The following is a 57,671-nucleotide window of genomic DNA, read 5'->3' as shown; positions in this document are numbered from 1 at the left end:
CTCTTTTGCCTGGTGTACTACAACGAGGATTAAAGCAAGGATGGAACGTAACATGGACACTTGGTAAAGTGATTTTTCCAATTACGCTACTTGTGACGATTTTACGAGCAACCCCAGTCCTCCAATGGTTGAGTGACTGGGTTGCTCCTCTTATGAAATGGATTGGCTTATCAGGAGAGGCAGCCATTCCGTTAGTATTAGGAAATTTTTTAAACTTATATGCGGGCATCGCAGCGATTGTATCGTTTGATTTCTCGGTAAAAGAAGTATTTATTTTAGCTGTGATGATGTCGTTTTCTCATAACCTTCTCATCGAGTCGACTGTTGCCTCTAAAGTGGGGGTGAAATGGTGGTTTGTCGCTGGGGTACGCCTTTCGCTTGCGTTCGTTTCAGCGATTCTCATCAATGTGTTTTGGCAAGGTGGATCAGAGATGGCTCAGTATGGGATGATTTCACAAAATGAAGTCCCAGATGGGTGGCTCATGGTCGGATTGACAGGTCTGCAAACTGCCATGGTTGCGGTACTGCAGCTCGCCGCGATTGTCATCCCTCTCATGGTTGCCATGCAGTGGTTAAAAGAAAAAAATTGGATTGATACATTCTCGCGTTGGTTTGCACCCTTTACTCGATTTCTTGGAGTGGAGCGGAACGCATCGACAACATTGGTTGCAGGACTTTTAATTGGCTTAGCCTATGGAGCAGGATTAATGATTCAGGCTGTAAAAGAGGATGGCGTTTCGAAAAAGGATATGTACCTATCGCTCATATTCCTCGTGTCCTGTCACGCAGTTGTGGAGGATACGTTAATTTTCATCCCACTCGGCATTCCAGTTTGGCCACTGTTATTAATCCGTCTTATAACAGCCATACTACTAACAGCAGTCATCGGTTTTATATGGAATCGAATGAACACTACAAAAGGAAAGGAAGCAGCTTATGACCATTCGTACCCTTCTCTTTGATTTAGATGGAACATTGATTAATACAAACGAGCTGATTATCGCCTCGTTTTTGCATACGACAGAAACCTATGCTCCTGGGAAATATACACGGGAGGATGTCATCAATTTCATAGGCCCTCCTTTAGAAGAAAGCTTGAAGACGATCAATCCAAATGAAGACGTTGAAACGATGATGAACACATACCGCAAGCACAATCACGAGCATCATGATGAATTGGTTCATGCTTATGATGGTGTGCGGGAGTCTTTATCAAAGCTCAAGGAAGCAGGCTTTAAGCTTGGTATCGTAACGACCAAAATGCGTCAGACGGTAGACATGGGTCTGAAGCTTACCGAAATCGAGGATTATTTTGAAACCGTCGTAACCCTGGATGATGTGGACCACGCCAAGCCACACCCAGAACCAGTTGTTCGCGCCATGAAAGCATTAGATGCCAATCCTGAAGAGACGATTATGGTCGGCGATAACACCCATGATATTGATGCAGGTAAAAACGCAGGCACGAAAACAGCAGGTGTTGCTTGGACCATCAAAGGAAAAAAAGTACTGGAAGACCTACATCCAGACTTCATGCTAGAGCATATGAGTGACATTCTTAAAATCGTGATGGAGTGATTCGATGCGAAAGACCGAGCGCTACAAAGTGAAGGAAGCCAATTCTCTCTGGCATATTTATAAAACAGTGCCCTTTTGGAAAGTGGTGCGCAATTTCATCGTCATCCAACTGGCACGCTATACGCCATTCCTTCCGATGAAAAACTGGCTGTATCGTACGTTTCTCCGCATGAAGGTAGGCGAACATACAGCCTTCGCGCTCATGGTTATGCTCGACATCATGTTTCCAGAAAAAATCTCCGTCGGCCGCAACACAGTCATCGGGTACAACACCACCATCCTTGCCCATGAATACTTGATAAAAGAGTATCGATTAGGTGAGGTGAATATTGGCAGCGAAGTCATGATTGGAGCCAACACCACCATCCTACCTGGCATTACGATAGGAGACGGAGCGATAGTCTCAGCTGGAACGCTTGTGCATAAAGACGTCCCACCAGGCAGTTTTGTCGGTGGAAATCCAATGCAGGTTATTTATGATAAGGAAGAAATGGATCGTCGTACGAAAGAGGATGTATTTTTTATGGAGAACAGCTGAGGAGAGGCTGTTCTTTTTTTGTGCGTAATTTTTTTGGGGAAAAGGTAGATGAGAGGGATACCTAGCGAATGAGGCATTACTTTGATAAGGATTAGGTATGGGAAGTCACGCATAACCGGAGGAAAGTCACGCATATCGGGAGGAAAGCCACGCATATCAAGGAAAGTCACGCATATCGAGAGGAAAGCCACGCATATCGAGAGGAAAGCCACGCATATCGAGAGGGAAGCCACGCATATCGAGAGGGAAGTCACGCATATCGAGAGGGAAGTCACGCATATCGAGAGGGAAGTCACGCATATCGGGAGGAAAGTCACGCATATCAAGAGGAAAGTCGCGCATATCCGGAGGAAAGTCACGCATATCAGGAGAAAAGCCACGCATATCGAGAGGAAAGCCACGCATATCGAGAGGAAAGCCACGCATATCGAGAGGAAAGCCACGCATATCACAGAGAAAAGCCACGCATATCAGGAGGAAAGTCACGCATATCAATAGAAAACACCCCCACCTCCCACTTCGCACCTATTCAGAGGTATGAATAAACTAAAAAAAGGGAAGGGTACTTGCAGCAACTTTGCAAGGTACGGAAAGGGAGTGTCGATGATGTTTTCAACAGATCAGCGTAAGGATATTTATCATAAATTAACGGAAGAAAAACTCGATGTACTTGTGATAGGTGGTGGCATCACCGGTGCTGGAGTAGCGCTGGATGCTACGACGAGAGGGCTGTCGACAGGTGTGGTAGAAATGCAGGATTTCGCAGCTGGGACGTCTAGTCGGTCTACTAAACTTGTGCATGGTGGCTTACGATACTTAAAGCAGTTTGAAGTGAAGATGGTATCTGAGGTAGGGCGTGAACGGGCGATTGTTTATGAAAATGGTCCCCATGTGACGACTCCAGAATGGATGCTCCTTCCATTTTATAGAGGCGGAACATTTGGTCCGTTTTCCACCAGTCTCGGGTTACGAGTGTATGATTATCTAGCAGGTGTGAAAAAGAGTGAGCGACGCACGATGCTATCTCCAAGAGAGACTCTTGAAAAAGAACCTCTACTAAATAAAGAAAAATTACGGGGTGGCGGCTATTATGTAGAGTATCGAACCGATGATGCTCGATTAACACTAGATGTTATGAAAAAAGCAGTTCAAAAGGGAGCCTATGCCCTGAACTATTCCAAAGTAATTGAGTTTCTCTATGAGGAAGGGAAGGTCATCGGGGCAGTCGTAGAAGATCAGCTTACGAAACAGCGTTATAAGATTTTGGCGAACAAGATTGTGAATGCAGGTGGACCATGGGTCGATGAAGTTCGAGAAAAAGATGGGTCCAAACAAGGGAAAACCCTACATCTGACCAAAGGAATTCATCTTGTTTTTGACCATCAAACCTTCCCGTTGCAACAGGCCATTTATTTTGACGCTCAAGATGGTCGAATGATTTTCGCCATCCCCCGTGATGGAAAAACATATGTAGGAACGACGGATACCGTTTATGAAGGGGACATTGCCCATCCAACGATGACGGTTGATGATCGGGATTACATTCTTCAAGCGATAGATTACATGTTTCCAACGTTATCGATTACAGCTCATGATGTCGAATCTAGTTGGGCTGGTTTAAGGCCGCTTATTCATGAGGAAGGAAAGGATCCATCTGAGATTTCCCGTAAAGACGAGATTTTCGTTTCAGATTCTGGCTTAATCTCAATCGCAGGTGGTAAGTTAACCGGTTATCGAAAAATGGCAGAGAATGTCATCGACTTAGTCACACAGCAATTGACTGAAGAGCAGGGTACAACCTATCCGAGTGCTCAAACAGAAGACTTGCCAATATCAGGCGGTGAAGTTGGTGGATCCAAAGGGTTCGAAACTTTTCTCAATCGAAAAAAAGAAGCCGGAATTGCCTTTGGACTTTCCGAAGAGCAGTCTCGCGGGCTCGTGCAATTATACGGATCCAATGTAGATGACGTATTTGATCATTATGTCTATTTTAAGCATACCAAATCGGAACATGGATTAGATCCTCTCGTTCAATCGATGCTTGTATATGGCATTGAAAAGGAACTAGTTGCCAAGCCAGTCGATTTTTTCGTGAGGAGAACAGGTGCGTTATTCTTCGATATTCACTGGGTTCATCTTCACCAAAATAGTGTGATAGCTTATATGGCGGATCGTTTCCAATGGAGTCAGGAACAACTTGTAGCTTATACGAACGAACTGAATGTATTATTAGAAGAAGCTGTTTCTCCAGATGTTACCTAAAAGAGTGAAACGCACTTGCTTTTGAATCGTATAGGTAGGAAATGAGGGGGAGACTGTGGTATGACTCAGATGGAGGAAGTTCTTAGAGAAGATGGCAAGCGGCAGATAAAATCTGCAGGCGTTGCACTAGTGGTTGTATTGGTGATTATTGTTCTTCAAATGCTCTTAGATACGAGCTTTTTGTATGGAATTCTTTTTGCAATTCCCTTTGGATTGTTTGGCATAACCCTGTTGTCACGTGGTATGCGGGACATTCGTTTCGCAGGCTTAGCTGCTACAACAGAGAATCAAGTCGGTTATCAAGTTGTATCCAAACGGATGTACTTAGGGATAGCGATGGGCTGGGACGACCCCGCTAGATTATATGATATGGACGGAGCTATTCATTCAGAAATGAAAGAGAAGAAATCATTGGTCTGGAAGTTCGTGCTTGTACTAGCCGCCATATTTTCTTCCTTACCAATCGCTCCGAGAAATTATATATTTTATAACCAATCAAAGGAACCTACCTATCTGCTTGAGAAAAAGGGAGGCTTGAGATCCCGCTATTTTATCCGGGACCTCCAAGGGAATTATTTGTATTATGCAGAACAACAGAAACAGACAGGTCATGATATGATTATCCACTTTTATGAAAAAGCTAACGTGCTATGGACGGCTGAAAGTGACCGTTATTTAGATGTTATTACCGTTAAAAATCCAGAGGGCATGGAAGTGATGAATCTGAAAAAGGACGCAATCCCTGTTGAAGCAGCAGACCGATTTGGTTCTATGTCCGGCCTGCTTATAGAAAAGAGGGATCATGAGCCACTCCCGGATGATTTGCACCTATTCTTATATATCCTGAATAAAAAAGTAGCAGCTTGGTAAAGTCTGTCCATCGTGGGCAGGCTTTTTTTTGTGGGATGAGGGACCACCTAATGGGACGAGGGACCTGTCCCTTCGTCCCACTATTGAACTTTACGTTAACGTTAATGGTAAGATTAAGATGCAGAAAGTTTTGACAAAAAAGAGGGATAGTTGATGGAGGAGACGTATACAATCACACAGTTGGCTCAAGAGTTTAACATTACTTCACGAACGATTCGGTACTATGAGGAGCTAGGGCTGATTTCTCCTGCTCGTTCAGAAAGTGGGCGAAGGGTGTTTACGAAGAAGGAAAGAACGTTGTTATTCCTCATTTTTAGAGGGAAAAAATATGGCTTTCAGTTAGAGGAAATCAAAGATATGTTGCATTTGTTTGACCAAGATCCTTCAGGTAAGAAGCAGCTCGAGAGGACGATTGATTATGGGGAGAAAAAAATTAGGGAGGTGACCGATAGGATTGTTGAGTTAACGGAGATGAGAGATGAAATGGTTCGTGTGATTGGTGATTTTCGGATGAAATTATCAGAATTAGAGGGGGAAACGGAATGAATATTTCGGAAGTGTTAGCAATGCAAGCTAGAAGGCATCCCATGCATGAGGCGATTGTGTCCAATGGGGAGAGAATTACGTATCAGGAATGGGATGAGACAGTGAATCGTTTCGCATCGGGGCTGGCGACAGAAGGGATCGAAAGAGGAGATAAAGTAGTTTTGCATATGCCGAATGTCAAAGAATTTTTGTTCACCTATTTTGCTGTGCAGCGGTTGGGGGCTGTTATTGTACCGATTAACGCAAAGCTTGCCCAGGACGAAATCGAATACATCATTGAACATAGTGATGCGAAAGCCTTTATAACACATGAACTATTATTTAATCAGGTGTCTGGTATAGCAAGAACAAACATCCTATGTATCAAAACTGGGGCTGCGCTTCATGGCTGGTATGCGTTTCAAGATATATTGAACCAAGGCAGAGAGCAAGCAATCGTCTCACCACTACAAGAAGATGATGAAGCGGCTATCTTGTACACTTCAGGTACGACAGGCCGCCCAAAAGGAGTCGTATTCACCAATCGAAATATTTTAACAGTGGCTACCATGATCTGCATTGAAATGACGATGAGTAAGAATAGTCGTGTATTGCATATGATGCCACTTAGTCATTCAGCACCTCTCCATCTATTCCTGGTATCTGCAACGTATGTAGGAGCAACTCATGTATTAGCTCCAACATTCACACCTGATTTATTACTAGATCTCGTTTCTACTGAAAAGACGACTCATTTCTTCGGAGCACCTGTCGCGTATTTAATGACCGCGAAGCACCCTTCGATCCAGGAGTATGATCTCAGTTCAATGGAGTATTGGGTCTATGGAGGAGCTCCGTTAGGAACAAACGAGGTCGAATTTGTTAAACAACAGTTTAAAACCGATCGGCTCACATGTGTGTATGGTTTGACGGAAGCTGGTCCAAATGGGACACTGCTCCTTCCTGAAGAGCATGATGCAAAAGCAGGCAGCATAGGCCAGCGCCCAGCATTAAACTGTGAAGTCGCGATTGTTGATGAAAATGGAGACTATGTTCCGTACGGTCAAGTAGGGGAAATTGTTTTACGTGGCGAAGGGAATATGAAAGGATATTATAAGGACGAAGAAAAAACGTTAGCAACCTTCAAAGACGGTTGGCTATATACAGGGGATATGGGTAAACGCGATGAAGATGGTTTTATATGGGTCATTGATCGCAAAAAAGACGTCATTATCTCAGGTGGAGTGAATATCTTTCCAAAAGAAATTGAAGAAGTGTTAAGTACACATCCTGCTATTGCAGAAGTTGCAGTGATTGGTGTGCCTCATCCGGATTGGGGTGAAACGGTAAAAGCATTTGTTGTGGTAGAGAATGACCATGAGTTTGATTCCTTAGAACAAGATTGTAAACGTTTCCTTGAAGGGAAAGTAGCTAATTTTAAAATACCTAGAATTTACCACCAATTGGATGCTTTACCACGTAATGCAACGGGAAAATTGTTGAAACAGCAACTGAGACAAACTCAACAGAGTCCAGAAGGAGAGATACGATGAATTTTTTTAGAGAAGACCCCAATTTAAGTTTTATCCTTGAACAATATTTAGATGAAGAGTTTCTAGAGTGGGCTAAGAAAGAATTGGATGATTACGGTGAGCTCTGTGCTAATGAGATTGACGAGCGCGCTGTTCATACCGATCGCGAAGGACAGCCCCAACTGGTAAAGTACGATAAGATGGGCAATGATATTTCAGAAGTTTGGGTGAATGAGGGCTACAAACAGACAGTATCTGAAACGTACAATCGCGGAATAGTTGGGTACGTTCACAAAGACATTCCGGAATTAAATCGAAAAGGAAACTATATTTATTCCTACGCTCAAGGGTATCTTCTATCTCAGGCGGAACCTGGGTTCTATTGTCCTGTAACGCTAACAATGGCGACAGCATACTTACTCGATCACTATGGAAGCGAAGAATTAAAAGAGAAGTACTTGCCTCATGTGCTATCTACTGGGGACGTAGAGTTATACGAAGGTGCTACGTTTCTTACAGAGCGCCAAGGCGGGTCTGATGTAGGGGCGAATGAAACGACCGCTGTTCAAGAAGATGATCATTACAAGCTTTACGGTGAAAAATATTTTGCCAGTAATGCAGGCATGTGCGGTGTTGCCATGGTACTGGCTCGTACAGAAGATGCGCCAGAAGGCACGAAAGGACTTAGTCTGTTTCTAGTTCCGTGGCGGAATGAAGATGATAGCTTGAATGGCATTCAAATTCGTAGGTTAAAAGATAAACTTGGCGTTCGTGCTGTCCCTTCTGCTGAAGTAGTTTTTGACGGGGCAGAAGCGTATATGGTTGGGGAACCGCAAAAAGGCATTCATTATATGATGGAAGCGCTGAACTTATCGAGAGTATGTAATGCAGTTGCTTCTATTGGAATCATGCAACGTGCTTATCTGGAAGCTCGGGCTTATGCTTATGAGCGTTCTGCATTCCGCAATCAGCTCAAGGACTTCCCGATGATTCAAGATACGTTAGCCACGCTTAAAGCGAAGCAGGAAGTAGACACCAGCAGTGTATTCCAAATGATTTCTCTATTTGATCGTGTCATGAATGAACCAGAGAATACATCTGAAAAACATCAGGCTCTTAATAGGCTGTTAATTGCGTTATTGAAAAAAGAAACAGCAGAACAGGCCATCCACTTTTCTCACGAGTCCATCGAGATGCATGGTGGCAATGGTTATATCGAAGACTTTGTAACGCCTCGCTTGCTTCGCGATGCACAGGTATTAACCGTGTGGGAAGGCACTGCGAATATACTAGGACTTGAAGTCTTACGATTAATGAAAAAGTATCACATCGATAAAATGTTTATTGATGAAATAAAAGGTAGAATTGATCAACTACCTGTTTCCCTATCAGAGGAATATGGCCTTATCTACGGTGAGCTTGATGCATTGAAAAAACAAGCCGCCCGCATCGCTGTGATGGAGCATGAAGAACAAACCTACTATGCGAAATTCATAGCAGATAAAATGACCAAGATATTTGAAAGTGTCGTAGCATTAGAAGATGCTGTAGTCGGTGGCGAACGAAAACTAGCCATTGCGAAGGTCTTCATGCAACACACATGGAAAAAAGACCAACCAGACTGGGATCAACAATCCCTAGCTTATTACGATTTGATCGTAGAAGAAAAGACTACGAGTAATGTGTAATATGGTAAAACCTAAAGAAAAGGTACGGTTCCTACGCGAGGAATCGTACCTTTTTGCTATGGAGAATGATGTTACTTAAAGAGCACAGGGAGGGTTTGCGAGCGAGTTTTCGAGATTAGGAGCGACATTCAGAAAATAGGAGCGACTTTTTCAAAAAATAGTGATGTTTTAGTATGTGAAAATGGAATAGCAAAGGTTTTATCGACTATTGGTGTAGTAGAGATGTTCAACAACAGGGGCGTGAGCATGATATCGAGCGCTAGAAAAGGCATTTGGATCAATAATTGGTTAGATTTAGCGAAATACTGATTAGGAACGTGTGTGTTCGTTGTTACAATGTGAGTGGGTATACTCTTTATGGAAAAACGTTAGATGATATATATTAAAATCCAATTCTACTTTATATTTATGTTTTATAAAAGGAGGACATACAATTGGTTATGAATATTATTATTAAATTGATATCTTTAATGTTGTTTTTAGTACTGTTAGTTAGTTTATTTACTGAAGATATCATTCCTAGTTGGGCCATATTTTTCGCTTCTACTGGAGCCTTTTTAATATATTTTCTAAGAAGAAGATATGACAAAAATTGAAGTGAAACCTAGTAAAATTAAAGAATTAAATTCTATCCAAAACGCGGTTTGGCGCCGTGCAGCGCAACGTCTAGGGTCGGACGAGTGCTCAGCTTCACAGGGAGGGTTTGCGAGCGAGTTTTCGAGATTAGGAGCGACATTCAGAAAATAGGAGCGACTATCTGGATATAGGAGCGACATTTGAAAATCAGGAGCGACTTTCACCGAATTCAGAGCAACTTTTCCAAAATAGGAGCGACCGCAGTTTTGGCGACGTGCGGTGCCTCTAGATTATCTCGAACCCAAGTCTCCAAAAAAAGAGACAGCTTACCCAAACGAAAGCTGTCCCTCTTTTCCATTCTTATGTTCATACATCCATTTATCAGCTTCCATATACATGTTTTCCATCTCACCTCGTGAATTCGAACGAAAGGCATATCCCATGGAGATGTAGATTGGGAATTTTGCTGTTTCGTTGAATTGCTCAAGCTGATCTGTGAGATCGTTGACTAATTTCGTAACCTCAGAGTCTGATGTGTTTGTAAGAAGCAAGGCAAATTCATCTCCGCCTACTCTACAGACAGTGGTATCTGTAGCGGAGAAGGAAGAGAGCACGGTAGCTGTATTTTGGATTAATTCATCGCCTTGTTTGTGTCCAAATGTATCATTGATCGATTTAAGATTATCCAAATCACATAAAACCATTGCTACAGATTCATCCGTTTGGTTGTATTTTCTCATATGGTTCTCAAAAAAATCACGATTGTGGATGCCTGTGAGGCGATCGTGTGATACTTGGTATTCCAGTCGTTCCATTAGCTCTACTTTATCACTAATATTACGAATAATGCCTTGCAGTGCAACGATTTTTCCATGCGCATAAATAGGTGTAGCGTATTCCTCAAACCAAATATAATTGCCATTATTGTGCTTCCAGCGTTGAATAATAGGCTGATTGAAATCAATTTGGCCGTTGATTTTTTGTTCTAGGGTGTTATAGTCTTCTGGGTGAATTCGATCAAATATGGCGAAAGGATTCTCGAACGTCTCTTCAAGTACGTTATCTCCAAGCGCAGTATCAATGGAAGGACTAAGGTATCGATACCTCGGGATTGGTTCGATCTCCACATAATAAATAATATCCTTCGCATGTTCTAATAGATGATAAATACGACAATCCTCTTGCGTGTTGCTTTCATCTTTTCTCTTTTTCATAAGCTGGATGCTTTTTAGCGCTAAAACGCCTAACACAACTCCAATGCTTATCCAAACTATCTTCACCCATCTCACCTTCTATAAAAAAGTTATTCTATGTGTCTGTTGTCTTGATTCCATAAGAAAAAGGCAACCCGAAAAAGGTATGCCTTAGCTTCCTTTTTATTCGGCAGCCCAACCACCTTTGGTAAACACCTTTAGGCTCGTGACTTTGCGTCCTTACTTTTCAGTAAGTTTGCCTTTTCTAAATTTTGTCTATTTCTATTATATAAGTACTAGTTCAAAAATACCAAGTCATTCGACAAAAATAGTGAATAATTTTTCTCATCTTTATCCAAGTCAGATCCCCTCCTTTACAAAGGGGATGCGTTTTTCTAAATCGATATAGGGAAACATATGAAGAGGAAAAACAGTAGATACATGTTAGAGTTTACCTAAGAGAGTCATGCGTTGACGGATTATCTTTACTTTGGTAGCATATTAGCAAGTTAAAGGATTGAGAATTGTTTATACTATTTATCCTAATCAAGAGAGGTGCAAATGACTGTGGCAAATCGTCTTATGTTTGAGAAACCATTAGGAATGAGGGACACATTACCTTTTTTCTATAATCAAAAACGAAAAGCAAGACAAGCATTATCGCAAACAATAGAGTCATGGGGATATCAGTTTCTTGATACACCGATGCTTGAATATCTAGATACAGTGGGAGAGGCAAGTGCGATTGATGAAACGCAACTCTTTAAGCTATTGGATCAGCAAGGACATACGCTGGTTCTGCGTCCAGATTTGACTGCACCAATTGCGCGCGTGGCTGCTTCTCAGCTTAAGGAACAAGGTTATCCTGTACGGTTGAGCTATGATGGACCTGTGTTTCGTGCCCAGCAAATTGAAGGTGGCAAGCCAGCACAGTTTGAACAAGTAGGTGTGGAATACATAGGGGAAAACTCCATATATGCAGACGCTGAGGTTATTGCGCTTCAAGTTGAATCGCTTAAGGCATCTGGTTTAGAGCAGTTTCAACTTACAATAGGCCATATTGGATATGTGAGAGGATTGCTGACAGAAATTTTTGGCGATGACGAAGAAACTTCGGAAATGTTCTTACGCTACCTTTTCCGCAAGAACTATGTAGGTTTCCGTAAAGCCCTTCAAGAAGTTGACCTTTCAGAGACGGATAAAAAGCGTCTTACGCAGCTTTTATCTCTGCGTGGGGAGGAGAATGTCCTTTCCAAAGCGGAAGACATTACGACAAACGGTGCGTGTCATCAGGCAATTGGGGAATTAAAGCAATTACGCGATCTATTAGAAGTGTATGGCGTTAGTCAGTATGTATCCTTTGATTTGAACCTTATTAGCCATATGCACTACTATACAGGGATTTTATTCGAAGGCTATGCCCCTCATTTAGGGTCGCTGTTATGTAATGGTGGTCGTTATGATCAATTACTGCCTTCCTTCCAATCAAATGCTTCTGCCACAGGGTTTGCGATAAGACTGGATCGCTTAGTCGAAGCACTTTCTCAGGAGGAAGACGGTGAGGAGCACGTATTGGTGCTGTATAATGATGATTCGTTTCAAAAAGGATTACAAAAAGCGCAATCCGCAAGAGCAAACGGGCAACAGGTGGCTCTTCAGCATAAAGGTCATCTGGAAGAAAACTCGCAAATGGAAGCACGTTATACATGGGTGTACGATGTAACCACAGGAGGTGGCGAATAATGAGTGATTGGCTAACGATTGCGATGCCAAAGGGTCGTATCTTTGAAGAGGCAGCTGAATTGTTAAAACAGATTGGCTATGACTTCACAGATGTGGAAGAGTCAAGAAAGCTTATTTTAGAATTTCCTGAATACAAAATTCGATTGATGCTGGCTAAGCCTATGGACGTCGTCACGTACGTGGAATATGGTGCAGCCGATTGCGGTATTGCTGGAAAAGATGTGTTATTAGAGCAAGATCGAGACGTGTATGAGGTGTTAGATTTACAAATTAGCCCGTGCTATTTAGCTGTAGCTGGTGTGCCAGATAAGCCACTAAGCAAGATTGCACCTAAGATTGGGACAAAATATCCTCGCGTGGCTTCTGAATATTTCCGCGAGCAAGGCGAGCAAATTGAAATCATTCCTTTAAATGGTTCGATTGAATTAGCACCGTTAATTGGGTTAACAGACAGAATTGTTGATATTGTATCTTCTGGACGTACGTTAAAAGAGAATGGGCTTGTAGAGTATGAGAAAATTGCCGATATTACCTCTCGATTTATCGTTAACCCAGTTAGTTATCGTATTAAGAGTTCGTCTCTTGACCCTATTATTGAAAAATTAAGCGAACAAATAGCTGGATAAGGAGGATATAAGCCATGGACATTGTTACACCGAACGATTTAGCTTCTATCAAACGAAGTGTAGATGGCGGGACCGAAAAACAACGAGAAACAGTCAAAGAAATCATTGCTGACGTTCAATCAAAACAGGATGAAGCACTGTTTCATTATACAAACAAGTTGGATGGTGCGTCGTTATCACAGCTTCGTGTGACAGAGGAAGAGTTTAATCAAGCACGTGAAGCGTTAGATACGAAAGATATTGATATCCTCAAAGAGGCAGCTGAGAATATTAAATCTTTTCATGAAAAACAGATTCGTCAGTCTTGGTTTGACACGAACGAAGATGGAACGGTCTTAGGTCAAAAAGTTACGCCATTAGATGCAGTAGGTGTGTATGTCCCTGGTGGAACAGCTGCATATCCTTCCTCTGTGTTTATGAACGTACTTCCGGCGGTAGTTGCTGGTGTAGATCGTATTGTAATGGTCTCCCCACCTTCAGAAGAGGGGACGTTACCTGCAGGTGTCTTAGTAGCGGCAGAAATTGCAGGAGTGAAAGAAGTATATAAAGTAGGTGGTGCCCAGGCTGTAGCGGCACTCGCCTATGGAACAGAATCCATCCAACCTGTCGATAAAATTGTTGGTCCGGGTAATATTTATGTAGCCTTGGCCAAACGTGAAGTGTTCGGCGATGTAGATATTGATATGATTGCAGGACCAAGTGAGATTGTTGTGCTTGCAGATGAAACCGCCAAGCCTGGTGAAGTTGCAGCCGATCTTTTATCTCAAGCAGAGCATGACGAACGCTCCTCAAGTGTCCTTGTGACAACCTCTGAATCGTTAGCAAAAGCGGTGGCGGAAGAAGTAGATCAGCAACTGGAACAACTCCCACGAAAAGACATTGCAGGAGCTAGTATCCGTGATTTCGGTGCGATTGTGTTATGTAATAGTCAAGAAGGGGCCATTGATGTCGTTAATTCAATTGCGCCAGAACACTTAGAAATCATGATGGAAGAACCATTTGGTGTGCTAGGAAGCATCAAGCATGCAGGTGCGATATTTCTTGGACGTTATAGCTCAGAGCCAGTTGGAGACTATTTCGCAGGACCGAACCACGTGCTACCTACGAGCGGCACGGCGCGCTTCTCCAGTCCATTAAATGTAGATGATTTTGTGAAAAAATCAAGTGTTATTTACTATAGTAAGCAGGCGTATGAGCAGAACGCAGATAAAATTGCACGATTTGCCCGATTAGAAGGATTAGAAGCCCATGCAAAAGCAATCGAAAAGCGAAAGGACGATGAGTCATGACGGATAAACGGATTAGCCACCTTGAACGAAAAACAGGCGAAACCCAGATTTCCCTTCAACTTGATTTAGATGGGAATGGAAGTGGAGAGGTAGACACTCAAGTTCCTTTTATGACACATATGCTGGAGCTTTTCAAAAAGCATGGCTTTTTTAACCTAACGATACAAGGTGAAGGGGATGTTCATGTGGATGACCATCACCTTACCGAAGATATCGGAATTGTGCTAGGTCAAGCACTCCGACAAGCAGTAGGCGATAAACAAGGGATCAGGCGCTATGGTTCGTTTACGATGCCGATGGACGAAACCCTTGTTACGGTTGCGGTTGACTTGAGTGATCGTCCTCATCTGGAGTGGAAAGCGGATCTACCAGCTGAAAAGGTAGGCACGTTCGATACGGAAAATGTGCATGAATTTTTCTGGAAGCTTGCCTTAGAAGGTCGCATGAATTTACATATTGTCGTTCATCATGGCTCGAATACGCATCACATCATTGAGGCGATGTTTAAAGCTACTGCCAGAGCACTAGATGAAGCGACGCAAATCGATCCGCGTATAGAAGGGATCATGTCCACGAAGGGGAGTCTATAAATGATTGGCATTATTGATTACGGGATGGGCAATTTGTTCAGTGTCTCGAAAGCGCTGGAACGATTAGATGTACCTTATACCCTTTCTGCATCACCAGATGAATTAGAACAATGTGAAGGCCTCATTCTACCAGGAGTAGGTGCTTTTCCAGATGCTATGAAAGCCCTGGAAGAAGCGGGGATGAAGGAATATGTGCTTCGTAAAGTCGACGAAGGTACACCGCTTTTAGGCATTTGTTTAGGCATGCAGTTGCTTTTTGAAGAAAGTGAGGAAAATATGCTAACGAAAGGCTTGAATTTACTTCCCGGGCGCATTGTTCGATTTACAGGAAAGAACGAAGCGGGCACTCGTTTTAAGATACCGCATATGGGTTGGAATCATTTAGACCAAAGGCATCCAGAGGCATCGTTGCTTAACGATATAGAAGATGGGTATGTGTATTTTGTTCACTCCTATTACGTGGATACACCAGATCCTTCCGTCATTTTAGCAAGTGCCTCCTATGAGACGGATGTACCTGCTGTGGTAGGGCGAGGAAATGTGTATGGAACTCAGTTCCACCCCGAAAAAAGTGGCTCGACAGGCATGACGATTTTGAAGAACTTTTGTGATCTACTAGCAGTGAGAGGCGGAAAGGAGTAAGCAATGAGTACATTTACAATCTATCCAGCAATTGATATGAAAGAAGGAAAATGTGTCCGCCTTCAGCAAGGCGATTTTAATAGAGAAACAGTTTATGGAGATTCCCCTTATGACGTAGCGCGCGATTTTGTAGAGCATGGTGCGGAATGGATTCATATGGTTGATTTAGATGGAGCGCGCGATGGTTCTCGCGCGAATGCAGCTCTTATTTTGAATGTGGCAAAGGATTTACCTGTTAAGGTGCAAATGGGCGGTGGCATTCGCTCGAAAGAAGATGTTGCCTATTATTTAGATAACGGAGTGGACCGTGTCATCATCGGAAGCCTTGCGATTTCTAATCCTGAGCTAACCAAAGAGCTTGTGGAGGAGTATGGTCATCGTATCGCCATTGGCCTCGATGCTCGTGACGGTTATGTCGCCACAGAAGGCTGGATGACGAATTCTGATCAAAAAGCAACCGAAGTAGGAAAATATTTTGCCGATGTTGGAGTAGAAACGTTTATCTTCACGGATATTTCCAAAGATGGCATGATGGGCGGACCAAACACAAAGGCGATTGTAGAATTAGCTGAGGTAACAGGCAAAGAAGTGATCGCATCTGGCGGCGTATCAAATCTAAACGATTTAAAAGAACTGAAGCAATATGCGAATCGTAATGTAGCTGGCGCGATAGTTGGTAAGGCGATTTATACGAAAGAAATCACCTTGAAAGATGCGATTGCTGAGGTGAAAGCGTAATGCTAACGAAACGTATTATCCCATGTTTGGACGTGAAAGATGGTCGCGTTGTGAAAGGCATTCAATTCGTCCAAATTCGAGACGCTGGTGATCCAGTTGAATTAGCGACCATTTATGATGAGCAAGGTGCAGACGAGCTTGTATTTCTAGATATTTCAGCTACCCATGAAGGACGTAAAACGATGATCGAAGTGGTCAGGGAAGTGGCTGCTACGCTAGCGATTCCGTTTACGGTTGGCGGTGGCATAGGCTCGCTTGAAGATATGCGTGCCATCCTTCGCGCCGGTGCAGATAAAGTATCCTTAAATTCAGCTGCCGTTCGTAACCCAGAGCTCGTAACAGAAGGAGCGAATTTCTTTGGGTCCCAGTGTATCGTCGTTGCCATTGATGCCCGGTACGATGAAGAGCTAGGTTCATGGCGTGTTTATACCCATGGTGGGCGAAAAGGTACAGAATGGGAAGTACTGGAATGGGCGAAAAAAGTGGAAGCGTCTGGTGCTGGGGAATTGCTATTAACGAGCATGGACCAAGACGGAGAAAAAACAGGATTCGACTTGGAACTCTTAAAAGCTGTGCAAGAGGTTGTCCAAATCCCTGTTATTGCCTCAGGTGGAGCTGGAAATGCACAACATTTTGTTGATGTGTTTCAGGATGCCAAAGCAGATGCAGCGTTAGCGGCGTCTATTTTTCACTATAAAGAAACATCCGTTGAAAATGTAAAAGATATACTGAAACAGAATGGGGTGCATGTACGATGAATATCGAGGAAATTCAATTTGATGAGCAAGGACTAGTGCCAGCTATTGTTCAAGATGCTCAGAGCAAGGAAGTATTAACACTTGCCTATATGAACCAGGAAGCAGTAGAAAAGTCGATGGAAACGGGAGAAACCGTTTTTTATAGTCGTTCTCGCCAAGAATTGTGGCACAAAGGAGCAACATCAGGAAATACACAGGCCATCCATTCGATGAAGTATGACTGTGATCAAGATGCAGTACTCGTTCAGGTCATTCCAAATGGTCCGGCCTGTCATAAAGGAGATTACAGCTGCTTCTCTACGACGTTTTATGGAAAGCAAACGGAGCCATCTGATCATCGCTATCAAATCCTTGATGAACTTCAGCGTGTGCTCTCCGAGCGTAAAGCAACCTTACCAGAAGGCTCGTACACATCAGAAATGTTCCAAAACGGCGTCGACCGTATTGCCAAAAAAGTAACCGAAGAAGCTGGTGAAGTGATCATTGCTGCTAAAAACGATGACCATGAGGAACTTACATGGGAAACAGCTGATTTGTTATTCCATACGCTCATGCTTTTAACAGAGCGCGGTTTGCCATTCGATGACGTACTGCGAGCTCTGGAGGAGCGCCATCAGAAAAAGTGACGTGCTATTGGATAAAAACGGTATATAGTGTATAATGCCCTGTGGATATGATATACTGCTTTGAGAATGGATTGGTTCAAAGAGGAGGACCTACATGCACAACTCCACGAACACCACAGGGGAAGCCATGCACCCAAACGTAATCCCTTTCAATCCTGAAGGGGACTTTTACTTTTCCAAGGGAGTGCAAGCTTTTCAACGGAGGGATTTTGACAAGGCGATTAAATGGATTAATCGCTCTATTGAACTGTCTCCAAAACAACCTTTATACCAATGTCAATTATCTGTTGTTCATACAGAAATAGGTAACTATCATTCAGCCAATCAAGTATTGATGGATGTATTAGCTGAATTCGGTCATGAATATGTGGATTGCTTTTATCTCATTGCGAATAATTACGCTCATCTTGGCTTGTTCCATGATGCGATGAAATATGCGAAAGAGTATATGCAGAAAGCTCCGAATGGGGATTTTAAAGAGGAAGCGGAACAACTTTTAACCCTTGTCGATATTGATGAGGAAGACGATGATGATGAAGATTGGGCCATGGAGGAAGAGGATGAACTGATGCGTTATCAGGAATCTGCGTTTTATCATCTAGAACGCCAGGAGTGGCAAGAAGCCCTTCCAATTCTGGATGACATGACTCGGTATTTCCCGTCTTACTTCCCTGCTAAGCATGATTATGCGATGGCGCTCTTTTTTAATGGAAATCAAATCGATGCAATTGAGTTAGAGGAACATTGGAAGCAAGAGAATCCTTCCTCTATCCACACATTGTGCAATTTATCTGTGTTCTATCATCTAGCTGGGAAACCAGAAGCTGCAAATGAACACATACAACAGCTTCGAAATGTGTATCCTATTCATGAACAACAGCAATTAAAAATAGCCGTAACATTAGCGCAAGTTGGCTTCTACCAGGAAGCATATGAACGCTTTGTTGTGTTGCCAAAGAGTAAGCTGAAAGGGCACTTATCTTATTATAAATGGTTTAGTATTTCAGCTTATCAACGTGGTGAACCTTCACGAGCGTTAACTCTCTGGGAAGAAGGATGCTTGCGACATCCAAGCCTTTCCCAACAAGGCGGCCCTTGGGATCAAGCATGATACCCTAGTGAGCATATTAATAGACTACATTACACTACATTTTATACGATGAGTGTAGCCAATCAGACAAAGAAATGAAAAAGGGGTTGAGGGTAGTGACAGAAGATCGTATTTATGACGTAATCGTAGCAGGCGCAGGTCCAGCTGGGATGACAGCAGCCGTTTACACTTCTCGTGCCAACCTGGATACACTTATGCTTGAGCGCGGTATCCCAGGCGGACAAATGGCTAATACAGAGGATGTGGAAAACTATCCAGGATATGAACACATCCTAGGACCGGATCTTTCTAATAAAATGTTTAGTCACTCTAAGAAATTTGGTGCGGAATACGCATATGGTGACATTAAAGAAATTATCGATGGAAAAGAATATAAAACCGTCCGTGCCGGAAATAAAGAATTTAAAACACGTTCCGTTATTATCGGTACAGGTGCTCAATATAAAGAACTTGGCGTACCTGGTGAAAAAGAACTAGGTGGCCGTGGCGTCTCTTATTGCGCCGTTTGTGATGGAGCTTTCTTTAAGAACAAAGAGATTGTAGTAATCGGCGGAGGTGACTCAGCTGTAGAAGAAGGGGTTTACCTTACTCGCTTCGCTGAGAAAGTAACAATCGTACACCGTCGTGACGAACTTCGTGCTCAACAAATTCTTCAGCAACGTGCTTTTGATAACGAAAAAATCGATTTCATCTGGAGCACAGAAGCAACGAAAATCAATGAAAAAGACGGCAAAGTAGGAAGTGTAACGCTTCGCGATAACAAAACAGGCGAAGAATACGACAAACCAACCGATGGCGTCTTCATCTATATCGGTTTGATTCCATTAAGCACACCATTTGTATCTTTAGGCGTCACAAACGAAAACGGCTATATTGAAACAAATGAAAAAATGGAAACAAAAGTACCTGGCGTCTTTGCAGCAGGTGACATCCGAGAAAAAGAACTACGACAAATCGTGACGGCAACAGGAGATGGAAGTATCGCTGCACAATCTGCTCAACATTATATTGAAAATTTATTAGAAGAGCTTGGCGAAGACTAAATCCTGTCATCATGCCTATTTTAGAATAATGTAAACGGTTTTTCATAAACTCGTAATTACATTTTAATTCTGCTGTAACACGCATGAAACAATTATGGGGTACAATATAATTAACTAATTGACCCCCTTTTAATATAGTTGGCACAGGCTACTTCGTTAGCCTGTGCATTTTTTTGTCGTCTAGGAAATTATAAAATTCAGTGCTTGTGTACAACTAAAAAAGTGAAGTGGCCACGTTCAGCTCCAGCGCCCAGCGACTAGCAAACTTCCGGCACCTCCTTACGATAAGTCAACATCGGATCGCTGTCGCTCTCCGTGTTTCCTTTATCTCATACGGAGCCGTCCAGTTTGTACGTCGCTAGCAGGGCGCTTGCGCTTTTGTTCTGCTCTTGGACGTGTTGGGAGCATTGGGGAATCCTTCCATCATACATCCAGTTCGGTGAGGATATGGCTGGCGCTGACATATATGGTTATTTGCTGATAAACCATCTAAAGCGTGGATAAATGAAAACAACCTGATATATGGAAGAAAAACGCAGATAAAAACCAATTCTCGTGGATATAAGCTATCTATACGAGGATAAATACATGAGCTCGAACCTTATCCAAACAGTTAGACTCCCCCTTCAACAATCAATTCGTGTCATGATTCATGGTCTTTTGATTATTGTGGGAAAAGGAGAGTGCATAGTATAATAGGGAGAGATACCTCTCACATGTAAATGAGGTGAGTTAATGCAACGAGTTACAAATTGTATCGTAAAAGATCCGACTACAAACCAAGTACTAATGTTAAAGAAACCACGGAGAGGGTGGTATGTTGCGCCGGGTGGGAAAATGGAGCCTGGTGAACACATTAGAGAGTCAGTTATGCGTGAATATAAAGAAGAAACAGGTCTCACCTTACAGCAGCCAACGTTGAATGGTGTATTTTCGTTTGTCATTAAAGATGGCAATCAAACCGTTCAGGAGTGGATGATGTTCACCTTTTATTGTGAGAACTATACAGGTAATTTATTGAGTACAAGTCCAGAAGGGGAGCTCGAATGGGTCGATCTTTCCGAAGTCATGCAAAAACCAATGGCTGAAGGAGATCGTCGTTATTTTAAGCATATCTTATCTTCTAATGAAGTCCTTTATGGCACTTTTACCTATACGACGGATTTTACATTATTGGATGTAACGCTTGATCCAGCTAGCCCATAATGAAGGAGCGATGGAATATGGTTGATCAATCACAGGAAACCCAGCTCGTGATTATTACAGGAATGTCTGGTGCAGGAAAAACAGTTGCAGTTCAAAGCTTTGAGGATTTAGGTTTCTTTTGTGTAGATAACCTGCCTCCAGCGTTGCTCCCTAAGTTCTTAGAATTAATGAAAGACACCAAGAATAATATAAACAAAGTTGCCCTCGTAATGGATTTACGTGGGAGAGAGTTTTTTGACACGCTATTTGAGTCCCTTGATCGACTAGGGAAGGAAGAGTGGCTGACAGAGCATATCTTATTTTTAGATGCTGAAAATCAATCCTTAGTATCGCGGTATAAAGAGACACGGCGTTATCATCCATTAGCTCCTGAGGGAACTCCGCTAGAGGGCATTGAGCAGGAACGGATGATGCTGGATGAACTACGAGGTCGTGCTCAGGAAATCATTGATACGACAGATTTGAAGCCACGTGATCTAAGGGAACGTATCTTGGCTTCTTACTCAGAAAAGAAACAGCAAGTCTTTTCTGTTCAAGTCGTCTCATTTGGATTTAAGTATGGCTTGCCAATTGATTCCGATTTAGTTTTTGATGTGCGGTTTTTACCGAATCCGCATTATGTAGAGCATATGCGTGCCTTAACTGGATTAACGACGGAAGTTTCTTCTTACGTCTTTAAATGGACTGAGACGCAAAAATTTATGGAAAAATTGCTTGATTTACTTGGATATATGCTGCCGCAATACAAGCGAGAAGGAAAAAGCCAAATCGTTATTGCAATTGGATGTACAGGTGGACAGCACCGTTCCGTAGCAATTGCCGAGCATATAGCGAAGTATTTTTCTACCGATTACGTAACACATGTTACACATCGTGACGTCGAGAAAAGAAAGGGTAAATAGATTATGACCAATCAATCGTTACCAAGTGTGGTTGTTCTCGGTGGCGGAACAGGCATGCCTGTTTTGTTGAGAGGCCTGAAGTCTTTTCCAATTGACCTGACAGCCATCGTAACGGTAGCAGACGATGGGGGAAGCTCTGGACGATTACGCGATGAGTTATCTATTCCTGCTCCTGGAGATATCCGTAATGTAATCGCAGCCCTTTCCGATGCGGAACCAATGTTGTTGGACTTGTTTCAGCATCGATTCGCAAATGGTAATGGGTTATCTGGACATTCCATGGGCAATTTATTATTAGCTGCTATGACATCCATTACGGATGATTTTTTTCATGGAATCAAAGAGATCTCTCGTGTTTTGAATGTGAAAGGTAATATTTTACCTATTGCCAATCAGAACATGTATCTTCATGCTGTGATGGAGGATGGTTCTATTGTGTCTGGAGAGTCAAAAATTCCAGCCGCTGAAAAACGAATTAAACGGGTGTTCCTAAGTCCAGAACCGGTTCAGCCATTACCTGAAGCTGTTCAAGCAGTGAAAGATGCAGATTTAGTTGTGATTGCACCTGGAAGCCTTTATACGAGTACATTGCCTAACATGATTGTATCCCAAATTGGAGATGCGTTACGTGAGACACAAGGAAAAGTTGTTTACGTATGTAATGTCATGACTCAATTTGGAGAAACGACGGGATATACAGCAGCTGATCACGTGCAAGCCATTCACGAACACATTGGGGAAGGTTGCTTAGATGCGATTCTCGTTCATAACAAGCCAATCGCAACAGACGTGCAGAAATTATATGCTGCAGAAAACTCCAAACCTGTTGTATATGATCATGAACGGATTAAAAAATTAGGTGTGGATATTATAGAAGGAGACATTATCGATCCTAACCAAATGGCATTGCGCCATGATACATCAAAGGTCGCAAAGCTACTTGTGTCATTGATACAAAACGAGAAGCTTTAACCTTTTGTTTAGACGAAGGGGGTGAAAGGATTGTCATTTGCATCTGAGACGAAAAAAGAACTAACATCGATTGAAATTGACCCTTGTTGTATAGAAGCAGAATTAGCTGCTCTTATAAGAATGAACGGATCTGTTTCGTTTTCTAACCGTAAATATGTGCTGGATGTTCAAACCGAAAACGCAGCTATTGCGAGAAGAATCTATACGCTAGTGAAGAAGTTATATGATTTTCCTGTAGAGTTACTGGTCCGAAAAAAGATGCGACTGAAAAAGAACAACGTGTACATTGTTCGAATGAAGGAAAGTGTACGGCAGCTGTTGATGGACTTAGAAATCTTAGAGGAACCATTCACGATTATACGAACGATTTCTAAAAAGTATATGGCGAAAACCTGTTGTAAACGTGCTTATTTACGTGGCGCCTTCTTAGCAGGAGGATCAGTGAATAATCCTGAAACGTCTTCCTACCATTTGGAGATTTTCACGTTTTATGAGAATCACAACAATTCATTATGTGATCTTATGAATCAATTCGACTTACATGCCAGAGCCATTGAACGCCGAAACGGTTTTATCTGCTATTTAAAAGAAGCAGAGAAAATCACAGAATTTCTAAATATAATCGGTGCCCATCAGGCGTTATTGAAATTTGAGGACGTACGCATTATGCGTGACATGCGTAACTCTGTTAACCGTTTAGTAAACTGTGAAACGGCAAACCTTAACAAGACGATTGGGGCAGCGTTCCGTCAGGTGGAAAATATTAAGTTCATCCAGGAAACGGTTGGGCTTGAGGTGTTACCTGATAAATTACGTGAGCTAGCAATCCTTCGAGTGGAGCATCAAGATGTGACATTGAAGGAGCTTGGGGAGTTAATGACATCCAAGATTAGTAAGTCTGGTGTGAATCATCGCTTGAAGAAAATTGATGAATACGCGGACAAGGTTCGTAGAGGGGAACTTATAGTAAAAGGTTCGTAATCCATTCCTTTTTATGCTTGTTCATGATATAATTATCTTAATTAAAACGCTTCTATTGGAGAAGCGTTTTTTCTTACAACGTGTGCAAACGCTTTCGATGATAAGGTTATATAAAAGAATATATAGGTGATGGAGAGGAGAATTAAATTTGTTAGAGCGGTCAGTTACCGTTGAGTTGAAAACAGGATTGCAAGCACGACCAGCGGCATTATTTGTACAAGAAGCAAATCGATTTAATTCAGACATCTTTCTTGAAAAGGAAGGTAAACGAGTAAACGCGAAAAGTATCATGGGACTGATGAGTCTCGCAGTAGGATCAGGGGAAGAAATCCGTCTCCAAGCAGAAGGAAATGATGAAGCAGAAGCGTTAGATAAGCTAATATCATTCGTACAGGAAGATTAATTGTTTTCCTAATACCTCTAATGTGAAAATATGAACATAAACACCTATTACTAAACCATTGTGTCGATGTGGAATCGATTCACTGGTTTATTTTTTTGTTTTGTAAAGGGAAGAGAGATGAATTTAAATCTGTGAGAGTAGGTGCTTTACCTTTACGCTGCGGGAAGGTGTACACTGTACTTAGTGAAAAAAGAGAGGTGTTTGGTTATGTGTCATATATCTTTAGCGTTTTATAATGAGCAATATCTCAAGGAGTTGGAGTATTACAGGCTGCCGGAGGAGATGGTTCGTTTTACAGATTTACCTATACAAGCGATACATAAGAGTGAGCAAGATCAGCAACGGTTTCCAGTTGTGATATTGTCTGATGGCGCACCTGTGGGGTTTTTTGTTCTACATGGATGGAATGGGGTGCAAAAGTATAGTAATAATGAACAAGCTTTGTTAGTAAGAGCTTTCTCGGTTGATTCACGCTATCAAGGCAGAGGGATAGCGAAGCAATCAATGCTACTCCTTCCGCATTTTGTGAGTGAGCATTTTCAATGCAAAAATGAGATTCTTTTGGCTGTAAATCATAAGAATACTCATGCCCAGCATGTATATAGACAGAGTGGCTTTGTCGACAGAGGAAAAAGAGCAATGGGCTCAAAAGGAGAGTTGCTTCTACTTCATTTAGATATTTCGCTGTAGAAATAATTGCAAAGATTTCAGTCTTTAGTTGGAGGAATATTTTACCTTTTGATAGTATTATATGTAATATGAATTAAAATAAAAGGTACGAGAGAAAGAAGAGCGCAATTACGACCTCCCCAAGGCAGTAATTAACGATACTTTCTCCTGCTTTTTATATAAAATGGGTACTCGTTCTTGGTAGAGAGCGGGTATCTTTTTTTGGATTGGTAGCGGTCGCTCAATTCAGGATTTCGCTCATATATTTGAAATCTCGCTCATATATTTCAGCTTCCGCTCATATATTCCAATTCTCGATCATAAATCTCAAAAGTCGCTCATAAGCCCACTCTGGCCGCCCGCGAAACTCCAAACTCCAGGTTCACTATCCTTATCACATCATCCTAATCAAAAGCATTGTACTTTTCCTTAATCAGCTATAATATATATATGAATATAAAAATTATTTATTCATATACAATAATGAGGTGACACTGATGCCGAGAGGATTTACGGAAAAGGAGAAGGAAAAGATTACCGAAACGCTCATGAGTGAAGGAAAGCGGCTCTTCAGTCAGTATGGTTTGAAGAAAACAAGTGTCAATGAATTAGCAAAAGCTGCTGGTATTGCGCCAGGTTCTTTTTATACCTTTTATCAGTCTAAGGAAGCGTTGTATTTTGACATCATAGAACAGGAAGAAGAAGCGATTAAAAATTCATTTATACAATATGAGATTCCTAAAGAAGAGAATACAAAACAAGCCATTAAGGATTTACTGATGCAAACCTTTGCCATGATTGAAGAGAATGCCCTTTTTAGTCAGCTTTATCTTGAGCAGAACCATGAAGCACTTCTTAGAAAACTACCTGATGAAAAGTTACAAGCGCACTTTGACAATGATTCAGAGACGCTTGCTCTTATAACTTCTAAATGGAAGGAAGAAGGGTTCCTGCGTAATATCGATGATGATGTATTGGCAGGTCTATTTCGAGGAGTGTTCTCTATGAGTTTACACAAGAAAGAGATAGGCGAGAAGGTCTACCCTCAAACGCTTGAACTGTTAGTGGAGCTTATTGTGGACGGGCTAGTTGTTGAGGAGGGTTCATGATGAAGGATATCATCTATACGGAAAATCTCACAAAGTCCTATAAAGGTTTTCATGCAGTCGATCACGTTTCGTTAAGGGTGAAAAAAGGTGAAATCTATGGATTCCTAGGATTAAATGGTGCTGGTAAAACGACAACCATTCGTATGATGCTGGGAATGATTCGTCCTACATCAGGTACGTGCTACATTAATGGCCAACAAGTGAGTGCAGGGAATCACCACGTATGGGAGCAAGTTGGCTATATGGTAGAGACGCCGTATGCCTATCCTGAGCTTACGGTAAAAGAAAACCTCGACATCACGATGCATTTAAGGCAATTGGAGGGGAGGTGGAAAGTAGCTCGCATTATGGAGCGTCTTAAATTAACCCCTTATGAGCATAAAAAAGCGAAGCATCTTTCCATGGGTAACGCTCAGCGTTTAGGTATTGCAAAGGCACTCTTACATGAACCGGGAGTTTTATTGCTGGATGAACCTGCTAATGGCTTGGATCCTGCCGGCATTGTTGAAATTAGGGAGTTGTTGCAGGAGCTAGCTTATGAGAAAGGTACGACTATTTTTATATCGAGTCATATTCTCGGTGAAATATCCAAGATTGCTACAAAAATAGGAATCATCCATGAAGGGCGTCTTATACGTGAGCTTAGAAAAGAAGAACTACAACAACAACAGATTGTACGTTTGCTACTGAAAACGAGAGATTCATATGCAGCAGCTAAGGTTTTAAGGAACGATGGGTACACCATCCAAAGAGATGAAGATGGAAGACTAGTAACACAAGATGGCTATGCTGTGAAAAATCCTGACCAATTGGCAAAGCGGTTAGTGGAAGCTGACTTACCACCTACCATGCTTTTTGTAGAAGAGGAAGATTTAGAATCCTTTTTCTTACGAATGATTGGGGAGAAGGGAGAGGACTTTCATGCATCAACTGCGCCAAATTATATGGGTTGAATGGGTAAAGTCTCGAAAGTCCAAAGTTGTTTGGATTACCTTTTTTGCCTTCACGATGTTGCCGCTGATGGGTGGTTTCTTCATGTTTGTCTTAAAACACCCAGAATTTGCAGAACAGGCAGGTTTACTTGGAGCTAAAGCCCAGCTTGCTGGTAGTGCAGATTGGCCATCCTATTTCATGATGCTATCTCAAGGGATTGGGATTGGTGGGTTATTTATATTTGGATTTTTTACAAGTTGGATTTTCGGTCGTGAATACACAGATCGAACCGTAAAAGATCTATTAGCACTGCCATTCCCACGGACCTATGTAGCAATAGCTAAATTCATCATCGTATTATTATGGTCCGTTCTTGTTACGTTATGGGTGGCATGCATTGGCTTTTTGATAGGCTGGATGATTGGACTTCCGGAGTGGTCAACGGAAGTATTGCAGCATGGCTTGTTTGTATTATCGATTACATCCGTTCTAACGATTTTACTAAGCACGCCAGTTGCGTTGTTTGCTTGCCTAGGGCGTGGCTATTTAGCACCTTTAGGTTTTGTCATCATCACGATGATTCTTTCGCAAATCATAGCAGCAATCGGTTACGGCAGTTACTTTCCCTGGGCCATTCCAGCCTTATTTAGTAACGTAAATGGAGGAGGAAACATATTGGAGGTTGCTAGTGTAATCGTCCTTTTACTTACAAGTTCTATCGGTTTTATTGGGACACTTGGTTACTGGCGTTATGCGGATCAAAACTAACTGATTGATTAATAGGCAACCACCAACTAAATGAGAAGGTGGTTGCTTTCCCTTTTTGGTTGGCTTTGTTAAAGTTTGATGTTGATATAATAATATAGTTTATGTTCTTCCATATAAGCACCATAATCTTGAATAAATGGTGAGGCTGAATCCGTTACGTTTGTGAGGAAAGGGCTGCGGTGAAATGGTTCGCTTTCCGCGGAGGAACATGCGAGCCTCCTCGTTCGGCTACGCCTTTCTGTGGGGTCTCGCATTGTCCCTTCTTCCGCAGGAGTCTCACCATTTCCCTCCGCCCATCGGTATATCGAATAACGGATCCATCGTAGTTAGTGCTAGGTTGAGTATTATGATGTTAACAATTAGCCAATCTATTTATCATCTTAGAACACATGATATCAAAGGGATTTCAGCATGTTTTACCACCTTGAATATATGAATCAATAGTGTTGAAACTTTCCCCTTAATCCAAATAAAAGGAAATTGCCTTCCTTGATAAGGATTCCAAAACATGGCGTTGATTCGGTGGGAATTTGCGAGACTCCTGCGGAAATACGATCGAGTGAAGACCCCGCAGAGAGGCGAAGCCGAACGAGGAGGCTTCACCGATTGTCCGCGGAAAGCGAGTGAATTCCCAACGAATCAACCACTCACCACCAACACTCCTTATTCCAGATGAATGCTTCTTATCTTGAATAAGCTATTTTGATTCGATGATTCCAAATTCAACACTAAACTTAAACAGAGTCTTTTGGTAAAAAAGGGATTGATTACAATTTAACGAAAAGGGTATAGAAAAGAATGATTACCAATAGGAGTTGATGAAATTGGGTTTGTTTACGAGAGTCGATACCATTGTAGTCGGAGTTACTGACTTAGATGAGGCTACAGCGTGGTATAAAGATATTCTTGAGTTTACTGTTCTCTATCAAACGAAAGAATATGTGGTTTTACAAGTAGGAGAAGGGCAGACACCGATAACCATTGAAGAGATTGATTTGGCGGAAGTAGCTACTACTTCCACTTATCCAATTTTATATGCCAGCGAAATTGATGCTGTACATAAAACGTTACAGGAACGAAATGTTGCCGTGACCCCTATTGAAAATGATGGGACAAACAAGTTCTTTAACTTCCGTGATCCTGACGGGAATAAAATTGAAGTATGTTATTTTGAGTAGTACTAAATGTTTAGATTTATGTGGTGTACAGAACCAGCTTTCAAACAGCTTGGTTCTCTACTTCATAATAAAAACCGCATCTTTTTTCATTTCCTAGTTTCTAAAGGGACAAAATATGGAATATGTATAGGAGCGAGTGTGATAGAGGAGGTTTTTTCATTTGAAACAAGCAATGATAATCGTCAATCCTTCGTCTGGTAAAGAGGATGCGGTTGATTATGTTGAAGATATACGCTCAATATTAGCGAATAAAGGCTACGAGGTTCAGGTCTCCCAAACGGAGAAAGAGCTCGACGCGACGAAGTATTGCCAGGACGCGTGTAAAAATGAATTTGATTTAGTCGTCTCTCTAGGTGGCGATGGTACATTAAATGAAACCGTTAATGGAATGGTTGACCAACACCATCGTCCAAAGCTAGGCATTATTCCACTTGGTACCGTAAATGATTTCGCTCGAGCTATTAATGTCCCACTTGATCCGAAAAAAGCGATTGAAATCTTGCATTCTGACAATACAAGAAGCGTCGATATTGGACGCTTCAATGATCGTTACTTTGTTAATATTATCGCGATAGGGTCTGTTGCTGAAGCTATATATGAGGTGACACCTGAGGAAAAAACAAAGTTTGGTCCGCTTGCTTACATGTTGGAAGGCTTCAAAACACTGACTCATCAAAAGGAGTACCAACTAAAAATAGAGCACGGTGATCAAACGTGGGAAGGGGAATCGTTCCTTTTTCTAGCTGCCTTAACAAATTCTACTGCTGGGTTCGAAAAACTTGCCCCGGAAGCGGAAGTGAATGATGGCGTTCTCCATTGCTATATTATTAAAAAAGTAAATATGGTTCGCCTATCATCTATTGTTACATCGATTCTACGTGGGCATCTGAAGGATGACGATGACGTTGATTATTTCACAGCACAAAACCTCCACGTAAGTTCAGAGGATAAACTTGTGACAAATGTAGATGGGGAAGAAGGAGATCCTTTACCTGTTTCCATTGATGTCAAACCTGCTCATATTGATGTGATAGTAGAATAACAAGTAGCTTGTTTTGATAGATAAATACTAAACGAGTTATTAGGTACCTAATGTAGGAAGTAGTTCCGTCTTGAAGTGCAAATTTCTATTTTGCACTCCATATGGAACTACTTTTTTTGTGATGTTTAATTGAAATAGGTACTTGGGGGACTCTGTTTTATATAATAATCATCTTCTAGTGTCAAAAGTTGCAAATTTTTTAACACTACAAAGAATAAACTCAAGTGAATGGGGGAGTAAAACAAGTTGATTATAAGGAAATGGAATTAAGGTGAACATACTCACTCCCCTGATTAAAAAAATAATATATTCCATTTAGAAGGCATTAAGTGCTAAGGGGGCATGATCTTAAATGCCATTGTTTTAAAGGAGGAGAAATCATGAAGAAAGAATGGTATGAAGCTTTAACAGAAAAAGAATTAAGAAAGGCAAAGAATGGAAGTATTGCTATTGGGGTTGTAACGAAAGAAGGACGATTTTATGACGGACAATTTTACGATGAACCTAATGAAACAAATGTGAAAGATATGATTTTTGAAATTGGATCTACGACGAAAACCTTTACTAGCCTTTTGCTAGCTAAGATGGTTGTAGAGGGAACGATATCTCTAGACGATCCGATTGTAAAATACAAGCCAGAATATAAAAAGTCATTAGTGAATAATGGAAAAGAGATTACGTTCAGGCACCTTTCCACTCATCTTTCTGGGCTGCCTAGAGAAGATATGAAGGTTTTACGAAAACGAATGAAGCAGGATGAGGATGCCAAACATAATGTCTTTAAGTATTACACAACCGAAGATTTACATCGTTTTTTTACTGATTATCCATTGAAAAAACATATAGGTAAGAAATGGGGATACTCTAACTTAGGGGTAGGATTGCTTGGTAATGTATTATGCGACATATTGGGGGAGGATTATGAAACTGCGATAACCGAGCAAATTTTAACTCCTTTTGGTATGATGGATACCTTTGTAACTGTAAAGGATGAAAATCTAAACCGTTACACGACCTCTTATAATGCAAAAGGAGAACGAATCCCGCAGATTGAGATTCCAGCAACACCTGGGGCAGGAATATTAAAGAGTACACTACATGATATGCTCACTTACTTAGAATACCAAATGGGCATGAGGGACACCCATTTAAAGGATGCGGTATCTCTTTCTCATCAAATTCACGGAAATACACCATCTAAAAAAACAAAAATGGGGTTAGGCTGGTTTATCGAGAAAAAAGAATGGTGTACCGAACCAATCATTCATCATGGAGGGACCACCCTTGGGTTCCATACGTATTGTGGTTTTTTAAAAGAAAGAGGAATTGGAATTGTTGTCTTTTCTACCATTCAATTAAAACTAATCAGGTTGCTAAAGATTGCACTGAGTTTAGAGGACAACGTTAATGCAAATATTGCAAATGCTGTTTTCAAAGAGTTAATTAGTTAAGTGTATTTAACTTTAACTTATGCTGGAAGTAAGAGCTGGGCTGTCATGTATAACTAAATTTGTAGCTGAGAAGTTATGAAAATGTTGTTCTCATCACAAAAAATCGCATACGAATTAATTACGAATTCGTATGCGAAAAATATTGCTCTCTAGTGTTTTATAATCTAAAACGACCAAAGCTTTATTAGTTATTTTCTATTCGTCCGTTTTCTTCTCCATTACGCTGTCGATAAGGCCATATTCTTTCGCTTCGTGAGCTGACATGAAGTTGTCGCGGTCTGTGTCGCGTGCGATTACTTCATAATCTTGACCTGTACGCTCAGAAAGAATTTGGTTTAGTTTTTCGCGCATTTTGATAATGCGGTTCGCGTGAATTTGGATGTCTGCTGCTTGACCTTGCGTACCACCTAGTGGTTGGTGAATCATTACTTCACTGTTTGGAAGTGCGAAACGCTTGCCTGGTTCACCTGCTGCAAGAAGGAAAGCGCCCATTGAAGCAGCCATACCTGTGCAGATTGTAGATACATTTGGTTTGATAAACTGCATTGTATCATAGATGGCCATTCCAGCTGTGATGGAACCACCTGGGGAGTTAATGTATAGTGAGATATCTTTGTCTGGATCCTCAGCAGATAGGAATAGCATTTGCGCAACAATAGAGTTTGCTACGTTATCATCAATGCCACTGCCTAGCATAATAATTCTGTCTTTTAACAAACGGGAGTAAATGTCATATGCACGTTCACCACGGTTTGTTTGTTCAATAACTGTAGGTATTAAATTCATGGAATGTTCCTCCTTTAAATAATTCTGATGTACAGAAAAGTAAGTAACTATGTTTATCATACATGTAAGGTCAGGGAAGGTCAAACAAAAGGTTTTACCTTTATTTTTCTATTCTGTATGGCTTACTGAACGGGCCCCTGAGCTTTTGCCACGTCCAGCTGCGGCTCCTAGCTCCTAGCGTCATAAGCAATCTTTTCTCCAGAGGCTAAACGCCTCTTACGAAAATCTTGCTTATGCGTACGGAGCTAAGCAGTCGCTTCCGCTTTTGCCGCGTCCAGCTCCAGCGCCCAGCGACTAGTATGCTTCCCTCGCCTCCGTACGATAAGTTAACATCGAATCACGCATGATTTCGTGTTGCCTTTATCTCCTACGGTTTTAAAGGAAGTTCGATTAAAATCGCTGCATCACGTAGCAACATCGAACCAACCCACATCGTGTGGGCCGCAGCATATACGTCGCAAACCGGGCGCTTGCGCTTTTGTATATATATATTCGTGATTTATGTACGTTTGACCTTCCTTCTTTTACATGTGTATGCAAAAAGGTAGCACACTACACAATTTTTCCCCTATCTATAAAAGATAAACATCAGAAACGGGGATTATTTTTTGAGATCTTTGATTTTGTGCATGGTTTGATGGAACTGCTGGGTTAGGTCTTTTTCCCTTACATACCACACAGTCCAACCATTTCGCTGTAGAAACTGTTTGTGCTTTTCCATACGACGTTTTTTTGCAGGAAATAGTAAATCCTGTGCTCTATAATACAGAATAGCTACTTTTACGTCTAACAATGCAATGTCAACGTTAACCTTTCCAACTTTCACATGGGTAAATGGTATATAGCCATTGACTTGTAAAATGTAATACATTTTACGTAAGGAAGTTGAATGGGTAGGTGGTTGTTCTGAATAGTGTTGTAAAATGGGAATGGGATAGCAAAAATATTTAATAATGCCAATAAAGAAAATCATGAATAAAAATAAAGTCCATAAAAGCATACCTGAGCTCATTGTATCACCTCTTAGGATAGCTTTTCCTAGAGGGTGCTAAGGCATGCAGAGGAGACTCATACGAAAATTGCCACTTGAATTACAGAAGCTGTAACCCTTATAATAATACTTGTCCTTTTCATGCGCCCGTAGCTCAGTTGGATAGAGCGTTAGATTCCGGTTCTAAAGGTCGGGGGTTCGAATCCCTCCGGGCGCATTCTATAATGAAATGAGTAACCTCCCTAATTTTATAGGGAGGTTTTTTTTATATAACAGACTCCAATTACACCTTCTTCTACATACAATACATGGAAAATGTGTGATACCATATAGAAAATAATTATGTAGTCTGGAGTGTGAAGGTGATGAATGATAGTAAAAATAGAATCTCTAAAGCTTTATTCTATATAGGGATTTTCCTCGTTAGTATCGGTTGTTTGACAGGTTTTGTCTTTTTTCAAGCTCCAGGTAATATCCTTCTCATCTGTGCCATTGCTGGGTTGTTTATAGGATTGTTTTTGATTGGAATGTCAGAAGTCATCTCATTACTCTCTAAACAAAACCAAATTCTCCAAAAACAAACGGAGTTTTACCATTATTCTAAGAACGTTGATCAGTAGTGCTTTTCTTTATGTCCAGCTCCAGCGCCCAGCGCCCAGCGACTAGCAAACTTCCTGCACCTCCTTACGATAAGTCAACATCGAATCGCTAACGCTCTTCGTGTTTCCTTTATCTCATACGGATTCAAGGGAAATTCGATTAAAATCGCTACGTCACGTAGCAACATCGAACCAACCCACGTCGTGTGGGCAGCAGTTTGTACGTCGCTTAACGGGCGCTTGCGCTTTTGTTCATAAGAAAAGGTGTGTACAGGTCTACTTCTTAATGTTTATGCCTTCGTAAGTAACGAAACAGTATCAGGATCAGAACTTGTCTGGAGCTCATATTCTTGTTGGTATTTCTCATTTCCTTTTCCAGTTATCACAACCCAATCTTCCTCACCGGCCCACTCCAAAGCTTGTTTTATTGCGAGAGTACGGTCGGGTATAACAGTTCCCTTTTCATTACCGTGTTCATTCTGTAAATGCAATAGAGTGTCCTTCATATTATTAGAAGAAACCGTGTTTAGGTTATCAAAGGTTAAGATATAGGAATCACTTAGTTCGCTAGAGGTGGACAGCATCGACGCTCGTTTAGTAGGGTCTCTATCTCCTCTAAAACCGAATACATGAATGATGTTTCGTGCGCCTTGTTCTCTTACGGTTGTAAGGCAATGAAAAATGGCATCCGGTGTATGAGCATAATCGATTACTGCAGTAGCCCCGCCTTGTTGCTTGTACACTTGGAAGCGTCCCTCCACCCCAGCAAACGCTTCTAGTGATTTTTTGATTGTATCAGGGTCTATTCCTATAAGCTGTGCAGTTGCGAAAGCCATGGTAACGTTGTACATATTGTAAAGTCCCTTCAGCTCAGGGGATATAGTGATTGTATGACTGCCAGCTTGAACTTCTAGAGAGGGTGGGCTCATACTCTTAGGATTCATCCTGAAATCACTCTGCTCATCTTTTCCGATAGTGTAGAGGGATACTTTACTCTGTAAGTTATGTGCTAACTGCTCCCCCCACCCATCATCTATATTAACCACAGCTTTACCGTTTTCTTTCAACATGCCGAACAACATGCTTTTTGCTTCAAAATACTCTTCCATGGAAGCATGATAATCTAAGTGATCCTGGCTAAGGTTAGTAAATAAAGCGTAATCAAATTCCATCCCTTCAACACGATATTGGGTTAAAGCGTGAGAAGATACTTCCATGATAACTACTTGATCATTGCTTTCAGTTAACAGTTTGTTTAAACCAAGTGAATTTGGTGTGGTATTGATAGAAGGGGAGACCTCTCCGTTAATAATGTTTTGTGTCGTGCCTATTAGAGAGCAGGATTGACCATTGGCTTCTATTACTTGCTTTAATAAGTAGCTAGTAGTTGTTTTTCCGTTCGTTCCTGTTATGCCAATAAGCATTTTATCCTTTGATGGGGAATGGTAAAAGCTCTTACTTATGACACCTAAAGCTTTCCTACTATTTTTCACGTTAAAATAAGGAACGGAATAACTAGGGACTTCCTTGTCTACGATTATTGCGCAAGCACCATTTTGAAGAGCTTCGTCGATATAATCATGGCCATCTCTACTATACCCTTGTATGGCTACAAATACATAGCCTTCCTTAACGTTACGAGAGTCATCTTCTATACCATAAATAGGGGTATCTTCTTTTCCGTATAGTTGATAACTTTCTAGTTCTGTTTGCAGTTCGTGTAGTAATTCCTGAATCGTCATTTTGCTCTCCTTAAATGAAGCATATATTATGTATTTCGTTGTTATCTGTTCTTTTTAATAGGGGAGATATAGAATCAATACTTGTTAAGTACAATTGGGTGGTAAAAGGTAAATGGTACACACTTTTATCCTATACCTAACTTAAAAAAACTAAACGTTACTATGTGTTACTAAAGAAATATAATGAGGGATAGATGGTTAACGCGGATTGTGACATAAAAAAATTCTATAGTCGCAATTCTAGCTAATGGCATATAAGATAAACAAGATTTCTTTTACTCATCATTTTAATGATTTGGCTAAGGGGCTAGTCGCTCCTATTTTGAAAAAGTTGCTCTGAATGTGGAAAAAGTCGCTCCAAAAATTAAAAAGTCGATCCTATATAAAGAAAGTCGCTCTTAATTTCGAAAACTTGCTCGCAAAAGGTCCCAGCGAATCCCAACGCACGTCCGCCGCCTGTACATCGCTTATTAAGATAAAAAGTAATCCGAAGCAATAAAAATTATTATCCCAGTAAAAGTATTGAATGTAAAACCTCTCTCTAATAAATACAAAATTTGATACAATAGATGTAAACGTTTTCTAGGAATTAGGGGCGAAAAAGGTGAAACCACAGTTAACGCAAGAGCAAAAGCTTACGTGGAAAATGACGCAACGTTTAAGTCAGGCTATCGAAATCCTTCAATATAATGGAGTAGAGCTGGAAGAATACTTAGAAAAGCAAGTGGAGGAGAATCCTCTTTTAGAGTGGAAGAAAGGGGAACTTCCTTCTTCCGGAAGTGCGTATCCTGTTTCAGGGGTGCCGGAGAAAGAGCAGGATTTGTATGAGTATCTAAAAGATCAGCTTTTAGATATTCCTATGAAAGCACAAGTGAAGCAGGCAGTTGAATTTGGGATAGATAGTTTAAATGAGCATGGCTATTTTGATATAGATGTGCAAGAGTGGGAAAGGGAAGTTCAGGTTAATCAAGAAACGATGGAAGAGGCCATCCAAATTATTCAGTCGTTAGAACCAGCAGGAATAGGTGCATGGTCGTTACAGGAGAGTATCTCCCTCCAGTTACAACGCCTCGGATGTGGAGCAAATGTAATTGATTTGGTACACAACCATTTACAACTTGTAGCGGATCAAGATGTGGAGAGAATTGCTGAAATCTATGACTTTACTGATGAGGAAGCAAAGGACGCAATAGATCTGATCCAAAGCTGTCATCCAAGGCCAGGTCTTCAAGTTGCGCCGGTCCAGCAGGATTATATCGTTCCTGATGCCTATATTTATAAGAAAGATGGAGCATGGCAAGTAGAACTATCTGTCTATAATCAACCTACTATTACAATGGATGAATCGTTCCTTCATTTATCCGAAAAGGACCAAGAAGCTCAGGCGTTTATCCAGGAGAAATATAAGCATGCCGAGTGGCTTCAAATGGCAATTGAGCAACGGAAAAAGAATGTGTTGTCTATTATAGAGAGCATTGTGCAGAAGCAAGAAGCCTTTTTTGATGCAGGACCTATGCAAGTACATGCGTTACGGTTGCGTGAAATTGCAGATGAGGTTACCTTACATGTGTCTACCGTTAGTCGTGCCATTCGCAATAAGTATATTCAAACACCGCATGGCATTTATCCAGTGAAATTCTTCTTTCAGCAAGGCGTTAAAATGCGAAAGGGACAAGAAGCATCTTCCTACACGATTAAGCAATTACTAAAAGAAACGATTCAGCTTGAGGACCCAAAGAAGCCTTATTCAGACCAAACCCTTAGTGTAATGCTAAAGGACGAGTTTGGTATTTACTTATCTAGACGAACAGTGGCAAAATATCGAAAAGAATTACGTATCCCTTCCTCTACAGAAAGGAAAAAGAAAGGATGACACAATCGATGAACCAAGAAATCATTTTATATGGAAAAAAAGACTGCCACTTATGTGAGGATGCAAAAGCCGTGTTAAAAGAGCTTCAGGGGGAATTTGATTTTACTATTAAAGAGCTGGATATCTATGAAGATGACCGTTTATTAGAACGATATCAAGTGATGATTCCTGTAGTCGAAATCGACGGAGAAGAAGTGGATTTTGGGCAAATTAGTGAACATTTAATTAGAAACCGTTTACATCAGAAAAATGCGTAACCTCTTAGTTGCAAGGGCAAAGGGGTACTGTTACAATAAACCTGTAAGTGAGCTTGAACGTATTTTTTTGGTCCTACTGGGACATAATACGGCATAGCGGGACAAAAAAGCTCCCGCTGAGGCTTGCATACAGCAAAGGAGCTTTACCATGAGGGCACTAATAGACTTACAGAGTAAACTATTCCCCGATGTATTGGAAGTTATGCAAAGAAGATATGAAATTCTTCATTTCATCCAATTGATGGAACCAATTGGTAGAAGAAGTCTTGCTGAAAATATGAAAATCGCAGAACGTACCGTTCGTTCTGAAATTGATTTCATACATGAGCAGGGTTTCATTGAGGTTACCACCAAGGGAATGCACTTAACCAATGAAGGCAAGCAAGTTATTTTTCAACTCAGTGAGTTTATGAAAGAGCTAAAAGGTGTAACACAATTAGAGGAACAACTAAAACAGCAATTGAACTTACAACATGTCGTAGTGGTTCCTGGGAATAGTGATGAACTCTCATGGGTAAAACAGGAAATGGGTAAGGCATGCGTTCGATACATGAAGCAACAATTAAAATCGAACGAGACCATTGCCGTTACTGGTGGAGGCACAATCGCAGCAGTAGCTGAAATGATGACTCCATTAGAGAAGGCAAGAAATTGTCTATTTGTACCGGCTAGAGGTGGCCTAGGGGAACAGCTTGAAAATCAAGCGAACACGATTTGTGCTGAAATGGCGAAGAAAGCAAATGGGAATTATCGCTTGTTATATGTACCTGATCCTCTTAGCGAAGAATCCTACCAAACCATTATTGGAGAACCTTCCGTGAAAGAAGTACTTGAGTTAATTCGAGGGGCGAACATTATCGTACATGGTATCGGTGATGCGATTACGATGGCTGATCGAAGAAAAACTCCAAGTGATGTTATGGAAACAATCCAACATGGCAATGCCGTAGGTGAAGCATTTGGCTATTACTTTAACCAACATGGAGATATTGTGCACAAGGTACGCACAGTAGGAATCCAATTAGAAGATTTACAACATACTAATTGTGTTATTGCGGTAGCAGGAGGCCGGTCAAAAGCCCAGGCGATTTCATCCTACTTTCAACAAGCACAATCCAATGTACTTATCACAGATGAAGGTGCAGCAAAAGAGTTACTAAAGGGAAATTCCCTTTAATATAAAAATATCCAAGAATGCTCAAGGAGGAATTTTTCATGGCAATCAGAATTGGTATTAACGGTTTCGGACGTATCGGACGTAGCGTATTCCGCGCAGCTTGGAACAACGACGATGTAGAAATCGTAGCACTTAACGACCTTACAGATGCAGACATGCTAGCTCATCTACTTCAATATGACACCGTACATGGTACATTCTCAGAAGAAGTGGAAGTGAACGGTAAAAACCTAGTAGTAGGTGGAAAAGAAATCACTGTTCTATCTGAGCGCGATCCAGCTAACTTAAGTTGGGGCGAGCAAGGCGTTGACATTGTAATCGAATCTACTGGTCGCTTCACGAAGCGCGAGGATGCTAGTAAGCACCTTGATGCAGGCGCGAAGAAAGTTATCATCTCTGCTCCAGCTAAAGGCGAAGACCTTACAGTTGTTATGGGTGTTAACGAAGGTGACTATGACAAAGACAACCACCACGTTATCTCCAACGCATCTTGTACAACAAACTGCCTAGCACCATACGCGAAAGTTCTTGATGAGAAGTTCGGTCTTAAGCGCGGTATGATGACTACAGTTCACTCTTACACAGCTGACCAACAAATCCAAGACGCACCTCACAAAGACTATCGTCGTGCACGTGCGGCAGCTGAAAACATCATTCCAACAACTACTGGTGCAGCTAGTGCTGTTGCGAAAGTTCTTCCACAACTAGATGGCAAGCTTTCTGGTATGGCTATGCGTGTTCCAACGAAGAACGTTTCTCTAGTTGACCTTGTTGCTGAATTAGATCAAAACGTATCTGCTGAAGACGTGAATGCAGCTCTTAAAGAAGCAGCTGAAGGCGATCTAAAAGGCATCTTAGACTATACAGAAAAAGAACTTGTATCTGTTGACTATAACGGTAGCACAGCTTCTTCTACTATCGATGCTGCATCTACTCTAGTTATCGAAGACAACATGGTAAAAGTTGTTTCTTGGTATGACAACGAGTATGGCTACTCTAACCGTTGTGTAGACCTAGCTGTTTATCTAGCTAACCAAGGTCTTTAATTCTTAAAATAAGAAGGATTTAATACCTTGAAAATCGTATTAAGATAAGGGACACCATCGCAAAGTGAAGGGGGAGCATACCTCCTCCTTTGCGATGTTTGTTTGAAATAGTCTTTGAAAAGAATGGAAGCACACCATAACTTTACCATGTCGGCATCTTTTCATTTCTGTTTCAAATCCTTGTTACACGTTTGCTCATCAAGGAAAGATGGGAACGTACATACAGGGGAAGATAAAACTCATTCCAAGGTAATTAAAAAGGAGGTCCTATTCCCGTGAACGTGAATGAAAAGAAGTCCATTCAAGACGTAGATGTGAAAGGGAAAAAGGTTTTTTGCCGCGTTGATTTCAACGTACCAATGCAAGATGGTGAAGTAACGGATGATTCTCGTATCCGTGCTGCAATTCCAACCATTCAATATTTAATCGAACAAGGTGCAAAAGTAATTCTTGCAAGCCACCTTGGCCGACCTAAAGGTGAAGCGGTGGAAGAGCTACGACTAGATCCAGTAGCTAAACGCTTAAGTAACCTGATGGACCGTACCGTTACCAAAACGGACGAAGCATACGGTAGCGAAGTAGACGAGGCGATTTCCCAAATGGAATCAGGCGATGTACTACTTCTTGAAAATGTTCGCTTCTACCCAGGCGAAGAAAAGAACGATGCAGAACTAGCGAAGCAATTCGCAAATCTTGCAGACGTTTATGTTAATGACGCCTTTGGTGCTGCTCACCGTGCTCATGCTTCAACGGAAGGTATTGCACACCACATTCCAGCAGTAGCAGGCTACCTGATGGAAAAGGAACTGCGTGTCCTTGGGAATGCGTTACAAGACCCTGACAGACCATTTACTGCTATTATTGGTGGCGCTAAAGTGAAAGACAAAATTGGCGTAATTGATAACTTAATTGATAAGGTAGATAACTTAATTATCGGCGGTGGACTAGCTTATACGTTCGTAAAAGCACAAGGCTATGAAATCGGAAAATCCTTATTAGAAGAAGATAAAATCGAAACTGCTAAAGAATATATGCAAAAAGCAGAAGAAAAAGGCGTTAATTTCGTTATGCCTGTAGACGTTATCGTTGGAGATGACTTCTCTAATGATGCGAATACGCAAACTGTTGATATCGATAGCATCCCAGCAGATTGGGAAGCAATGGATATCGGTCCGAAGACCATTGAAAAATATAGCGACATTGTGAAAAACTCTAAGCTAGTTATCTGGAATGGACCTATGGGCGTTTTTGAACTAGAAACGTTCGCTAAGGGTACAAAAGGCGTTGCAGAAGCTCTAGGTCAAACAGAAGGCTATACTGTAATCGGCGGCGGCGACTCCGCAGCAGCTGTTGAAAAATTTGGTTATTCTGATCAAATGGATCACATGTCTACAGGTGGCGGAGCTTCTCTAGAGTTCATGGAAGGTAAAGATCTTCCTGGCGTTGTAGCGCTTAACGACAAATAAACGACTGAATAATAGAACGACAGGCAAAGAGCCTCTAACACGTTTGAAAAATTGAAAAGACGAGGTGACATCATGCGTAAAAAAGTGATTGCAGGTAACTGGAAAATGAACAAACTTTTAAACGAAGCTGAAGATTTCGTTACAGATGTAAAAGGTGACGTACCTTCCTTCGATCAGGTTGAAACCGTTGTGGTAGCACCATTCACACATCTTCATCCACTTGTTCAAAAAGCAGCAGGTAGTGATGTGAAAATCGGTGCACAGAACATGTACCATGAAGATAATGGCGCATTCACAGGTGAAGTTAGTCCAGAAATGCTAAAAGACATCGGAGTAGATTATGTTGTATTAGGTCACTCTGAGCGTCGTGAACTTTTCGCTGAAACAGATGAATCTGTTAACAAGAAAGTACATGCTTCCTTTAAACACAATCTTACTCCAATCGTATGTGTTGGCGAGTCTGATGAGCAACGTGAAGCAGATCAAGCTAGTGAAGTAGTAGAAGCACAAGTAAAAAAAGCGCTTGAAGGCTTAACAAATGAACAAGTACAAGATGTCATTATTGCATATGAACCAATCTGGGCGATTGGCACAGGCAAAACAGCAACAGCAGAAGATGCAAATGCAATGTGCGCACACATTCGTAACGTTGTAAAAAGCTTCGCGAACGAAGAAGCTGCTAATCAACTACGCGTTCAGTACGGTGGAAGCGTGAAGCCAGCTAACGTAGAAGAGTTACTTGGCCAATCTGACATTGATGGTGCACTAGTAGGTGGCGCAAGTCTTAAAGCTGATTCTTTCTTACAATTAGTGGAGGCAGGCAAACATGAGTAACAACAACTTAGCAGCTCTCATCATCCTTGATGGATATGGACTGCGTGAAGAAGAGTACGGAAATGCTGTAAAACAAGCGAACACACCAAACTTCGATCGCCTTTGGAATCAGTATCCTCATACGCAGCTTACCGCTAAAGGAGAAGCTGTAGGCCTACCGGAAGGCCAAATGGGGAACTCCGAAGTTGGTCACTTAAACATTGGTGCTGGTCGTATTGTGTATCAAAGCTTAACCCGCGTGAATATGTCCATTCGAGAAGGCGACTTTTTTGAAAATGAACGCTTTATCGAAGCCATTGAGAACGCGAAGCAAAATGATAAAGCATTACACCTATTCGGTTTGTTATCTGATGGCGGTATTCACAGCCATATCGAGCACTTGTATGCATTGCTTGAAATGGCAGCTAACCGTAATCTAGAGAAAGTCTATATACACGGATTCCTAGATGGTCGTGACGTAGGACAGAAATCTGCCAAGCAATATATCGAAGCACTTCAAAACAAGATGGAAGAACTAGGTGTGGGAGAATTAGCTACTCTCTCTGGCCGTTATTATTCCATGGACCGAGACAAACGCTGGGACCGCGTGGAAAAGGCCTACCGCGCAATGGTTTACGGTGAAGGTCCTGCTTATCAAGATCCTATCCAGCTTGTAGATGATTCGTACGCAAACGAAATCTATGATGAATTCGTACTTCCATCTGTGTTAACAGATGAAGACGGTAATCCACGTGCGACGGTGGAAGATGAAGATTCCATTATCTTCTATAACTTCCGTCCAGACCGTGCAATCCAAATTTCTCGTACGTTTGCAAATGAAGATTTCCGTGAGTTCGATCGTGGAGATAAAGCTCCACAGAACCTTCATTTTGTAATGCTGACAAACTTTAGTGAAACCGTTGATGGCTATGTTGCCTACAAGCCAGTAAATCTGGATAACACAGTAGGTGAAGTACTTGCCCAGAACAACATGAAGCAACTGCGCATTGCGGAAACGGAAAAATATCCACACGTTACCTTCTTTATGAGTGGTGGACGTGAAGCAGAATTTGAAGGAGAAGAACGAATCCTAATCGATTCTCCTAAAGTTGCAACCTACGACTTGCAACCAGAAATGAGTGCGTATGAAGTGACTGATGCCCTGCTCAAGGAACTTGATGCAGACAAGCACAACGCAATCATCCTTAACTTCGCAAACCCTGACATGGTTGGTCACAGTGGAATGATGGAGCCAACGATTAAGGCAATCGAGACAGTGGATGAATGCTTAGGAAAAATCATTGATAAGATTACCGACAAAGGTGGCCATGCCATCATCACTGCAGACCATGGTAATGCAGATGAGGTAACAACACCTGAAGGTAAAGCAATGACAGCTCATACGACAAATCCTGTCCCTGTTATCGTAACGAAGGACGGAATTGAACTACGTGATGGAGGAATCCTGGGCGATCTTTCTCCAACCCTACTTGATTTACTACAAGTAGAATTGCCGAAAGAAATGACAGGCGAATCCTTAATCAAAAAATCTGATCAATAAAAAAAAGGAGAGTTTTTCATGCCATATATTACGGACGTTTATGCACGCGAAGTATTAGATTCTCGTGGTAATCCAACAGTTGAAGTAGAAGTTTACACGGAATCTGGCGCTTACGGTACAGCACTAGTACCTAGTGGTGCTTCTACAGGTGAATTCGAAGCAGTTGAACTACGTGACGGCGACAAAAATCGCTATGTAGGTAAAGGCGTACAACAAGCCGTTGAAAATGTAAACGAAAAAATCGGACCAGAGCTACTAGGCTTTGACGTTACTCGCCAGGTTATCATCGACCAAGTGATGATCGAGCTTGACGGTACAGACAACAAAGGTAACCTTGGAGCGAACGCTATCCTTGGCGTATCCATGGCTGTTGCACATGCAGCTGCTGACTTCGTTGGCGTTCCTCTTTATCAATATCTTGGAGGATTCAACGCGAAGAAACTTCCAGTACCAATGATGAACATTCTTAACGGTGGAGAGCACGCTGACAACAACGTAGACATTCAAGAATTCATGATCATGCCAGTTGGCGCGCCAACATTCCATGAAGCTCTACGTACAGGCGCTGAAATTTTCCATTCCCTTAAGAAAGTTCTGAAGGAAAAAGGATATAGCACTGGTGTAGGTGACGAAGGTGGTTTCGCACCAAACCTAGGTTCTAACGAAGAAGCTCTATCTACTATCATCGAAGCAATTGAAGCTGCAGGCTACAAGCCAGGCGAAGAAGTTCAGCTTGCAATGGACGTTGCCTCTTCTGAAATCTATGAAGACGGCAAGTACAACCTTAAAGGCGAAGGCGTAACACGCACAGCTGAAGAAATGGTTAATTGGTACGAAGAGCTAGTTAATAAATATCCAATCATCTCCATTGAAGATGGTCTAGATGAAAACGATTGGGAAGGTACTAAGCTTCTAACAGAGCGCATTGGCGACCGTGTTCAACTAGTAGGTGACGACCTATTCGTTACAAACACAGAACGTCTTAACCGCGGAATCGAAGAAGGCGTTGGTAACTCTATCCTAATCAAAGTGAACCAAATCGGTACACTTACAGAAACATTCCAAGCAATCGAAATGGCGAAAGAAGCAGGCTACACTGCAGTTATCTCTCACCGTTCTGGTGAAACAGAAGACGCAACGATTGCTGACATTGCGGTTGCAACAAACGCAGGTCAAATCAAAACAGGTGCACCATCTCGTACCGACCGCGTAGCGAAATACAACCAGCTACTACGTATCGAAGACGTACTAGCAGGCACTGGCGTTTACGCTGGTAAAAAAGCATTCTACAACCTTAATAAGTAAGGTTCTCTATAGGAAAAGCCTCTCTGCAAATCAGAGAGGCTTTTTTTGTTGTATAGGCAGTTGTGATACAATCAAGAAAGATTTAAGACTTACTTGTACGAGATATAGATGTGGAGGTCACTAATGCTAAGCGATATTTCTATTTTCACCCTTATCATGATTCTTGTTGTACTAGCTATTCCTATCTATTTATCGGTATGGGCATACAAAGACGCGAAGCAAAAGGATAAAGGTGCTGCATATCCGGTTGTGGTCTTCTTAATGGTGCTGTGCTTACCGTTTGTTGGCATCTTCCTGTATGCCATGTTTCGGAATCGATAACTATGTAATTTGCACATAAAAACCATCATTGGAATAGTTTCAATCTAGTGAAACAGTACCAACGATGGTTTACTTATTAATTGCTCTCCTATTCTTATATGCCTTCTCTCGCCCTAATGTACGATTCAACAGCAGTTGCATCTCCTCACGATCAGAGGGAGAAACCTCAGGATCCTCCTCATGCCAATCCAGCGATTGTAAGCTAAAATAGTTTCTTATTCTTCTAAAGTAAAACGTACTGTTCGGGAATTTATCAAAATATCCCCGAATAGTGTTCCGTCGAGCGTAACTCCATCGTACTAAATTCATTTTCCAAACACCTCTTAGACCAAAAAAACATCATGTAACTATCGGTAATAGGATAACATAGGAAGAGAAGGCGTTCACACGTGAATAGGCTATGGTAGATGTTGATCTCTAAGATACGGTTTGGTACTTGTACATTCGTTTTTGTAAAATAATGAGTTAGGGAACGGTAAAATTGTGGTATTTATGTAAGTACCCCCTAAAGAAAGGAAGATGAGAAGTGTGGTGGAAACATCCCTATTTTAAATACATAACAGGCTTCATATTACTATTAATCGCAATATTTTTTATGAACCTCCTACATATCTTTGATCCTATAAAAATTATCATAGGCACATTGTTTTATCCTATATTAATAGCTGGCTTCTTATATTATCTGTTAAAACCATTTGTAAAATGGCTAAGAAAATTTAAGTTTATGCCAGAGGAATTAGCGATTCTAACAGTGTTTGGTGTAATCGCAGGGGCGATTTATGTAGCTAGTTTCTTTTTAGCGGAGAAGATTAATACACAGGTATCAGACTTAACCAACAAGCTTCCAGAAAAATTAAAGAAGATGACAAAAGAAGCAGAAAATACGATTGAACAAAATGATATGGGGATGCTTTCTGTTGAAACCCTCAGGCAAAAAGCAGGAAGTTACTTTTCAGAATTGGCTCAAGGCTTTGGGGAGAATATCACGCAAATAGTCTCTACGGTAACGGGTGCGACTACCGTTATCGTGATTGTGCCATTTGTGTTATTTTACTTTCTTAAAGATGATCATCGTTTTGTCCCGTTTATGATGAATTTTATACCGAAAAAGCATGTCGATGAGGGTAAGCAAGTGCTACGAAATATTGATGAAAAACTTAGTGCGTATATTTTTGGTCAAATTACCGTTGCGCTTGTAGATGCTGCCCTAATGTATATAGCCTACTTAATTATTGGAATAGATTACGCGCTAATATTAGCAATCTTTGTAGCTGTTACATCCGTCGTCCCATTTTTCGGACCAATCATAGGTATTATTCCAGCATTGGTCATTTCGCTTACCCAAGATCCTGCAATGGCCTTATATGTATTGATTGCGCTAGTAATTGTACAACAGCTTGAGGGAAATCTGGTAGCACCGCTTGTTCTTGGTAATCGATTAAATATTCATCCATTAACGATTATCTTGCTACTAATTGTCGCTGCGGCTTTATATGGATTCATCGGCATGCTGATTGCGATTCCTTTGTATGCAGTGCTGAAGGTAACGATTATAAATCTTTATTCATTTTACAAACTTCGACATTAGGGGGGCCACACAAATGAACGTAGAACTAGTCGTAGACGCCAAAGCCACTCTTGGTGAAGGACCTAGTTGGGATGATCGGCATCAACTCCTTTACTGGGTAGATATAGAAGAAGGACATGTTTTAGCATATGATCCATTTAACCAAACGAACACAAAGCTTCCTGTAAACGAGCGAGTAGGCTTTGTAGTTCCTACTCAGCATGATGATAAGGGGGTAGTAGGTCTGCAGAGTGGGCTTTATTTTCTTAACTGGGATACAGGAGTATTAGAGTTTATCGATGATCCTGAGCATCACTTGCCGAATAATCGATTCAACGATGGAAAGTGTGACCCTGCAGGTAGATTATGGGTGGGCACAATGGATTTGGATGCTAAACAAGGAGCAGCAAGCCTCTACTGTGTCCAACCGAACCATCAGATTACAAAGAAAGTAAACCATGTAACCATATCAAATGGAATGGCTTGGTCAATGGATCATTCCTATATGTATTACATTGATACTCCAACGAAACAAGTAATTCGTTTCAATTATGATAAGGATTCTGGAGCTATTGATCAGCCAACTGTTGTCATAACAATCCCAAATGATAGTGGGTCACCAGATGGTATGACAATAGACGAAGAAGGCATGCTTTGGATTGCTTATTTCCATGGTGGTGGTGTAGCTAGATGGAATCCTGAAACAGGAGAACAACTAGCATTTATCGACGTTCCTGCTGTAAATGTTACTTCTTGTACATTTGGAGGAGAAGATTTGGATGAGTTGTATATTACAACAGCAAGTAAAGAAACCTCTTCAGAAGAATTACAGACATATCCTAACGCTGGTGGTCTTTTTAAAGTGAAACCTGGAGTAAAAGGAGCGCCTACTTATCAGTTTAATGGATAGAAGAAAATCTCACCTCTCATTATTGAGAGGTGATTTTTTGTTGCTTAGGAAATTATAAAATTCAATGCATGTGTATAACTAAAAAAGTGATGTGGCCACGTCCAGCTCCAGCGCCCAGCGACTAGCAAACTTCCTGCTCCTCCTTACGATAAGTCAACATCGAATCGCTACCGCTCTTCGTGTTTCCTTTATCTCATACGGATTCAAGGGAAGTTCGATTAAAATCGCTACGTCACGTAGCAACATCGAACCAACCCACGTCGTGTGGGCAGCAGTTTGTACGTCGCTAGCAGGGCGCTTGCGCTTTTGTTCTTATAGCACCATTCTCCCTCACTGCTATTGTTTTAGTTTTGTAAATTTCATTGTCGAAATTTAAGATATTCTGTCGAAATACGATATAAGTAGTATATAAGAACTAATACTATTTTTGGGGGAGATTGAATGTTTAAGAAGACAACAAGATTAAGAAGTAAAATGATGCTTGCTCTACTTCCTGCTATTATTGGATCCTTGCTTATTGTTACATTTGCCTCGTATTATTTATCGAAGCGTCAGGTTGAGAGTGAAATTCAACACAAGACACAAGCCATTGAACATAGTATTGTTAATAACATTAATGATCGATTCAACAAGCATCAGCAAGTTGCTCAGTCCATTGGAGCTTTAGTAGAAGCTAGAGGGGAAATGCTCACCAGGGAAGATTATGAACAAATTTTAGGGAAGGCCATTCAAACGAATGAAGATACTTTAGGAGCAGGTGTTTGGTACGAACCTTATACATATAGCGAAACGGAACAATATTTTGGACCTTATGTGTACAAATCAGAAGATGGAGTCACTTACACAGAAGATTATGAGAAAGCTGATTATGACTTTCCAACTACAGCATGGTACGAAAAAGGAAAGAATGCAGAGGTAGCTGGTTGGACAGATCCTTATTATGATAAAGCATCTGATATTACGATGGTAACGACCTCTGTGCCTTTTTATGACGACAGTGATCAATTTGCAGGTGTCATTTCTAGTGATATTGACCTCACAAGTATCCAACAACTAGTTTCTAATCTTGATATGAGTGAAGGAGGATTTGCTTTCTTATTAGATGGACAGGGGAATTATCTAACCCATCCTAATCAAGATAAAGTCATGAATGCAACTGTTCAATCAGAAGAAAACTTAGGTGGCAAAGGCCAGACAATCATGGAGGAAAAAGAAGGTTCTGTTCTTATCAATCAAGGAGGAACAAGCGAGGAGATATTTTATACAACAATCCCTAAAACCGGGTGGAAGCTAGGAATATCCATGCCAACTTCACAGCTTTATGCAGCCTCTACTCAATTGTTAACCAATTTATTGATGATTGTAGGTGCAGTGATTGCACTAATGTTCATTGTGATTTTCCTTCTTTCTAGAAAAATCACACGCCCAATCGAGAACCTAGCTATGCAAACGCAAAAGGTTGCAGAAGGGAACTTGCACGTACAAGCCTACACGAAACGGAACGACGAAATTGGTAAACTTACCAACCACTTTAATTATATGGTGGAAAGCATGCGTGATTTTATTAAAAAAGCAAAAGAGTCTTCCAACACCGTTACGAAATCCGCCGAAAGTTTCAGTGCCGTATCGGAAGAGACGACAGCTTCAAGTGAAGAAATTAATAAAACAATGGCTGAGATTGCAGCTTCTTCTTCTGATTCCGCCCAAGAAATAGAAACGACAAAACAACAGATGGAAAGCTTATCTAGTCGAATAGAAAATCTCACGAAATCATCCCATGAGATGGAGGAAAAATCGAAGGATGCGATTGAAGCTAGTGAAACAGGGCTATCTCAAATGAATGAATTAGAAGATAGCTCTAAAGAATCAGCTCAAACGGTCGACAATGTCGAAGATCTAATTCAAAATCTAGCGTCCCAAATTCATAAAATAAATGATGTAATTGATAGTATTAATGATTTCTCTGAACAAACCAACCTTCTCTCGCTTAACGCAAGCATTGAAGCAGCCCGTGCTGGGGAACATGGAAAAGGATTTGCCGTTGTAGCTGAAGAAGTTCGTAAGCTAGCTGACCAATCCTCCCAATCAACTGCAGAAGTTCAGAAAATTATCGAGCAAATTTTGCAAAGTTCTTCAGAAGCGGTGGAAGGGATGTCTGCAACGAAAGAAATCTCCAATCGTCAACGAGATGTGGTGTCTAGAACGATTGAGGTATTCCATCAAATTGGTAGCAATGTGAAAAGTATCGACGAAAGCATTCAACATAATGTCCAAGAAGTAACGTCTATGAATGAAGATAAAAAGGAAATGATGAACGCCATTGAACGAATTTCTGGAAGTGTTCAAGAAACAGCAGCAGCAAACGAAGAAGTAACCGCCACACTAGATGAACAGGTGCAAGCACTTCATTCCGTTGCCAGTTCTGCAGAGGGATTAAGCCAGTCCTCAGAAGATCTGAAATCAATGATTGAGTCTTATAATGTTGATGAAGTAGAGGATGATTCCAATGAAGATGAAGAAAAAACGAATGTAGAAAAACAGAGTAGTGAGGAAATCCATAATAATAATGAAAAGAAAGCTGGTTAGGAGGAGGAGAACCATTCACATTGTTGAATGGTTCTTTTCTATTATAAGGATTTTCTAGATGTGAATCATGAATATAGTAAAATGAAATTCTATATTATCGAACGTTTTTCGTTACTGTGCTATTAAAACTGTCTATTACGGTTGTTGGAAGCCATAAACTGCTATAAAAATGAGAAATAAATTTAAACAGACTCCGAAAATATGTAACAGAATAAGACTCAGCCTAGTTTTCCCCTTCACCCCAAACAATGCAAAGACGAAACCAATGAAGCCAAAGCATAAAGGTAAGAACAAGCTAATCTCCAGAACAGCAACAAATATGCCATTACCCCACTTAGTCAAACCTATTAATGGAATGATAGATAGTACAAATAACACAATAGACAAAATAGTAAATAGCTTCTTCAAGGTGCTCCCTCTCCCTTACATGGACTATACACACTAGGGTTCTTGACTATGCATTGCAAGTGAACTTTTATAACTTAAACGTACCATACTTAGTATTATATTGGTATTAAATCCCTTTTATTATAATATTCTTTAGGTCTTCATGAATCATTGAATCACAGTCTTTACTTACTGCTAGTGGAGATAAATTCTATGTTAAAGATTCTTTATTAGTGAAGCATTTTTATTAAGCATTGCAATTTCTGTAAATACTAGATACAATGACGTAATATTTATCTTTAAGCGATTAGGGGGAGAAGAAATGCGTCAGGAAACTGCTGTGAGAAAAATAGTAGAGAGCTTGAAAGAAGAACCTTGTGTGAAGAGTATATTTTTGAAAGGTTCGATGGGGAGGAAAGAGGACGACGAACATTCGGACGTAGACTTATACTGCCTGGTAGATGATGAGGAGAAGGAAGCCTTTCTTTCTCGCAGGTTAAACCACCTGAAAGCATACAAAGATATAATCTTTTATGACGACATTTTTATTGTTGCCCCGCAAATTATCGCAATCTATGAGGACTGGCTTCATATAGATTTGTTTACCGTAACGGAAGCAACGTTTCAAAATAAGGATTACTTTTCTGTGCTATATGATCCTGAAGACATCATGAGGAAGTACGAAGCAACAGAGAAGTTGACTCTATCAGAAGAGGCATTCAAAGATCATGTAATAGATGTCGCATGGTTCCTGTTTCAATATAAAAAAGCATCAGAAAGAGGCAATCTTGTATGGGCCTCCGAAATGTTACAGTATGCTATGAAAAATCTCTCAACCGTCATGCTATACCGCTATGCCAAAGACCGTTCTCAACTCGGATTGAAAGCAATACATCACCATCTACCATTCGAAAAATTTACTGTTTTTCAAGAGATCTATGAGTATATCACGCCTTCCTTGCACGATAAAGCAGTTGAAAAAATCACATCGCTCTTACAAGAAGAGTTTAATTGGATTGCTTCTCATTTTGAAAAAGGCAATCAAACTATACCTTTTTTGGAGCTAATGATAAGGCAATATAATGTAGTTTCGGAAAAATAGTTGGACAAAACAATACTTTAATTAGAAAAAGCAGAGGTTAACTCTTCTGCTTTTTACGTATTTTTGCAATGGAAATCGTTTAATTGTTTTAATTAAATTATAAAGAAATGTAAGTAAGCTAACGAGCACTTATGTAGAGAACAAGAGATATTATGAACCAAATTAAGCCGAAACAAGATAGAGTTTTATTTCGTAAAAGAATATAGGAGGGTTTTGTATGAGAAGACTTTTAGTATATTATTTAACGTTATCGTTAATTTTGATTGGCTGCAGTAATGAAGAAACGAATTTAACTTCGTTTAATAATAGTGAATTAAAAAGTAAATTGGAAGAGCAATCATTTCACCCAAAGGTTCCTACCAAGCTTCCCTTTAAAGTATCAGACACATCATTCGATGCTGGGCCACCTGACCAAAAAAGCAACACATATATAATTGATTTCTATGGTACTGAAAATGAACATTTAGGTTTGACGGTTTCAAGAGGAGTTGCAGTAAGTACAAACTTAGAGACAACAGGTGTTGAAATTGGAGATGAGAAAGGAAAGTTTGCCGAAAATAAAAATGGCGTTAAATATCTTAGTTGGGAAGATGAAGGAATTCGATATCAATTACAATACTTCTCAAAGACCTCAGATACCGAAGTAAATAAAGGTGAACTAATAGAAACAGCAAAATTGTTCCAGTAATGTCGTTTTATTAAAGGTACATTAGTTTGGTTGTTATGGAAGTTTATATAACATTTGATCCTTATATTAAATTCAAGTGTATAAGAAGTAGTATTAATTCATCTTAGAATTAGAAAACAAATCTAAATTAGACCTTACTAATATAGGTGCATTTCTTAACAACTTTGATGTGTTAATATCACTTAACTATGATCGAATTATAGAAGAAGTTTCTGGCGGAAGAAAAGTTGAACATATGCATGGAGAGTTTGTGGTTGATAAAGAGGAATATGTGTACAATCAAAGTTTAGGAGTTAGAATAGGAGACAAATATATAAGCTTTTCAGATATACTCATAGGAGATTACTTTGTATTTAAATCTTTTCTGCAACGGTGAATAATTTAAGTTCTAAAAAGAACCAATTCAATAAGCAGACTTCACATTCGAGAAAGATTAAGTTTTGAACTGGAAGCAATTTCAAAGAATGATGATGTATAAGTGGATGTTTCAGAACTGAGAGATACGTTTGTATATGTTAGAAGGGATGCTATTTAATATTTCTTAAAAAGAATTTATACGTTCTTCTTATAAACGTGTATGAGGATTATCTTTAATTAAATTCTTCCATTTATAATGATTAGAAAAGAGGATGAGAAACTATGTCTACTCAACAAAGAATTAGGGATTATGGGGTTAAAGTAGGAAAATTAGAAACAGGAAACTACAACTCAATTACTGATGTTGAAGGAGTAACAGTTGGTCATGTAACTCTTAGTGATAATGAAACTCAAACTGGTGTAACTGCTATATTACCCCATCAAGGAAATATATTCAAAGAGAAACTAATTGCCTCAAGTCATGTAATTAATGGGTTTGGTAAAACAATGGGAACGATACAAATCAATGAGTTAGGAACAATAGAATCCCCAATTGTTTTAACAAATACATTGAGTATTGGAACAGCTGCAGATGCATTGATCGAAACTATGCTAGACCAAAACTCGGAAATAGGAAGAACTACTGGAACTATTAATCCAGTAGTATGTGAATGCAATGACATGCTATTAAATGATGTTCGAGCAAGAATGGTTACAAAAGAACATGTAATGGATGCATTGAATAATACATCAAAAGAGGTTAAAGAAGGTTCTGTTGGAGCAGGAACTGGTATGCTTTGTTATTCATTAAAAGGAGGAATTGGGACTTCTTCAAGACTGATGGAAATGCACCACGGTACATATACAATGGGAGTTTTGGTATTATCAAATTTTGGGATATTAAGTGACTTAAAAGTAAACGGAAAGGCTATTGGAGAAGAGTTAAGAGATGCCATCCTCCAATCGCGTGAGGAGAAAGACAAAGGATCTATTATTGTAATAGTTTGTACTGATCTTCCCGTATCTGAGAGACAATTAAATAGGATTATCAAAAGAACAATTCCAGGGTTGTCTCGTACTGGTTCTATCATTACAAATGGTAGTGGAGAAGTAGTAATTGGCTTTTCCACTTCTACCAGAATCCCTCATGATAAGCCATCAAGTTATATGTCGGTTCCTATGATTCATGAGGAAGATATTGATTTAGCATTTAGAGCAATTGGAGAGGCAACCGAAGAAGCAGTTTTGAACTCATTAGTGACTGCAACTCATGTTGTGGGACGAGATATGAATGAGAGACCTGCATTTAAGGATTTACTAAAAGAATACAATATTAATTTAACTTAGGAATTATTAAGGTGAAGGGAGCTATTCTTAGATAATATTGTTAAAAGTTATAAGAATAACGGTGAATTAGCTGAGGAAAATAAAATAATTGAATGTTCAAGTTACATGTAGGGCATTGAAACGATTAAGGTAAGGGAGGCGATTGTTTGAAAAAAAATAGATGCTCAGACAGCAAAGGTATTGTAAGAGATTGTCCAAGATAAAATTGAACTAAATGGACTAAATATAAAATAGTGGCAATTGATAATAAAGATGATTCAGAAACAACAGTAGCTGAAGATGTAGAAAAAGACCCAGAGTTAAAACATAGATTGCTACAGGCTAAAAAGGATATAATAGAAGATAACTCCTATACTTCGGAAGAAATGAGAGAACTTATACGGAGCGGTCAAGTATAAATGAGGTTTATTTGGCTGGAGACTACAAAGGAAGCATTTGAGAATATTAAGAGTTAGCACTTTTCTTATAATGAAACCATTGAATACAAAATAACATTACTAGAAAGTATTGAGAAGAAAATGATAACGATTGGAACTAGTACTAGAGCAGATAAACCTGAATGGAAAGGAAGTCATAAAGTACTTGTAGATCAATTTATTATCTACTACTCCTTTTCTGATGATAAACAAACTTGTTATATAGAATATTTTAAGCACTCTCGTCAACATTATTAAGCTATCCTTTTAGATGCAATGGATGGCATTTTTTATATATTCTCAAATATTCAATAGGAAGCTAGAGTCGAAAGCCAAATTAGATTACTTTGAAATCAAGTCGCTTATGGCACAAGGATCAGCCCCAAATTTTGAAGTAAACGGCATACTATTTAACCATTTTTGGGGGTTTTACATATTATTTAATGTTTTGCCTTTAGTATAGTTTTGTAATCTTTTCGTCTGGTATCTATATAGTGAAATATGAAAAATAACAACTATAGAATTATTATGATCGTTACAGCGTTGTTCACGATCTATATGTTGTTTTCACATGCTTTGTGGGGGTAATAATTTAAGTTAGCTGAAGACTGGTAACGACAAATGTGATGCCTGAGACTTCTTGATCTTTGTCAATTTCGACATATTTCTGATGGCAAAGGCACCTTTATTTTTGTTACATTACTTTTAAAGGAGCTGTATTTAAAGATGGAGGAAAATAGATTTTTGAAATTAATTGGCGGTAAAACCTTTTTTTACATAGTAGCTTTCTTTCTTCTTGTTGGAATAACCATTTATATATACACTAAAATATCATTTATCTTTTATCCACTAGAGGTCATTTTATCTACTATAGTACCTCCAATAATCCTGGCATTCATAGCCTACTATTTATTTAATCCAATTGTAGATTTGCTCGAGAGATTACGGATTAAAAGAATTTGGGGAGTAATCATTCTTATTCTAGGTTTTAGTGGTGCTTTAACTGGAATTATCTTGTTAACTGCTCCATCTATCGAAGCGCAGATCAAAGATTTAGTTCAAACCTTCCCTGATTATCTAGAACAGCTAGGAGATACGATGACTCAATGGGTACAAAGTTCATTTTTAGGTCCATATTATGATGATGGTTATAACTGGGTAATGGATAGGTTAAGTGAATTGCCACAATTAATTGGAACTTATATTTCTAATGGTTTTCAAGGGGTACAGAATGTCGCTAGTACGATTACAAGTACGATTGTGTCCATTATAACCTTTCCATTTATCTTATTTTTCTTATTAAAGGATGGTAAAAGGTTTCAACGTTATATCATTAAATTATTTCCACCTAAATTTAGAGATGATACGAAAAAGATCTTAACTAATATTGATATTCAAGTTGGATCATATATCCAAGGGCAGATTATTGTCGCTACTGTTATTGGAATTCTATTATTCATTGGTTACCTTATAATAGGTCTTGATTATGCATTCACATTAGCAATTATCGCCGCAGTTACAAGTGTTGTACCTTATTTAGGACCAACAATTGCAATTATTCCAGCTGCTATCATTGCAATTGTTAACTCCCCATTTATGTTTTTAAAGCTAGTAATTGTATGGATCGCAGTCCAATTTTTAGAAGGGAATTTCGTTTCTCCGAATATCATGGGTAGAACTATGAAAATTCATCCATTAACGATTATCCTTGTTTTATTGATTGCGGGTAATTTATTTGGTGTTGTCGGTGTGATTCTTGCTATTCCGGGCTATGCAATCGTAAAGGTTATTGGTTCTTATCTTTTCTATAAGTTTAAGGAACAATATAACCAGTATTACGGGGAAGACCGTGGATATTATGAAATGGAAGAGTAATTATGGTTTTAAATTAACTAATAGATCCAGCGGTTCATATATACTAAATCAACGAAGTTTTTGTTTGAGAATGTTTTAGCAAGTTATCTCGAATTGAAGTGTTCCGTTTAAAGGTTGATTGCATAATGAGGTGAGTTCATAACTGGATATTTGTGATAAAATTTAAATCACATGCCAACAAGTTACTTATACGTAAATACAGCATTAAATATTAGGGAGATTTTTATTTATGGATAAAATGAAGCTATTAGAACTCTCAAGAGATATCAACTTAGAGTATGAACCTGGTGTGTTCCATGATATATCAAACTCCTTAGATGAAAATGAATGGGTAGAGGAATTTTCTTATGAACATGTAAATAACAAATACAATGTAAATGTGAAATTACTAAATGGTCTGAATATAGTTACTGCTAGAGAGCTTTTTACTACTTTTCTCCTATCAGTTGAATACTCTTCAACTTTTTATGTTAGGGAATATACTTCAGAAAGAGTAGAATACACTTTATTATCCAAAAGAAGCTCTTCAAATCGTGGCTTTCTGTGTGAAGTGACATTCTATTAAAAAGCAAGATACCCAAAACTATCTTGAATTCATATCTTCATGAATAAGGCGCGAATCTTTAATAAAGATTTGCGTCTTTTATAGTTTGGGAAGCGTTAAACAATCTCTACCATTAAAATGGATATTTATGTTAAAGTGAGAGCTGCATTGTGAAAGGATTAAAATATAAGGAAGAAACATTACAAAATGTGTATCCATATTACAAAATGAAGGAAAATGTAAATCTATTGACCTGTAAGAATTGAGGTTAATTTAAATGGGGTGAAATAAATTGATGAAATTAAAAATAACTACATTTGTTCTGGTTGGAGGACTTGTAGGAGCATTCACCGATGGAATAATGTATAATGGACCCATAAATCTAGACACGAAATAAGGAGATGTTAAAGTAG

57 protein-coding genes, 1 tRNA gene and 1 riboswitch are annotated in these 57,671 nt (G+C 40.2%); of the genes, 53 read left to right on the top strand and 5 right to left on the bottom strand.

The genetic code is table 11. From position 1 onward, the window contains the following. Positions 1 to 5 precede the first annotated feature (5 nt). From N782_RS09515 to N782_RS09475, 9 genes are all read left to right on the top strand, one after another. Positions 6 to 962, top strand: coding sequence for a nucleoside recognition domain-containing protein (locus tag N782_RS09515; RefSeq protein WP_036818912.1), 957 nt, complete (start codon positions 6 to 8; stop codon positions 960 to 962). Then, positions 937 to 1,578: a pyrophosphatase PpaX gene (gene ppaX / locus N782_RS09510; RefSeq protein WP_036818910.1), complete on the top strand. Its 642-nt coding sequence runs from the start codon at positions 937 to 939 to the stop codon at positions 1,576 to 1,578. Before N782_RS09515 ends, ppaX begins: the two co-directional genes overlap by 26 nt. A gap of 4 nt (positions 1,579 to 1,582) precedes the next feature. After that, positions 1,583 to 2,116, top strand: coding sequence for an acyltransferase (locus tag N782_RS09505; RefSeq protein WP_036818907.1), 534 nt, complete (start codon positions 1,583 to 1,585; stop codon positions 2,114 to 2,116). 81 nt (positions 2,117 to 2,197) lie between these two features. Beyond that, positions 2,198 to 2,614 (top strand): hypothetical protein, encoded by a 417-nt coding sequence (locus N782_RS21270; RefSeq protein WP_152600748.1) that lies wholly within the window; start codon positions 2,198 to 2,200, stop codon positions 2,612 to 2,614. A gap of 105 nt (positions 2,615 to 2,719) precedes the next feature. Continuing rightward, positions 2,720 to 4,378: a glycerol-3-phosphate dehydrogenase/oxidase gene (locus N782_RS09495; protein WP_036818901.1), complete on the top strand. Its 1,659-nt coding sequence runs from the start codon at positions 2,720 to 2,722 to the stop codon at positions 4,376 to 4,378. Between the two features lie 60 nt (positions 4,379 to 4,438). Next, positions 4,439 to 5,248 (top strand): hypothetical protein, encoded by an 810-nt coding sequence (locus N782_RS09490; protein ID WP_036818898.1) that lies wholly within the window; start codon positions 4,439 to 4,441, stop codon positions 5,246 to 5,248. 153 nt (positions 5,249 to 5,401) lie between these two features. Then, positions 5,402 to 5,794 (top strand): MerR family transcriptional regulator, encoded by a 393-nt coding sequence (locus N782_RS09485; RefSeq protein ID WP_036818896.1) that lies wholly within the window; start codon positions 5,402 to 5,404, stop codon positions 5,792 to 5,794. After that, complete coding sequence (locus N782_RS09480) at positions 5,791 to 7,326, top strand: class I adenylate-forming enzyme family protein (protein WP_036818895.1); 1,536 nt, start codon at positions 5,791 to 5,793, stop codon at positions 7,324 to 7,326. Before N782_RS09485 ends, N782_RS09480 begins: the two co-directional genes overlap by 4 nt. After that, positions 7,323 to 8,993: an acyl-CoA dehydrogenase family protein gene (locus N782_RS09475; protein ID WP_036818894.1), complete on the top strand. Its 1,671-nt coding sequence runs from the start codon at positions 7,323 to 7,325 to the stop codon at positions 8,991 to 8,993. The genes N782_RS09480 and N782_RS09475 overlap by 4 nt, the downstream gene beginning before the upstream one ends. A gap of 902 nt (positions 8,994 to 9,895) precedes the next feature. Here N782_RS09475 and N782_RS09470 read toward each other — a convergent pair. Continuing rightward, the gene (locus tag N782_RS09470) at positions 9,896 to 10,849 is read right to left on the bottom strand and encodes a sensor domain-containing diguanylate cyclase (protein ID WP_036818892.1); all 954 of its coding nucleotides are present in this window, start codon (positions 10,847 to 10,849) and stop codon (positions 9,896 to 9,898) included. 99 nt (positions 10,850 to 10,948) lie between these two features. Then, positions 10,949 to 11,033, bottom strand: a riboswitch (cyclic di-GMP riboswitch). Positions 11,034 to 11,323: 290 nt separating this feature from the next. Here N782_RS09470 and N782_RS09465 point away from each other — a divergent pair. From N782_RS09465 to N782_RS09360, 22 genes are all read left to right on the top strand, one after another. Beyond that, positions 11,324 to 12,505 (top strand): ATP phosphoribosyltransferase regulatory subunit, encoded by a 1,182-nt coding sequence (locus N782_RS09465; RefSeq protein ID WP_084103039.1) that lies wholly within the window; start codon positions 11,324 to 11,326, stop codon positions 12,503 to 12,505. After that, entirely contained in the window at positions 12,505 to 13,131 is a 627-nt protein-coding gene (gene hisG / locus N782_RS09460; protein ID WP_036818890.1) for an ATP phosphoribosyltransferase, read from the top strand. The genes N782_RS09465 and hisG overlap by 1 nt, the downstream gene beginning before the upstream one ends. Positions 13,132 to 13,145: 14 nt before the next feature. Next, positions 13,146 to 14,420, top strand: a complete 1,275-nt coding sequence (gene hisD / locus N782_RS09455; protein WP_036818888.1) for a histidinol dehydrogenase — start codon at positions 13,146 to 13,148, stop codon at positions 14,418 to 14,420. Next, entirely contained in the window at positions 14,417 to 15,010 is a 594-nt protein-coding gene (gene hisB, locus N782_RS21810; protein WP_036818885.1) for an imidazoleglycerol-phosphate dehydratase HisB, read from the top strand. Before hisD ends, hisB begins: the two co-directional genes overlap by 4 nt. Next, the gene (hisH, locus tag N782_RS21805; RefSeq protein WP_036818883.1) at positions 15,011 to 15,652 is read left to right on the top strand and encodes an imidazole glycerol phosphate synthase subunit HisH; all 642 of its coding nucleotides are present in this window, start codon (positions 15,011 to 15,013) and stop codon (positions 15,650 to 15,652) included. A gap of 3 nt (positions 15,653 to 15,655) precedes the next feature. Next, positions 15,656 to 16,390: a 1-(5-phosphoribosyl)-5-[(5-phosphoribosylamino)methylideneamino]imidazole-4-carboxamide isomerase gene (hisA, locus tag N782_RS09440; protein ID WP_036818881.1), complete on the top strand. Its 735-nt coding sequence runs from the start codon at positions 15,656 to 15,658 to the stop codon at positions 16,388 to 16,390. After that, a complete protein-coding gene (gene hisF, locus N782_RS09435; protein ID WP_036818880.1) occupies positions 16,390 to 17,148 on the top strand; it encodes an imidazole glycerol phosphate synthase subunit HisF in 759 nt (252 codons plus the stop codon). Before hisA ends, hisF begins: the two co-directional genes overlap by 1 nt. After that, a complete protein-coding gene (hisIE, locus tag N782_RS09430) occupies positions 17,145 to 17,774 on the top strand; it encodes a bifunctional phosphoribosyl-AMP cyclohydrolase/phosphoribosyl-ATP diphosphatase HisIE (RefSeq protein ID WP_036818878.1) in 630 nt (209 codons plus the stop codon). Before hisF ends, hisIE begins: the two co-directional genes overlap by 4 nt. A 94-nt stretch (positions 17,775 to 17,868) precedes the next feature. Next, positions 17,869 to 18,885, top strand: a complete 1,017-nt coding sequence (locus tag N782_RS09425) for a tetratricopeptide repeat protein (RefSeq protein ID WP_036818876.1) — start codon at positions 17,869 to 17,871, stop codon at positions 18,883 to 18,885. Positions 18,886 to 18,980: 95 nt separating this feature from the next. Next, positions 18,981 to 19,928, top strand: a complete 948-nt coding sequence (trxB, locus tag N782_RS09420) for a thioredoxin-disulfide reductase (RefSeq protein ID WP_036818873.1) — start codon at positions 18,981 to 18,983, stop codon at positions 19,926 to 19,928. Between the two features lie 735 nt (positions 19,929 to 20,663). Further along, positions 20,664 to 21,134 carry an 8-oxo-dGTP diphosphatase gene (locus N782_RS09415; protein ID WP_036818871.1) on the top strand — a complete coding sequence of 157 codons (471 nt, stop codon included), beginning with the start codon at positions 20,664 to 20,666 and terminating at the stop codon, positions 21,132 to 21,134. Positions 21,135 to 21,151: 17 nt separating this feature from the next. Further along, positions 21,152 to 22,036 (top strand): RNase adapter RapZ, encoded by an 885-nt coding sequence (gene rapZ / locus N782_RS09410; protein ID WP_036818869.1) that lies wholly within the window; start codon positions 21,152 to 21,154, stop codon positions 22,034 to 22,036. A 3-nt stretch (positions 22,037 to 22,039) separates the two neighbouring features. Beyond that, positions 22,040 to 23,008 (top strand): gluconeogenesis factor YvcK family protein, encoded by a 969-nt coding sequence (locus N782_RS09405; RefSeq protein WP_036818867.1) that lies wholly within the window; start codon positions 22,040 to 22,042, stop codon positions 23,006 to 23,008. 30 nt (positions 23,009 to 23,038) lie between these two features. Next, positions 23,039 to 23,989, top strand: coding sequence for a DNA-binding protein WhiA (gene whiA / locus N782_RS09400; RefSeq protein ID WP_036818866.1), 951 nt, complete (start codon positions 23,039 to 23,041; stop codon positions 23,987 to 23,989). A 148-nt stretch (positions 23,990 to 24,137) separates the two neighbouring features. Beyond that, on the top strand, positions 24,138 to 24,392 hold the full coding sequence (locus N782_RS09395; protein ID WP_036818865.1) for an HPr family phosphocarrier protein: 255 nt from the start codon (positions 24,138 to 24,140) through the stop codon (positions 24,390 to 24,392). Between the two features lie 207 nt (positions 24,393 to 24,599). After that, positions 24,600 to 25,082: a GNAT family N-acetyltransferase gene (locus tag N782_RS09390; protein ID WP_036818863.1), complete on the top strand. Its 483-nt coding sequence runs from the start codon at positions 24,600 to 24,602 to the stop codon at positions 25,080 to 25,082. A gap of 476 nt (positions 25,083 to 25,558) precedes the next feature. Further along, positions 25,559 to 26,170 (top strand): TetR/AcrR family transcriptional regulator, encoded by a 612-nt coding sequence (locus tag N782_RS09385; RefSeq protein WP_036818860.1) that lies wholly within the window; start codon positions 25,559 to 25,561, stop codon positions 26,168 to 26,170. After that, positions 26,170 to 27,123, top strand: coding sequence for an ABC transporter ATP-binding protein (locus N782_RS09380; RefSeq protein WP_152600749.1), 954 nt, complete (start codon positions 26,170 to 26,172; stop codon positions 27,121 to 27,123). The genes N782_RS09385 and N782_RS09380 overlap by 1 nt, the downstream gene beginning before the upstream one ends. Next, positions 27,092 to 27,871, top strand: a complete 780-nt coding sequence (locus tag N782_RS09375; protein WP_036818857.1) for an ABC transporter permease — start codon at positions 27,092 to 27,094, stop codon at positions 27,869 to 27,871. The genes N782_RS09380 and N782_RS09375 overlap by 32 nt, the downstream gene beginning before the upstream one ends. Before the next feature lie 818 nt (positions 27,872 to 28,689). Next, the gene (locus tag N782_RS09370) at positions 28,690 to 29,049 is read left to right on the top strand and encodes a VOC family protein (protein ID WP_084103038.1); all 360 of its coding nucleotides are present in this window, start codon (positions 28,690 to 28,692) and stop codon (positions 29,047 to 29,049) included. Positions 29,050 to 29,209: 160 nt separating this feature from the next. Further along, positions 29,210 to 30,091: a diacylglycerol/lipid kinase family protein gene (locus N782_RS09365; protein ID WP_036818855.1), complete on the top strand. Its 882-nt coding sequence runs from the start codon at positions 29,210 to 29,212 to the stop codon at positions 30,089 to 30,091. 380 nt (positions 30,092 to 30,471) lie between these two features. After that, a complete protein-coding gene (locus N782_RS09360; RefSeq protein ID WP_036818853.1) occupies positions 30,472 to 31,542 on the top strand; it encodes a serine hydrolase domain-containing protein in 1,071 nt (356 codons plus the stop codon). Positions 31,543 to 31,737: 195 nt separating this feature from the next. Here the strand turns inward: N782_RS09360 and clpP are convergent, their stop codons facing one another. Continuing rightward, the gene (gene clpP, locus N782_RS09355; RefSeq protein WP_272913644.1) at positions 31,738 to 32,388 is read right to left on the bottom strand and encodes an ATP-dependent Clp endopeptidase proteolytic subunit ClpP; all 651 of its coding nucleotides are present in this window, start codon (positions 32,386 to 32,388) and stop codon (positions 31,738 to 31,740) included. Between the two features lie 541 nt (positions 32,389 to 32,929). Continuing rightward, positions 32,930 to 33,340, bottom strand: a complete 411-nt coding sequence (locus tag N782_RS09350; RefSeq protein ID WP_036818849.1) for a hypothetical protein — start codon at positions 33,338 to 33,340, stop codon at positions 32,930 to 32,932. Between the two features lie 122 nt (positions 33,341 to 33,462). Here N782_RS09350 and N782_RS09345 point away from each other — a divergent pair. Together N782_RS09345 and N782_RS09340 are read left to right on the top strand one after the other, a co-directional pair. Then, positions 33,463 to 33,536: transfer RNA gene (locus N782_RS09345), tRNA-Arg, on the top strand. Positions 33,537 to 33,684: 148 nt separating this feature from the next. After that, positions 33,685 to 33,939 (top strand): hypothetical protein, encoded by a 255-nt coding sequence (locus N782_RS09340; protein ID WP_036818847.1) that lies wholly within the window; start codon positions 33,685 to 33,687, stop codon positions 33,937 to 33,939. A 269-nt stretch (positions 33,940 to 34,208) separates the two neighbouring features. Here N782_RS09340 and N782_RS09335 read toward each other — a convergent pair whose 3' ends face one another. Further along, complete coding sequence (locus N782_RS09335; RefSeq protein ID WP_036818845.1) at positions 34,209 to 35,660, bottom strand: UDP-N-acetylmuramoyl-L-alanyl-D-glutamate--2,6-diaminopimelate ligase; 1,452 nt, start codon at positions 35,658 to 35,660, stop codon at positions 34,209 to 34,211. A 604-nt stretch (positions 35,661 to 36,264) separates the two neighbouring features. Here N782_RS09335 and rpoN point away from each other — a divergent pair. From rpoN to N782_RS09290, 9 genes are all read left to right on the top strand, one after another. Continuing rightward, positions 36,265 to 37,533 (top strand): RNA polymerase factor sigma-54, encoded by a 1,269-nt coding sequence (rpoN, locus tag N782_RS09330; protein WP_036818842.1) that lies wholly within the window; start codon positions 36,265 to 36,267, stop codon positions 37,531 to 37,533. Then, positions 37,530 to 37,790, top strand: coding sequence for a glutaredoxin family protein (locus N782_RS09325; RefSeq protein WP_237582633.1), 261 nt, complete (start codon positions 37,530 to 37,532; stop codon positions 37,788 to 37,790). The genes rpoN and N782_RS09325 overlap by 4 nt, the downstream gene beginning before the upstream one ends. Positions 37,791 to 37,938: 148 nt before the next feature. Further along, complete coding sequence (locus N782_RS09320; RefSeq protein WP_036818839.1) at positions 37,939 to 38,967, top strand: sugar-binding transcriptional regulator; 1,029 nt, start codon at positions 37,939 to 37,941, stop codon at positions 38,965 to 38,967. Positions 38,968 to 39,005: 38 nt separating this feature from the next. Beyond that, entirely contained in the window at positions 39,006 to 40,013 is a 1,008-nt protein-coding gene (gene gap, locus N782_RS09315) for a type I glyceraldehyde-3-phosphate dehydrogenase (protein WP_036818836.1), read from the top strand. Positions 40,014 to 40,294: 281 nt separating this feature from the next. Further along, positions 40,295 to 41,479, top strand: a complete 1,185-nt coding sequence (locus tag N782_RS09310; RefSeq protein ID WP_036818919.1) for a phosphoglycerate kinase — start codon at positions 40,295 to 40,297, stop codon at positions 41,477 to 41,479. Between the two features lie 72 nt (positions 41,480 to 41,551). Then, a complete protein-coding gene (gene tpiA, locus N782_RS09305) occupies positions 41,552 to 42,313 on the top strand; it encodes a triose-phosphate isomerase (protein WP_036818833.1) in 762 nt (253 codons plus the stop codon). Continuing rightward, positions 42,306 to 43,853 carry a 2,3-bisphosphoglycerate-independent phosphoglycerate mutase gene (gpmI, locus tag N782_RS09300; protein ID WP_036818831.1) on the top strand — a complete coding sequence of 516 codons (1,548 nt, stop codon included), beginning with the start codon at positions 42,306 to 42,308 and terminating at the stop codon, positions 43,851 to 43,853. Before tpiA ends, gpmI begins: the two co-directional genes overlap by 8 nt. Before the next feature lie 18 nt (positions 43,854 to 43,871). Continuing rightward, positions 43,872 to 45,158 (top strand): phosphopyruvate hydratase, encoded by a 1,287-nt coding sequence (eno, locus tag N782_RS09295; RefSeq protein WP_036818829.1) that lies wholly within the window; start codon positions 43,872 to 43,874, stop codon positions 45,156 to 45,158. A 123-nt stretch (positions 45,159 to 45,281) separates the two neighbouring features. Continuing rightward, complete coding sequence (locus tag N782_RS09290; RefSeq protein WP_036818826.1) at positions 45,282 to 45,479, top strand: hypothetical protein; 198 nt, start codon at positions 45,282 to 45,284, stop codon at positions 45,477 to 45,479. Positions 45,480 to 45,548: 69 nt separating this feature from the next. Here N782_RS09290 and N782_RS09285 read toward each other — a convergent pair whose 3' ends face one another. Next, positions 45,549 to 45,788 (bottom strand): hypothetical protein, encoded by a 240-nt coding sequence (locus N782_RS09285; RefSeq protein WP_036818824.1) that lies wholly within the window; start codon positions 45,786 to 45,788, stop codon positions 45,549 to 45,551. 217 nt (positions 45,789 to 46,005) lie between these two features. Between N782_RS09285 and N782_RS09280 the strand changes: the two genes are divergently transcribed. The 11 genes from N782_RS09280 (at position 46,006) to N782_RS09240 (ending at position 57,279) form a co-directional block, all read left to right on the top strand. Beyond that, positions 46,006 to 47,067: an AI-2E family transporter gene (locus tag N782_RS09280; protein ID WP_036818821.1), complete on the top strand. Its 1,062-nt coding sequence runs from the start codon at positions 46,006 to 46,008 to the stop codon at positions 47,065 to 47,067. A gap of 13 nt (positions 47,068 to 47,080) precedes the next feature. Beyond that, entirely contained in the window at positions 47,081 to 47,956 is an 876-nt protein-coding gene (locus N782_RS09275) for an SMP-30/gluconolactonase/LRE family protein (RefSeq protein ID WP_036818819.1), read from the top strand. Between the two features lie 441 nt (positions 47,957 to 48,397). Next, complete coding sequence (locus tag N782_RS09270; protein WP_036818817.1) at positions 48,398 to 50,542, top strand: methyl-accepting chemotaxis protein; 2,145 nt, start codon at positions 48,398 to 48,400, stop codon at positions 50,540 to 50,542. A 709-nt stretch (positions 50,543 to 51,251) separates the two neighbouring features. After that, on the top strand, positions 51,252 to 52,031 hold the full coding sequence (locus N782_RS09260; RefSeq protein WP_036818813.1) for a nucleotidyltransferase domain-containing protein: 780 nt from the start codon (positions 51,252 to 51,254) through the stop codon (positions 52,029 to 52,031). Positions 52,032 to 52,248: 217 nt separating this feature from the next. Continuing rightward, positions 52,249 to 52,719, top strand: coding sequence for a DUF4367 domain-containing protein (locus N782_RS09255; RefSeq protein WP_036818810.1), 471 nt, complete (start codon positions 52,249 to 52,251; stop codon positions 52,717 to 52,719). Between the two features lie 169 nt (positions 52,720 to 52,888). Beyond that, positions 52,889 to 53,095, top strand: coding sequence for a hypothetical protein (locus tag N782_RS21505; RefSeq protein WP_161783093.1), 207 nt, complete (start codon positions 52,889 to 52,891; stop codon positions 53,093 to 53,095). A gap of 263 nt (positions 53,096 to 53,358) precedes the next feature. After that, on the top strand, positions 53,359 to 54,423 hold the full coding sequence (locus N782_RS09250) for a DmpA family aminopeptidase (RefSeq protein WP_036818809.1): 1,065 nt from the start codon (positions 53,359 to 53,361) through the stop codon (positions 54,421 to 54,423). Positions 54,424 to 54,656: 233 nt separating this feature from the next. Beyond that, a complete protein-coding gene (locus tag N782_RS21500; RefSeq protein WP_161783092.1) occupies positions 54,657 to 54,821 on the top strand; it encodes a hypothetical protein in 165 nt (54 codons plus the stop codon). 120 nt (positions 54,822 to 54,941) lie between these two features. Continuing rightward, the gene (locus N782_RS21495) at positions 54,942 to 55,097 is read left to right on the top strand and encodes a hypothetical protein (RefSeq protein WP_161783091.1); all 156 of its coding nucleotides are present in this window, start codon (positions 54,942 to 54,944) and stop codon (positions 55,095 to 55,097) included. Positions 55,098 to 55,565: 468 nt separating this feature from the next. Further along, positions 55,566 to 56,714, top strand: a complete 1,149-nt coding sequence (locus N782_RS09245; protein ID WP_036818807.1) for an AI-2E family transporter — start codon at positions 55,566 to 55,568, stop codon at positions 56,712 to 56,714. A gap of 229 nt (positions 56,715 to 56,943) precedes the next feature. Continuing rightward, on the top strand, positions 56,944 to 57,279 hold the full coding sequence (locus tag N782_RS09240) for a hypothetical protein (RefSeq protein WP_036818805.1): 336 nt from the start codon (positions 56,944 to 56,946) through the stop codon (positions 57,277 to 57,279). The last annotated feature ends 392 nt before the right edge of the window (positions 57,280 to 57,671 follow it).

Origin of the sequence: Pontibacillus yanchengensis Y32 (assembly GCF_000770635.1) — a bacterium.
Classification (GTDB): domain Bacteria; phylum Bacillota; class Bacilli; order Bacillales; family BH030062; genus Pontibacillus; species Pontibacillus yanchengensis.
Note: the sequence above shows the minus strand (reverse complement) of the source record. Positions and strands in the feature narration are given on the sequence as shown.

Coding starts and splice junctions, on each gene's coding strand:
- ppaX (WP_036818910.1), top strand. CDS start 937: ATGACCATTCGTACCCTTCTCTTTGATTTAGATGGAACATTGATTAAT.
- N782_RS09505 (WP_036818907.1), top strand. CDS start 1,583: ATGCGAAAGACCGAGCGCTACAAAGTGAAGGAAGCCAATTCTCTCTGG.
- N782_RS09495 (WP_036818901.1), top strand. CDS start 2,720: ATGATGTTTTCAACAGATCAGCGTAAGGATATTTATCATAAATTAACG.
- N782_RS09490 (WP_036818898.1), top strand. CDS start 4,439: ATGACTCAGATGGAGGAAGTTCTTAGAGAAGATGGCAAGCGGCAGATA.
- N782_RS09485 (WP_036818896.1), top strand. CDS start 5,402: ATGGAGGAGACGTATACAATCACACAGTTGGCTCAAGAGTTTAACATT.
- N782_RS09480 (WP_036818895.1), top strand. CDS start 5,791: ATGAATATTTCGGAAGTGTTAGCAATGCAAGCTAGAAGGCATCCCATG.
- N782_RS09475 (WP_036818894.1), top strand. CDS start 7,323: ATGAATTTTTTTAGAGAAGACCCCAATTTAAGTTTTATCCTTGAACAA.
- N782_RS09465 (WP_084103039.1), top strand. CDS start 11,324: ATGACTGTGGCAAATCGTCTTATGTTTGAGAAACCATTAGGAATGAGG.
- hisG (WP_036818890.1), top strand. CDS start 12,505: ATGAGTGATTGGCTAACGATTGCGATGCCAAAGGGTCGTATCTTTGAA.
- hisD (WP_036818888.1), top strand. CDS start 13,146: ATGGACATTGTTACACCGAACGATTTAGCTTCTATCAAACGAAGTGTA.
- hisB (WP_036818885.1), top strand. CDS start 14,417: ATGACGGATAAACGGATTAGCCACCTTGAACGAAAAACAGGCGAAACC.
- hisH (WP_036818883.1), top strand. CDS start 15,011: ATGATTGGCATTATTGATTACGGGATGGGCAATTTGTTCAGTGTCTCG.
- hisA (WP_036818881.1), top strand. CDS start 15,656: ATGAGTACATTTACAATCTATCCAGCAATTGATATGAAAGAAGGAAAA.
- hisF (WP_036818880.1), top strand. CDS start 16,390: ATGCTAACGAAACGTATTATCCCATGTTTGGACGTGAAAGATGGTCGC.
- hisIE (WP_036818878.1), top strand. CDS start 17,145: ATGAATATCGAGGAAATTCAATTTGATGAGCAAGGACTAGTGCCAGCT.
- N782_RS09425 (WP_036818876.1), top strand. CDS start 17,869: ATGCACAACTCCACGAACACCACAGGGGAAGCCATGCACCCAAACGTA.
- N782_RS09415 (WP_036818871.1), top strand. CDS start 20,664: ATGCAACGAGTTACAAATTGTATCGTAAAAGATCCGACTACAAACCAA.
- rapZ (WP_036818869.1), top strand. CDS start 21,152: ATGGTTGATCAATCACAGGAAACCCAGCTCGTGATTATTACAGGAATG.
- N782_RS09405 (WP_036818867.1), top strand. CDS start 22,040: ATGACCAATCAATCGTTACCAAGTGTGGTTGTTCTCGGTGGCGGAACA.
- N782_RS09390 (WP_036818863.1), top strand. CDS start 24,600: ATGTGTCATATATCTTTAGCGTTTTATAATGAGCAATATCTCAAGGAG.
- N782_RS09385 (WP_036818860.1), top strand. CDS start 25,559: ATGCCGAGAGGATTTACGGAAAAGGAGAAGGAAAAGATTACCGAAACG.
- N782_RS09380 (WP_152600749.1), top strand. CDS start 26,170: ATGAAGGATATCATCTATACGGAAAATCTCACAAAGTCCTATAAAGGT.
- N782_RS09375 (WP_036818857.1), top strand. CDS start 27,092: ATGCATCAACTGCGCCAAATTATATGGGTTGAATGGGTAAAGTCTCGA.
- N782_RS09370 (WP_084103038.1), top strand. CDS start 28,690: ATGAAATTGGGTTTGTTTACGAGAGTCGATACCATTGTAGTCGGAGTT.
- N782_RS09360 (WP_036818853.1), top strand. CDS start 30,472: ATGAAGAAAGAATGGTATGAAGCTTTAACAGAAAAAGAATTAAGAAAG.
- clpP (WP_272913644.1), bottom strand. CDS start 32,388: ATGATAAACATAGTTACTTACTTTTCTGTACATCAGAATTATTTAAAG.
- N782_RS09350 (WP_036818849.1), bottom strand. CDS start 33,340: ATGAGCTCAGGTATGCTTTTATGGACTTTATTTTTATTCATGATTTTC.
- N782_RS09340 (WP_036818847.1), top strand. CDS start 33,685: ATGAATGATAGTAAAAATAGAATCTCTAAAGCTTTATTCTATATAGGG.
- N782_RS09335 (WP_036818845.1), bottom strand. CDS start 35,660: ATGACGATTCAGGAATTACTACACGAACTGCAAACAGAACTAGAAAGT.
- N782_RS09325 (WP_237582633.1), top strand. CDS start 37,530: ATGACACAATCGATGAACCAAGAAATCATTTTATATGGAAAAAAAGAC.
- N782_RS09320 (WP_036818839.1), top strand. CDS start 37,939: ATGAGGGCACTAATAGACTTACAGAGTAAACTATTCCCCGATGTATTG.
- gap (WP_036818836.1), top strand. CDS start 39,006: ATGGCAATCAGAATTGGTATTAACGGTTTCGGACGTATCGGACGTAGC.
- tpiA (WP_036818833.1), top strand. CDS start 41,552: ATGCGTAAAAAAGTGATTGCAGGTAACTGGAAAATGAACAAACTTTTA.
- gpmI (WP_036818831.1), top strand. CDS start 42,306: ATGAGTAACAACAACTTAGCAGCTCTCATCATCCTTGATGGATATGGA.
- eno (WP_036818829.1), top strand. CDS start 43,872: ATGCCATATATTACGGACGTTTATGCACGCGAAGTATTAGATTCTCGT.
- N782_RS09290 (WP_036818826.1), top strand. CDS start 45,282: ATGCTAAGCGATATTTCTATTTTCACCCTTATCATGATTCTTGTTGTA.
- N782_RS09285 (WP_036818824.1), bottom strand. CDS start 45,788: ATGAATTTAGTACGATGGAGTTACGCTCGACGGAACACTATTCGGGGA.
- N782_RS09275 (WP_036818819.1), top strand. CDS start 47,081: ATGAACGTAGAACTAGTCGTAGACGCCAAAGCCACTCTTGGTGAAGGA.
- N782_RS09270 (WP_036818817.1), top strand. CDS start 48,398: ATGTTTAAGAAGACAACAAGATTAAGAAGTAAAATGATGCTTGCTCTA.
- N782_RS09260 (WP_036818813.1), top strand. CDS start 51,252: ATGCGTCAGGAAACTGCTGTGAGAAAAATAGTAGAGAGCTTGAAAGAA.
- N782_RS09255 (WP_036818810.1), top strand. CDS start 52,249: ATGAGAAGACTTTTAGTATATTATTTAACGTTATCGTTAATTTTGATT.
- N782_RS09250 (WP_036818809.1), top strand. CDS start 53,359: ATGTCTACTCAACAAAGAATTAGGGATTATGGGGTTAAAGTAGGAAAA.
- N782_RS21495 (WP_161783091.1), top strand. CDS start 54,942: ATGATAACGATTGGAACTAGTACTAGAGCAGATAAACCTGAATGGAAA.
- N782_RS09245 (WP_036818807.1), top strand. CDS start 55,566: ATGGAGGAAAATAGATTTTTGAAATTAATTGGCGGTAAAACCTTTTTT.
- N782_RS09240 (WP_036818805.1), top strand. CDS start 56,944: ATGGATAAAATGAAGCTATTAGAACTCTCAAGAGATATCAACTTAGAG.